This window comes from Azoarcus indigens (genome assembly GCF_004361735.1).
Classification (GTDB): Bacteria; Pseudomonadota; Gammaproteobacteria; order Burkholderiales; family Rhodocyclaceae; genus Azoarcus; species Azoarcus indigens.
The window spans coordinates 170,051-210,524 of the sequence record NZ_SNVV01000008.1; the positions used below are offsets into that span (position 1 = coordinate 170,051).

Genomic DNA, 40,474 nt, shown 5'->3' on the forward strand with positions numbered 1-40,474 from the left:
CGCAATCATGCCACGCACCATCGTCGACCTCCCCGCCCGGCGTCCGCCCACCGCGGCAGACCCCATCGCCGTCGCCATCCGCAAGCCGCCGCGCGACTCGGTGATTCCCTACCACGCCCATGCCTGGGGCCAGCTCGCCTTTCCGGTCAGCGGCGCGCTGTGCCTGGACGTGCCCGGCAGCCGCTGGCTGGTGCCGCCCTACCGCGCGGTATGGGTGCCGCCGGGCATCCCCCACGAGGTCCTGCTGCTGGGCAAGGTGGAGATGCACACGGTGCATGTGGCCGCCGAGCTGGCGCCGTTGCCGCCGGCGCAGTGCACGGTGATAGAGATCGGCCCGCTGGCGCGCGAGCTGATCAGCGCCCTGGCCGCCAGCCCGCCGCCCAGCGGCGAGCACCTGCGCCAGATCCAGGCCCTGCTGCTGACCGAGCTGGCCCACGCCCGCACGCTGGACCTGCGCCTGCCGCAGCCGGCCGACCGCCGCCTGCGGGCACTGTGCGAAGCGCTGATGGACGATCCTGCAGACACCGCGCCGCTGGAGGAATGGGCGCAGCGGGTGGGCGCCAGCGCCCGCACCCTGGCGCGGCTGTTCCAGGCCGAGATGGGCATGTCCTTCGGCCTGTGGCGCCAGCAGGTGCGGCTGAACCGCGCCACCGTGCTCGCCGCCCAGGGCCGGCCCTACGCCGAGATCGCCGCCGAGCTCGGCTATGCCAGCCCCAGCGCCTTCTCCGCCATGTTCCGCCGCGCCTACGGCATGTCGCCGCGGCGCTTCTTCGGCGGCCAGCCGGCCTGAGGGCAGCGGGGCCGGCCGCTCCGGGAACTCAGGCCGCCTGCACCGGCTTGCCGAGCAGGGCCTGCGCCACCGCCTCCGCCACCCGTATGCCGTCCACCCCGGCGGAGAGGATGCCGCCGGCGTAGCCCGCGCCCTCGCCCGCCGGGAACAGGCCCTTCACGTTCAGGCTCTGGCAGTCGGCGCCACGGGTGATGCGCAGCGGCGAGGAGGTGCGTGTTTCCACGCCGGTGAGCACCGCGTCGTGCATGGCGAAGCCCTTGATCTGGCGGTCGAAGGCGGGGAAGGCCTCGCGCATGGCGTCGATGGCGTAGCCCGGCAGCGCGGTGGCCAGGCTGCCCAGGCGCACGCCCGGCTTGTAGGAGGGCTCCACGCTGCCCAGCTGCTGCGACGGCCGGCCGGCGACGAAGTCGCCCACCAGCTGGCCAGGCGCCAGGTAGTCGCCGCCGCCCAGCTCATAGGCGTGGGATTCCAGCTCCCGCTGCAGCGCGATGCCGGCCAGCGGGCCGCTGCCGGGGTAATCCTCCGGCGTGATGCCGACGACGATGCCGGCATTGGCGTTGCGTTCGTTGCGCGAATACTGGCTCATGCCGTTGGTGACCACCCGGTTGGGCTCGGAGGTGGCCGCCACCACGGTGCCGCCGGGGCACATGCAGAAGCTGTACACCGAGCGGCCATTCTTGGCGTGGTGCACCAGCTTGTAGTCCGCCGCGCCCAGCAACTCATGGCCGGCGTGGCGGCCAAAGCGGGCCTTGTCGATCAGCGATTGCGGATGCTCCACCCGGAAGCCGACCGAGAAGGGCTTGGCCTCCATGAACACGCCACGGGCGTGCAGCATCTCGAAGGTGTCGCGGGCGCTGTGGCCCAGCGCCAGCACCACATGGTCGCAGCGCAGCTCGCCGCCGTCGGCCAGGGTCAGGCCACGCACATGGCCGTTCTCGATCAGCAGGTCGGTCACCCGCTGCTGGAAGCGGATCTCGCCGCCCAGGGCGATGATTTCGGCGCGCATCTGCTCCACCATGCCCACCAGGCGGAAAGTGCCGATGTGCGGCTTGCTGATGTAGAGGATCTCCTCCGGCGCGCCGGCCTTCACGAACTCGGTGAGCACCTTGCGGCCGTAGTGCTTCGGGTCCTTGATCTGGCTGTAGAGCTTGCCGTCGGAGAAGGTGCCGGCGCCGCCCTCGCCGAACTGCACATTGGATTCCGGGTTCAGCGTGTTCTTGCGCCACAGGCCCCAGGTGTCCTGGGTGCGCTCGCGCACCGCCTTGCCACGCTCCAGCACGATGGGGCGGAAGCCCATCTGCGCCAGCACCAGCGCAGCGAAGATGCCACAGGGACCGAAGCCGACTACCACCGGCCGGTTGGTGAAGCCTTCCGGCGCCCGGCCGACGAAGTGGTAGCCGGTGTCCGGCGTCGGTCCGATGTCGCGCTCGCCGGCATGGCGAGCGAGCAGCCCCGCCTCGTCGCGCACCGTCACATCCACCGTGTAGATCAGCGAGGGCGCGTCCTTCTTGCGCACGTCGTAGCTGCGCTTGAACACCAGGAAATCCTGCACGTCGCCGGGAGCCACGCCGAGGCGGCGGGCAATCGCCGCCGGCAAGGCCTCGGCCGGGTGGTCCAGGGGCAGCCTGAGTTCGGTAATACGCAGCATGGGGAAAACGTCCGGAAGAAACGGGAAACGGAGAAAATCGGCCAGCGCCGCGGGGAAAACCGGCGGGCGACGGAGGGCGGATTTTACGCGATCCGGCCGGCGCACCGGCAGCCGCCGGTTAGAATGCCGCCCTCCCGGCGCCGCCCTGCCCGCGCTGCAAGCACCGCCTCATCCAAGGAATCCCGCCGATGCCGGACCAGCCCCGCACCGCCACCCTGCCCGACCGGCTCGCCGCCGCCCTCGCCGCCCGCCAGCCGCTGCTGACGCAGTTGCATGCGGAGGAGACCACCGCCTACCGCCTGTTCCACGGCAGCGTGGAAGGCGTGCCCGGCCTCACGGTGGACCGCTATGGCGAGCTGCTGCTGGTGCAGAGCTTCCACAGCCCGCTGGCGGCCGGCGCCCTGGCCCAACTGCAAGCCTGGTACGCCGACGCCCTGCCCGGCCTGCTGCCGGTCTACAACGACCGCAGCGGCGCCAATTCCCGCATCGGCAACCCGCTGGAAGGCGAGGCCCTGGCCGCCGCCGAGGCGCCGCGCGAGGCCACCGAGCTGGGCGTGCGCTACCGCATCCGCGCCCGCCACGCCGGCCAGGACCCCTGGCTGTTCCTGGACCTGCGCGCCGCCCGCCGGCGCCTCATGCAGGAAGCCGCCGGCAAGTCCCTGCTCAACCTCTTCGCCTACACCTGCGGCGTCGGCATTGCCGCCGCCAAGGCCGGCGCGGCGCATGTGGTGAATGTGGACTTCGCCGAATCCAGCCTGGAAGTCGGCCGCGAGAACGCCCGCCTCAACGCGCTGCCGATCCGGCCGCGCTTCGTGAAGAGCGACGCCTTCCCCGCCATGCGCCAGCTCGCCGGCATCGGCCAGCCGGAGCGGGTGCGCGGCAAGCGCATGCCGCCCTTCCCCAGGCTGGAGCAGCGCCAGTTCGACTGCGTCTTCCTCGATCCTCCGCGCTACGCCAAGAGCCCCTTCGGCGTGGTGGACCTGGTGAACGACTATTCCGCGCTGTTCAAGCCAGCGTTGCTGTGCACCGCCGAGGGCGGCACCCTGGTGTGCTGCAACAACGTCGCCCAGGTGGAGCGGGACCCCTGGCTGGACCAGTTGCTGCGCAGCGCCCGCAAGGCCGGGCGGGAAGTGCGGGAGGTGGAATGGATAGCGCCGGAAGCGGACTTCCCGTCACCCGACGGCCAGCCGCCGTTGAAGACGGTGCTGCTGCGGGTGTGAGACGGTTTTCTCCTGGCTGGGGAGGGGTACCCGCCAGAGCCGCTTGAGGCCGCGCCAGCAGCGCCTGCGCATGTTTTCAGGCCACAGCCCCCTCTCCCCGGCGCCCTCCCACCAGGGAAAAGGGAGCCCCCCCCGCAGCCCCAAGACATTGCATGAACTCCCCGCCGGGCGAATGGCACTGAAGACAGTGCAACTGCGGGCTTGAGATTGTTCTACCCCCTCGCCCTCGCGGGGGAGCGCCCGCCAGGGCGCCCAGGGGTTCCAGGCTTCTGCCCCTTCCCCAGCCCGGCGCCGCTTGCTCAGCGGCCCTGCTTGACCCGGCACCGACTCAGGCCGCCGGGTAATACCTCACCACCAGTTCGAACGCCGCGGCCGGTTTGTCGCTGCCCTCGCGCTCCACCGTCACCTCCCAGCGCGCCTGCATGCCTTCACCGCGCGGCTCCAGCGCCTGCAGGCCGATCACGGCGCGGATGCGGCTGCCTTGCGGCACCGGCGACACGAAGCGCACCTTGTCCAGGCCGTAGATCACCGCCATGCCGGTCTGCTCCACCGCCACCACGTCCAGCATGGAAGCAGCCGCTGCCGAGATCACCAGGAAGCCGTGGGCGATGGTGCCGCCGAAGGGCGACTCCTTCTCCGCACGAGCGGTATCCACATGGATCCACTGGTGGTCGCCGGTGGTCTCGGCGAAGCCGTCTATGCGCGGCTGGTCCATCACGATCCAGGCGCCGGTGGCCACCTTGCGGCCCACGGCCGCCTCCAGCGCCGCCGGGCTGGCGAAACGCACGCTCTCCATTTGCTGCTCCTCTCCGTTCTTTCAGCTCCGCGCCGCAGTCTAGGGCAAGGTGCCAGGCGCAGCGCCACTACCGGCCGACGGAGCCCACCACACTATCCCATTGACATTACGCGAAAAACGCGAATTCCTGAGAGAGGAAAGAGGCCAGGAAAGCAGGCTGCGGAAGCCATCCTCACGAGCTATATAGCTGTTTAAAAAATTGATTTTTCCCAACCCCGAAATGGGCATGTCGTATTTCACAAGTCATCAAAAATATTACTAAGGTTAAATCTGCTACAAACGATAAAAACGCTATGCTGCGTTCAGGCAGCCACTCCGGACGAGCGTCCGGGCGCTGCATGCCCAGACAACGTTTGATCAGCCCCTCAGGCCCAGGAGACACACATCATGACCGTCAGCAAGAAGATGACCCTGCTGATCCTTTCTGCCGTCCTCGGCATCGTCCTGCTTTCGGGACTCGGCATTTATCAGACCAAGCGGGTCTATACCGCCGCCAACTACGCCAACGTCAACACCGTGCCCAGCCTGCTGGCCCTCGACGAGATCTCCGACGCCCTGGCCATCCTGCGCGCCCAGGTGTGGCAGCAGATGACGCTGACCGACGCCGCGCAGATCGCCAGCGGGGAAGAACGCATAGCGGCCACCCGCCAGAGGATGAACGCTGCGCTGTCCCACTACGAGGCCCTGGTCACCGACGACAAGGACAAGGCCCTGCTCGCCGCCGACCACGCGACGCTGGCCAACTACGAGGCGCTGGCCGACAAGATGCTGCCGCTGATGCGGGCCAACCGCGCGCTGGAAGCGCGCGACCTGGTGTTCGCCAACCAGCATGTGATTGCCGCCGTATGGGATGCAGTGGAAGCCCACCGCCGCTACAACGCCGAGCTCGGCCAACGCGCCGCGGAGGAGGCCGCCAGCGTGCAGAACAGCGCGACGGTGCTGTCCATCAGCATCAGCCTGCTGACGCTGGCGGTGGTGACCGCGATCGGCGTCTTCATCACCCGCAACCTGCTGCGCCAGCTGGGTGGCGAACCGGCCTACGCCGCCGAGGTCGTGAGCCGCGTGGCCGGCGGCGACCTGACGGTACAGGTGCGCACCCGCCCGGGTGACGACTCCAGCATGCTGGCGGCCATCGGCCAGATGATCGACAAGCTGTCCGGCATCATCGCCGAGATCCGCAGCTCCGCCGAAGCCCTGTCCAGCGCCTCCGAGCAGGTGAGCGCGACCGCGCAGAGCCTGTCCCAGGCCTCCAGCGAGCAGGCCGCCGGCGTGGAGGAAACCTCCGCCTCGATGGAGCAGATGTCCGCCTCCGTCACCCAGAACACCGAAAACGCCAAGCTCACCGACACCATGGCAACCAAGGCCGCGCGCGAGGCGGTGGAAGGCGGCGAGGCGGTGAAGTCCACCGTGACGGCGATGAAGAGCATCGCCGACAAGATCGGCATCATCGACGACATTGCCTACCAGACCAATCTGCTGGCGCTGAATGCCGCCATCGAAGCCGCCCGCGCCGGCGAACACGGCAAGGGCTTCGCGGTGGTGGCCGCCGAGGTGCGCAAGCTGGCCGAGCGCAGCCAGGTAGCGGCGCAGGAGATCGGCCAGACCGCCAAGGACAGCGTGAATCTGGCCGAGCGCGCCGGCAACCTGTTCAACGAGATCGTGCCCAGCATCACCAAGACTTCCAGCCTGGTGCAGGAAATCAGTTCCGCCTCCGAGGAGCAGAGCGCCGGCGTCGCCCAGATCAACACCGCCATGGGCCAGCTCAGCCAGACCACCCAGCAGAACGCCTCGGCCTCCGAGGAACTGGCGGCGACGGCGGAAGAGATGAGCGGCCAGGCGGAGCAGTTGCAGCAGGTGATGCAGTTCTTCCGCGTGCAGCAGGCCGTCGCTGCCGCGCCGGTCGCAGCCCCGCGCCGCAGCCCGGCCGCCAAGGCCCGCTCCCGCCTGGCTCAGGACACCGGACTGGAGCACAACGACTTCGTCGCTTTCGAGGCCTGAGCCATGATGGAGATCAGCGTCAGACAGCAGCAGAACGAGGCCGCGCTGGCCATCAGCCAGCCGCCGCGCCAGTACCTCACCTTCACCCTGCGCGGCGAGATGTACGCGGTGGAAACGCTGAGCGTGAAGGAGATCATCGAATACGGCGCGCCCACGGTGGTGCCGATGATGCCGGCCAGCGTGCGCGGCGTGATCAATCTGCGCGGCGCGGCGGTGCCGGTATTCGACCTCGGCATCCGCTTCGGCACCGGCCCCACCGACGCCCAGCGCCGCAGTTGCATCGTCATCGTCGAGAGCAGCGAGGGAGGAGGCGGCACCGGCAGCCCTGTGTTCGGCCTGATCGTGGATGCGGTGAACGCGGTGCTGGAGATCTCCACCGCCGACATCGAACCGCCTCCGGCCTTCGGCGCCCGCATCCGCAGCGACTTCATCGCCGGCATGGGCAAGGTGGATGGCCGCTTCGTCATCCTGCTGGAGATAGGCCAGGTGCTGACCGCCGACGAACTTGCCGCCATGGCCGGCTGAAACACCGTCCGATCAAGCTTGCCCCGGGGCCGGCGCGAGTCCCACCGGTTGCGCCCGGCGCCAACCGGCTCGCCGCCGGCCTCTTCTTTTTCTGCCGCGTCCATCCGCGCGCGAAACGCGGATCAGCCGGCACCGTTCAGGCCGCTGCGGCCCCCCGCTCTTCTCGCTCTCCCTCGCGGGAGAAGGCCGGGGAGCGAAGGCGCCCCGCAGGGGCGGCTGCGAGTCCGTGCCCCCTCACCCCGGCCGCCCATCCACCCGCGGCGAGCTCAGCCACGGCAGGTAGCGCACCAGGTAGAGCAGGAAGGCCAGCGCCCAGGCGGTGGCGGCCAGGTGGATGCCGCCCAGCGCCATGCCGGGCACTGCGATCAGCGTCGCCACCCGGACGAAGGCCGCCAGGTGCACCAGCACATAGGCCGCCGTCTCCAGCTTGCCAGCCTTGAGCATGCGGCCGGTGTGGCCGAGGGCAGTGCGGGTGATCATGCCAATGATGAGGCCGCCGGTGGCGCCTATCGCCAAGGCATGGATGGCCGCCGAGCGCGGCAGCCAGCTCAGCTGCGACGCCGCCAGCAACGCCAGCCCGGCCGGAATCCACAGCACGGAAAGGTGCAGCACCCACAGCAGCGGCTGGCCGCGCGCCGCCCAGCCGTTCCAGCCGGCCACCCGCAACAGCTGCAGCACCGCCGCCAGCAGCGACAGCGCCGCCGCCCACGCCCCGGCGCCGAACACCCAGGCCGCCAGCGCGATCAGCGTCGTCACCACCGCCGCCATCTCCACCTTGGGCTTGCGCCACTGCTTCACCCCGCGCACCGCGTTGAAGGTGAACATCGGCACCACCCGGCCGGCGATCAGGGATTCCAGCATCACCACCAGCGCCAGCGCCGCATGCAGCGCCGCCAGCGGGTCCAGCGCGATCACGCCCAGCGCGGCGAGGTGGAAGCAGAGGTTGGCGGCGGCCAGCAGCAGCGGCAGCGCGCCGACCACATAGTTGCGCCGGCTGCCGGCGCGCACCATCACGCGCATCAGGGCCCCGCCGGCCAGCGGCAGGAAAGCGAAATCCACCGCTGCCGCCCAGGGGCCGCTGCCCAGCGCCATCGCCAGCCGACCGGCCAGCCACAGCAGCGCCAGCGCCGCCAGCGGCGCGCCATTGGGCGTGTCCAGCCCGGTCCAGTTGCGGCCGGCGGTGAACAGGAAGCCGATGATGACCGCCGCGGCAAAGCCGAACAGCATCTCGTGCGCGTGCCACCACATGCCTGGCAGCGGCGTATTCACCACGCCCGCCAGTACCAGCACCCACACCGGCACCGCGATGGCGGCGAAGGCGGCGGCCAGCAGGTAGAAGGGGCGGAAACCGAGGGCGAACAGGGCGAAACCGCGCGGCGGCTCGTTCCTGCCCGGCTCTTCAAGCTGGAGCATGGCCATGATTTTTCTCTCTGAGATAGCGGGATGCGGCGAACTCTAGGGCGCGCCGACGGCCGAAACCTTGACCCCGGATAAGAAGCGCTGGCCGCTTCGACAACGCAGCCCGGCGATTCGACAATTCCGCCGGCCGCCCCGGAACGGGCCGCCTGGCGACACAGGAGAAGGACATGGCAACAGGCACTGCAAACGGACGTGACTTCAACATCGTGCTGCTGGAGGGCATACACGCCACCGCGTTGGAAACCCTGGCCGCCGCCGGCCACACCCGGGTCAGCTCGCATGCGCGTTCCCTGGCCGGCGACGAGCTGATCGCCGCCCTGGCCGAGGCCGACCTGGTCGGCATCCGCTCCCGCACCCAGCTCACCGCCGAGGTGCTGGCGCAGCTGCCGCGGCTGGCCGCCATCGGCTGCTTCTGCATCGGCACCAACCAGGTGGACCTGGCCGCCGCCGCCCAGCGCGGCATCCCGGTGTTCAATGCCCCCTTCTCCAACACCCGCAGCGTGGCCGAGCTGGTGCTGGCCGAGATCGTGATGCTGATGCGCGGCATTCCGGAGAAGAACGCCCTGCTCCACCGCGGCGGCTGGATGAAGAGCGCCGCCAACGCCTGGGAAGTGCGCGGCAAGACGCTGGGCATCATCGGCTACGGCCACATCGGCACCCAGATCGGCGTGCTGGCCGAGCAACTGGGCATGAACGTGGTGTTCCACGACATCGAGGCCAAGCTGCCACTGGGCAACGCCCGCCAGCTCGGCTCGCTGGAAGCCCTGCTGGCGGCGGCCGACGTGGTCAGCCTGCATGTACCGGAAACCCCCGCCACCCGCGACATGATGGGCGCCGCCCAGTTCGCCGCGATGAAGCCGGGCAGCTTCCTCATCAACGCCTCGCGCGGCACGGTGGTGGATATCGACGCCCTGGCCGCGGCGCTGGAGCGCAAGCAGCTGCTGGGTGCCGCCATCGACGTCTTCCCGGTGGAGCCCAAGGGCAACGACGATCCCTTCGTGACGCCGCTGCTGCGCTTCGAGAACGTCATCCTCACCCCCCACATCGGCGGCTCCACCGCCGAGGCGCAAGCCAACATCGGCCGCGAGGTGGCGGCCAAGCTGGCGCGCTACGGCGACAACGGCTCCACCGCCACCGCGGTGAATTTCCCCCAGGTGACGCTGCCGGAGCCGGCCGGCCAGTGCCGCATCCTGCACATCCACCACAACGTACCCGGCATGCTGGCGCGCATCAACGAGCGCTTCTCCGCCGCCGGCATCAACATCGTCGCCCAGTACCTGCAGACCACGCCGGACATCGGCTATGTGGTGATAGACGCCGACGCTGACGCCAGCCGGGTGGCTTTCGACGAACTCAAGGCGATAGAGGGAACGATACGCTGCCGCATCGTGTGCTGAAGCGGCGCTGAAACCTGAAGGGCCGCGGCATGCGGCCTTTCCTTTTCGCGCTCCGCGCCGGACGGACCGCTGTGGCCTTCCTTCTCCCGCGCCCGGCCCCCGCGCCGGATGCGCCTTCCAGGCTGTGCCTGCCCTCAAGCCATGCTGCGCGCCGGATACGCCGGCTCCGTCCCCACCCGGCCATCCTCCACCGCCGCGCCCACCGAAAAACCGTACAGGCTCTGGAAGCGGCGGTCGGTAATGCCCAGCAGTTCGTGGATCACATCATCGAAATAGCAGCCTATGCCGGTGCCGCGCATGCCGGCCGCCTCCGCCTCCAGGTAGAGCACCTGGCCGAGCGCACCCGCCTCCCAGAACAGCCGCCGGTAGGCCGCCGGCCCTTCCGCCGCCAGCACCGGCTCGAAGGCAGCCACCATGGCCACCGCGAAGGCGCCGTCCGCCGCCAGCGCCTGGTGGCAGTTGGCGATCTGCGCATAGCGGCCGAGGTCGCCCTCGGCGAGGCGGAACAGCGGCAGGCCCAGCGCCACCTCGTCCAGCTCGGTCCAATGCGGGAAACGGCCCAGGGCCGCCTGCAGGCCGCTGCGCGCCGCCGGCTCGCGCAGCAGCAGGTAGACGCCGGGAGCGAAGCCGCGCACCCGGTGCAGGAAGAACACCGGATGCACCGCCACCGGCCACGGCAGCGCCGGCCAGGGCGCCCGCGCCTGTGGCAGCAGCGCCGCCACCAGGCGGACGAAGGCCTCGCCGGACAGCACCCGCTCACCATCCATCTCCACCGCGCTGCGGCGGCTGCGGAAGATCTGCCGCGCCGGCAGCGGCCGCGGCGGCAACTCCGGCGGCAGCACGCTGGCAGAGGCGGCGGTCCATTGCCCCGGCGCGCTCTCCCGCCGGCAGGCCAGGGCCACCTCGTCGATCACCGGCCAGCTGGCATGCTCGCCGCTCAGGCGGTTGGGCACGCCAGCCATGGTCGCCGCCCAGGTTTCCGGCAGCGCGGCCAGCGCCGGCAGCCAGCGCCGCCCGGTGCCGGCGGGCAAGGGACGTGGCGACAGCGCCAGCAGCGCGCCCGGCCACTCCGCCTCCGGGCCGCTGTGGTCGAACAGCCCGGCCAGGGTGGCGATGCAGTCGTCGCCGGCACCAGCCAGCACGCTGGCCTCCCAGCCCAGCGCGGCAGCAGCGCAGGCGAGCTGGGCGAGGGCATGGCCAAGGTCGTGCTGGCAGTAGCGGTAGGCGCGCTCGCCGTATTTCCAGGCCTCGCGCCAGGGGATGGAGCCGAGCGCGATCAGAAAGCCGCCGTCCGGCAGGCCGTGCACCAGCCGGCTCCAGCTCCCGGCGTCCAGGCTGGCGCGGCAGGCCAGGGCGTGATCCTGTACCTCGTAGTGGTACATCCCCGCCTCCTCGCCCAGGCCCGGCAATGGCGGCAGCAGCAGATAGGCTTCGGTGGGATGCAGATTGCCGCTGGAGGGGTTGCAGCGCACCGCCCAGCGGCTGCTGCCGGCGCGCTTCCAGGCGGAGATCGCCAGCGCGTCGTAGAGCAGCCGGCTGACGGCGGCCAGGGTCAGCGGCGCCGGCGCCACCTGGCCGGCCAGCGCCTCGTCCAGCGTGGGCACGGCCGTCACCGGCTCGGCCAGCGGCAGCAGCGTGCGGGACACGCCGGCGTAGCGACGGAAGGGGTCCGGCTGGTTGGCCCAGTCCAGCTGCCCCGGAGAAGGTGCGTAGCGGTCCAGCCTGTGCTTGCTGCGCTCGTGATAGTCGATTACCGCCGCCATGCGGGCGACCGGGCTCAAATCCATGGCGCACCTCGACATCGTTGCCTGTCCGTTGCGGACAGGAAAAAGCCGCGTGGGTTCGCGGCGCGCGGACGGCCGCTGGCACAACACCGCCAGGCGTGAAACCGGACGGCGGCGGCGCCGGTCTCCCGCCCGGCTCTGCGGAAAAGGCCCTGCAGTACAATCGGCCCTCGCCGACCGGCAAACGCCCCGCCCCACGGCGGATGGGGCGCAACGACCACCCGAGATTCCGATGGCCTACGACGACAACAACATCTTCGCCCGCATCCTGCGCGGCGAAGCCCCCTGCGTCCCGGTGTTCGAGGACGCGTTTACCCTGGCCTTCATGGACGTCATGCCGCAAGCCGACGGCCATGTGCTGGTGATCCCGAAGGAGCCGGCCGCCACCTTGTTCGACCTCTCGCCGGAGGGCGCCGCCGCCAGCATCCGCAGCACCCGCCGCGCCGCCATCGCGGTGCGCGACGCCTTCGCCGCGCCCGGCGTGTTCGTCGGCCAGTTCAACGGCGCCGCCGCCGGCCAGACGGTGCCCCACTGCCATTTCCATGTGATTCCGCGCTTCCCCGACGCCAAGCCGCGGGCGCACGCCAGCGTAATGGAAGACAGCGCCAAGCTGCGCGCCTTCGCCGAACGCATCATCGCCGCGCTGCCGCCGGCCTGAGCTCATCCCCGCGGCCGCACTCCCCGGGCAGCAGGCCGCTCGCCGCGGCTTACGCACTGGACGGCGCCAGCGGGGGCGAGGACAATTTCCGCGGTCAGCCCACCGTCCGCGCCCATCGCCAGATGAAGACTCCGCCGGCCGAACGCAGCATGCAGGAAACCCGCAGCGCCGCCACGGCGCGCCCGCCGCGCGGGCTGCGGCGCTGGGCCTGGCTGGCGCTGGCCTACATCAGCCTGGGGCTGGCGCTGGTGGCGCTGGCCATTCCCGGCATCCCCTCCACCGAATTCGTGCTGCTGTCCGCCTGGGCGGCGGCCAAGAGCTCGCCCCGCCTCACCGCCTGGCTGGAGAACCACCGCCTGTTCGGCCCCATGCTGCACAACTGGCGCAATGGCCGGCTGGTGAGCCGCCGGGCCAAGATCAGCGCCTCGCTGGCAATGAGCGTCTGCCTGTTGATCATGCTGTGGACGGTGCCGCAGCGCTGGGTGATCGTGCTCGCCACCCTGGGCATGGGCGCCGGCGCCCTGTGGATGTGGTCGCGCCCGGAGCCGGACACCAACCGACGCGGCTCGTGAGGCGCCGCTTCCCCCGCGGCGTCAGCCGATCTCGTCCAGCAGCAGGATCTGGATATCGCCGCTGCCATGCTCGGCCAGCACGCCGCCCAGCGCCTGGAAATGCTCGGTTGCCTCATGCGCCGCCAGCGCGCTGCGGTCGCGCCAGCGCTCGATGACCACATAACGGCCGGCAACGTCCCTGTCCTTGTGCAGCCGGTACCACTGGCAGCCGGCCTCCCGCCGCGATGCTTCGGCGCAGCGCGCCAGCGCCGCCCCCACCGCCTCTTCGCCGCCGGGCTTCGCCTGCACGATGGCAACCACGTCCAGCAATCCGCTCATGTGTCCATTCCTTACGGGTTGAGAAACTCGATGAATACTGCCGCCGCCATTGGACGAGGCCGTTGGCAGGTAAGGCGCCCCGCCCTGCAAAGGGCCGGCAACAGGCTGGCCCAGACCGCCGGCCAAGAAGGCGCAAGCCGGCCCCGATCGCACCACAAGACCGCTGACATGCGGGCATGCCCCTGGGCTCGGCGCTGGACACGAGCGATCGATTATCCGATATTCCCGCGACCGCCCGCGCCGGCGGCCCGCTGCACGGCAGCTACCGGCGCCATAACAATAGACCAGGCCTCCCCTCCCCCATGTCGGCCCGCTCCCTGCCCCACCCCTGCCCCTTGCCTCCGGCCACGGCCCGCCGTTGCCGCCTCGCCCCGGCCGGAGCCGCCTGATGAGGCGCAGCCGCCCCGTGCTCCGCAGCCTGCTCAGCCTGGCCGGGCTGCTGGCCACCACCTGGGGGGCGATGGCGCTGGGCTACCGGCTGGAGTGGCCACTGGCCGGCCTGGGCCTGCTGATCGCCGGCTGGACGCTGCTCGGGCTCGGCCTGGTCGTGGCGCTGTGGCGCGGCCATGCCAGCATGGCCTTGGCCGGCTACGCACTGGCCTTCGCGGTGCTGCTCGCCTGGTGGAACAGTCTGCAGCCTTCCAACGACCGCGACTGGAGCGATGACGTGGCACGGCTGACGACCGGCCGCAGCGAGGGTTCGCAACTGCATCTGCGCAACGTGCGCAATTTCGACTGGCACTCGGACGAGGACTACACCATCGCCTGGGAAAACCGCGACTACGATCTCGACGGACTGCGCTCGGTGGACATGCTCACCTCCTACTGGGGCATGCCGGCCATCGCCCATGTCCTGGTGTCCTTCGGCTTCGACGACGGCCGCTTCCTCACCTTCACCGTGGAGATCCGCAAGGAGCGCGGCGAGGCTTATTCGGAGATCGGCGGCTTCTTCAAGCAGTTCGAGTTGAGCATCCTCGCCACCGACGAGCGCGACGCCATCCGCGTGCGCAGCAACATCCGCGGCGAGGACGTCTATCTCTACCGGGTGGCCATGCCGCAATCGACGATGCGCGCGCTGCTGCTGTCCTATGTCGAGCAGGCCAACGCCCTGGCGCGCCGGCCGCGCTTCTACAACACCGTCACCGCCAACTGCACCACCATCGTGTTCGACATGATGCGCAAGATCGTCGGCGGCCTGCCGCTGGACCACCGCCTGCTGCTCACCGGCTACCTGCCGGGCTATGTGCGGGACGTCGGCGGCCTGCAGCCCGGCCATACGCTGGAGGAACTGCGCAGCCGCGGCCGCATCACCGACCGCGCCCTGCGCGCCGGCGACAGCAAAGACTTTTCAACGCGGATACGGCTGGGAGTACCGGGCTGGGAGTGAGTCTTGCCCCCCGTCCTGGAGCAGCACCCGTTCCAGGTCGAGCGCGCAGCCTGCAGCCACAGTTCCGCCAGCGCTGACAGGCGCTGCGTCTCGCTGAGCCCGCCCAGCCGCCCCAGCCCTGTCCTGCAACCATCCCCTGCAGCCCCACCATCCGCAATGCCGCCCCGCGGGCGTGCTGAGCTAGCCGGTGGAAAACACGTCTCCCCAGCGCAAGCTCACGTAATCGGGGCTCTCCCGCGGGCTGACCTTGACACCGGCACAGGCAGCCAGCATCGCAACGGCAAGGAGCAGCGGCAGGCGGAGCAGGCAAAGCGCGGGACGGACATCGGCAGACCCGCAGTGGAGCGGCGATGGCAGAAAGAGACCGTGTGCTGCCCCCCGCCGCAGCGCCCTGCGCCATCGCCAATTAATTAAACAAAAATATGAAATAAGGCGAAGAAGCTTATCACTCGGCGGTGTAACACCGTTTTCCGGACATCCCAACATCAGCGGGTATGCTTCATTGACGAATATTCAACAGCGGCAGGATAATCAGGCCACAGGTGAACTCTACCGGGAGCAAAAGCAAGGAGCCCCCAGCTGGTATGCTCCGTGGCGTCGCTTCCATGACGACATGCCATGCCGGATGCAAGCGGGTATCGCCCGCTGGGCGTGGCAAGGGCCCGCGGCAAAGCGCGGGCGGCGATCCGTTTTTTCCGTATCAGGACCATCCATGCCGGACAGCTTCCCCTCCCCCGGAACGACACCCCTGAATGCCCTGGGCCCTCAGCGCCTAACCGGACGGCGTGCCGGCCAGCTCCCCCTGCTCCGTCTTGCCCTGCTGCTGCCACTGGCCCTGTTGGCCGGCTGTGGCACCCTGGCACCGGATTACGAGCAGCCGCAGCTGCCCGTCTCCGCCGCCTATCCTCTGGATGCGCCCCTGCCCGCCGGCGGTACGCCGCCCGCACAACTGGCCTGGCAGGATTACTTCACCGATCCGCAGTTGCGCCACCTGATCGCCAGCGCGCTGACCCACAACCGCGATCTGCGCAGCGCGGTGCTGCGGGTGGAAGAGGCCCGCGCCAGCTACGGCATCCGCCGCGCCGACCGCTTTCCCACCGTGGGCCTGGCCATCGACGCCACCCGCGGGCGCACACCGGCGGATCTCAGCCTCACCGGCAAGGCGGAAGTCGCCGGCCAGTATGAAGCGGGCCTCGGCATCTCCAGCTGGGAGCTGGATTTCTGGGGCCGGGTGCGCAGCCTGGAAGACGCCGCGCTGCAGGAATATCTCGCCACCGAGGCCGCCCGCCAGGCTTTCGCCATCAGCCTGGTCGCCCAGGTGGCGGACGCTTACCTCACGCTGCGGGAGCTGGACGAACGCATACGCCTCGCCCGCGAGACCGTCGCCAGCCGCGAGGAATCCTTCCGTATCTTCAACCGCCGCTACCAGGTCGGCGCCACCTCGCGATTGGACCTCACCCAGGTGGAAACGCTGCTGGCGCAGGCGCAGACGCTGGGCGTTCAGCTGGAGCAGAGCCGCGCCGCCCAGGCCCATGCGCTGGCCGAACTGGTGGGCGCGCCGCTGGAACTCGCCGCCGCGCCGGGCCTGGACCGCGACGGCGGCCTGCAGGTGCTGCGCCCTGGTCTGCCGGCCGAACTGCTCACCAGCCGGCCGGACATCATGGCCGCCGAACGCAGGCTGAAGGCGGCCAACGCCAGCATAGGCGCCGCCCGCGCCGCCTTCTTCCCGCGCATCACCCTCACCACCTCCGCCGGCACTGCCAGCGCCGAGTTGGAGGGGCTGTTCGACGCCGGCAGCGGCAGCTGGCGCTTCATGCCCAGCCTGTCGCTGCCGCTGTTCGACGCCGGCCGCAACCGCGCCAACCTGGAGCTGGCCGAGGTACGCCGCGACCTCGCCGTCGCCAGCTATGAGAAGACGGTGCAGACCGCCTTCCGCGAAGTCGCCGACGCCCTCTCCGCCCAGCGCTGGCTGGGCGAGCAGCTGCGCATCCTGCAAGGCAGCCTCGCCACCCAGGCGGAGCGCGCGCGCCTCGCCCAGTTGCGCTACGACAACGGCGCCGCCCGTTACCTGGAGGTGCTGGACGCCCAGCGCGAACTGCTCTCTGCCCAGCAGCAGGTGGTGCAGACCCGCCGCGCCCTGCTCTCCAGCCAGGTAGCGCTGTACGCCGCCCTCGGCGGCGGCTCGGCCGCGGCCTCGCCGGCCACCACCGCAACCACCCCATTGCCCACCGAGTAGGCCCAGCCATGAAGCCATCGATCAAGAACAACAAGCTGATTCCCGTCATCGTGGCGCTGGTGGTCGCGCTCGGCGGCTGGGCGGTCTGGAAGGCGCTGCAGCCCAAGGGGCCGGGCGAGGGCTTCATCAGCGGCAACGGCCGCATCGAGGCCACCGAGATCGACGTCGCCACCAAGCTCGGCGGCCGGGTGGTGGACATCTTTGCCGGCGAGGGCGACTTCGTGAAGGCTGGCGACGTGCTGGTGCAGATGCAGATAGACGTGCTGCAGGCCCAGCGCGACGAGGCCCGCGCCCAGCACCAGCAGGCCATCAACAACGTCGCCAGCGCCGAGGCCCAGGTGGCGGTGCGGGAGAGCGACCGCGCCGCCGCCGAGGCGCTGGTGGGCCAGCGCGAAAGCGAGCTGGATGCCGCCCGCCGCCGGCTGGCGCGCTCCCAGACCCTGTCCGGCGAGGGCGCTGCTTCCATCCAGGAGCTGGACGACGACCGCGCCACCGTGCGCAGCGCCGAAGCGGCGGTGAGCGCCGCGCGCGCCCAGGTGGCGGCGGCGGTGGCCGCCATCGCCGCCGCCAAAGCCCAGCTGGTAGGCGCGAAATCCGTGGTGGAGGCGGCGGCCGCCACCGTCGCCCGGGTGGAGGCGGACATCACCGACAGCCAGCTGAAGTCGCCGCGCGACGGCCGGGTACAGTTCCGCGTCGCCCAGCCGGGCGAGGTGCTGGGGGCCGGCGGCAAGGTGCTCAACCTGGTGGACCTGGCCGACGTCTACATGACCTTCTTCCTGCCGGAACAGGCCGCCGGCCGGGTGGCGATGGGCAGCGAGGCCCGCATCATCCTCGACGCCGCGCCGCAGTACATCATCCCCGCCCGCATCTCCTTCGTCTCCAGCACCGCCCAGTTCACCCCCAAGACGGTGGAAACCGCGAGCGAGCGGCAGAAGCTGATGTTCCGGGTGAAGGCGCAGATTCCGCCCGAACTGCTGCAGCAGCACCTGAAGCAGGTGAAGACCGGCCTGCCCGGCGTCGCCTGGCTCAAGCTCGACTCCCAGGCCCAGTGGCCGGCCGAGTTGCAGACGCGGTTGCCTGAATGAACGAGGCGCCCAGCAACGGCGGCCGCCCGGTCGTCCGCATCGCCGGCGTCAGCCTGAGCTATGGCAAGACGCTGGCGCTGGACGGCGTGGCCCTGGACATTCCCGCCGGCCGCATGGTGGGCCTGATCGGCCCGGACGGCGTCGGCAAGTCCAGCCTGCTGTCGCTGGTCGCCGGCGCCCGCGCCATCCAGGACGGCACGGTGGAAGCGCTGGGCGGCGACATGGCCGACCGCCGCCACCGCGAGCGGGTCTGCCCGCACATCGCCTACATGCCGCAGGGCCTGGGCAAGAATCTCTACCCCACGCTGTCGGTGGAGGAGAACCTGCAGTTCTTCGGCCGCCTGTTCGGCCACGATGCCCAGGAGCGGCGGCGGCGCATCGACCAGCTCACCCGCGCCACCGGCATGCACGCCTTCCTCGACCGCCCCGCGGGCAAGCTCTCCGGCGGCATGAAGCAGAAGCTGGGGCTGTGCTGCGCGCTCATCCACGACCCCGACCTGTTGATCCTGGATGAACCCACCACTGGCGTCGATCCCCTCGCCCGCAACCAGTTCTGGGACCTCATCGGCCGCATCCGCAAAACGCGCAAGGGCATGAGCGTGATCGTCGCCACCGCGTACATGGACGAGGCGGAGCGCTTCGACTGGCTGGTGGCGATGGACGACGGCAAGGTGCTGGCCACCGGCACGCCACAGGAGCTGCACCGCAAGACCGGCTGCGATTCGCTGGAAACCGCCTTCATCGCCCTGCTGCCGGAGGAGAAGAAGCGCGGCCACCGCGCGGTGGAAGTGCCCCCGCTGGCGGAAGACGCCGGCGACGGCGACGTCGCCATCGAGGCGCGCGAACTCACCATGCGCTTCGGCGACTTCACCGCGGTGGACAAGGTGAGCTTCCGCATCCGCCGCGGCGAGATCTTCGGCTTCCTCGGCTCCAACGGCTGCGGCAAGTCCACCACCATGAAGATGCTCACCGGCCTGCTGCCGGCCAGCGAGGGCCAGGCCTGGCTGTTCGGCAAGGAGGTGGATCCGCGCGACATCGACACCCGCCGCCGCGTCGGCTACATGTCCCAGGCCTTCTCGCTCTACGGCGAACTCACGGTGGAGCAGAACCTGGTGCTGCACGCCCGCCTGTTCCAGGTGGCGGAGGCCGACATCCCGGGCCGGGTGGACGAGATGGTGGCGCGCTTCGACCTCGACGCGGTGCGCGGCGCGCTGCCGGAAAACCTGCCGCTGGGCATACGCCAGCGCCTGTCGCTGGCGGTGGCCATGGTGCACAAGCCCGACCTGCTGATCCTGGACGAGCCCACCTCCGGCGTCGATCCGGTGGCGCGCGACACCTTCTGGCGGCTGATGGTGGATCTCGCCCGCAAGGACAAGGTCACCCTCTTCATCTCCACCCACTTCATGAACGAGGCCGAGCGCTGCGACCGCATCTCCCTGATGCACGCCGGCAAGGTGCTGGTGAGCGCGCCGCCGGCCGAGTTGGTCGCGCAGCGCCAGGCGGACAGCCTGGAGCAGGCCTTCATCGCCTACCTGAAAGACGCCGGCGCCGAGGGCGACCAACCGGATGCGAATGAAGCGGCGGAATCCCCGGTCTCCGCCAGCCGCGCCGAACCACCGCGCCGCCGCTTCAGCCTGGCCCGGGCGCTGAGCTTCAGCCTGCGCGAATCGCTGGAGTTGCAGCGCGACCCGGTGCGCGCCACGCTGGCGCTGGCCGGCACGCTGATCCTGATGTTCATCATGGGCTACGGCATCAGCCTGGACGTGGAAGACCTCAGCTTCGCCGTGCTGGACCGCGACCAGACCACGCTGAGCCAGAACTACGCCCTCAACCTCGCCGGCTCGCGCTACTTCATCGAACACCCGCCCATCAGCGACTACGCCGACCTCGACCGCCGCATGCGCAGCGGCGAGCTTGCGCTGGCCATCGAGATTCCACCCGGCTTCGCCCGCGACGTGCTGCGCGGCAATACGGTGCAGATCGGCGCCTGGTTCGACGGCGCCATGCCCTCGCGGGCGGAAACTGTGCAGGGCTACATCCAGGGCATGCATCAGAACTGGCTGCAGGACATGGCGCGCACCCGCCTCGGCCAGAACACTAGCGCCGGCAACGCCACCATAGAAACCCGCTTCCGCTACAACCCGGACGTGGAAAGCCTGCCGGCCATGGTGCCGGCGGTGATGCCCATCCTGCTGCTGATGATCCCGGCCATGCTCACCGCGCTGTCGGTGGTGCGGGAGAAGGAGCTGGGCTCCATCGTCAATCTCTACGTCACCCCGGTGACACGGGCCGAATTCCTCATCGGCAAGCAGCTGCCCTACATCCTGCTGGGCATGCTCAACTTCCTGCTGCTCACGCTCCTCGCCATCACCGTGTTCGGCGTGCCCATCAGCGGCAGCTTTCCGACGCTGGCGCTGGCCATGCTGATATTCGTCGCCTTCGCCACCGGCTTCGGCCTGTTCGCCTCCATCTTCACCCGCAGCCAGATCGCCGCCATCTTCGTCGCCGTCATCGGCACCATGATCCCGGCGATCCAGTTCGGCGGCCTGCTCAACCCCATCTCCTCGCTGGAGGGGCCGGGCCGCCTCGTCGGCGAGCTTTACCCGGCCAGCCACATCCTGGTGATCAGCCGCGGCGTGTTCAGCAAGGGCCTCAGCCTGGCCGACCTGCACAGCGCCTTCGTTCCCATCCTGATCGCGGTGCCGGTCATCGTCGGCCTCTCCATCGTGCTGCTGAAGAAACAGGACAGCTGACCATGAGCCGCCCCGCCAACATCTACCACCTCGGCATCAAGGAGCTGTGGAGCCTGCTGCGCGACCCCATCATGATCGCGCTCATCGCCTACACCTTCACGCTGGACGTCTACACCGCCTCCACCGCCATCCCGGAGTCGCTGCACATGGCGCCCATCGCCATCGTGGACGAGGATCAGTCGCCGCTGTCGGCCCGCATCGCCTCCGCCTTCTACCCGCCGCACTTCGTGCGCCCGGCGATGATCACCCTGTCCGAGATCGACCAGGGCATGAACGACGGCAGCTACACCTTCGTGCTCAACATTCCGCCCGACTTCCAGCGCGACGTGCTTGCCGGCCGTTCGCCCGCGGTGCAGCTCAATGTGGACGCCACCCGCATGAGCCAGGCCTTTACCGGCAACAACTACGTGCAGCAGATCGTGCTCGCCGAGGTAAACGAATTCGTGCAGCGCTACCGCGGCAGCGCCGCGCCGCCGGTGGACCTCGCGCTGCGCGCGCGCTTCAACCCCACGCTGACGCAGACCTGGTTCGGCTCGCTGATGAAGATCATCGACAACGTCACCATGCTGTCCATCATCCTCGCCGGCGCCGCGCTGATCCGCGAGCGCGAGCACGGCACCATAGAGCACCTGCTGGTGATGCCGGTGACGCCGGGCGAGATCATGCTGGCCAAGGTATGGTCGTCCTCCCTGGTGGTGCTCGCCGCCGCCGGCATCTCGCTGATGGTGATGGTGCAGGGCGTGCTGCAGGTGCCGGTGGGCGGCTCGGTCGCCCTCTTCCTCGCCTGTGCGGCGCTGCACCTCTTCGCCACCTCGTCCATGGGCATCTTCATGGCCACGCTGGCGCGCTCCATGCCGCAGTTCGGCCTGCTGATGATCCTGGTGCTGCTGCCGCTGCAGATGCTCTCCGGCGGCAGCACGCCGCGCGAGAGCATGCCGGAACTGGTGCAGAACGCGATGCTCGCCGCGCCCACCACCCACTTCACCGCCGCCGCCCAGGCCATTCTCTACCGCGGCGCCGGCATCGACGTGGTATGGCCGCAGATGCTGGCCACCCTCGCCATCGGCACGGTCTTCTTCCTCATCGCCCTGAACCGCTTCCGCAAAACCATCAGTCAGATGGCATAGCCGGCGGCACGATCTTCGCCGCCGGTGAAAAAGCTCACGGCCCGCCCACCTTTGCCGCGGGCGGCTTGCGATTACCTGCTAAGGTTGGCGCCCTCATGCCAGAACGCGATTCCAGCCGACGCCCCGGCCGCCCCAAGGGCAGCGACAGTGCGTCGCGCGAAAAACTCCTGTATGCCGCCCTCACCGCCTTCGCCCGCCTGGGCTACGAAGGCGCGCGCCTGCGCGACATCGCCGCCGAAGCCGGCTTCGACGTCTCCATGATCGCCCACCACTTCGGCTCGAAGGCCGAACTGTGGACCGCAGTGGTAGATGAACTGAAACGGCGGCAAATCCCCCGGCTGGCCGACTTCGCCCGCCTCGCCCAGCCAGAGCTGCCGCTGGCCTTCCGCCTGTCCCAGGGCATCGCCACCTTCATCGACCAGCTCACCACCGAGCCGGACGCGGTGAACTTCGTCACCCGCCAGCTCGCCGAACCCGGCGGGCGGCTGGACTACCTGGTGGAACAGCTGATACGCCCCAGCGCCGTCTGCTGCACGCCGCTGTGGCAGGAGGCGATGGAGGCCGGCATCATCAAACGGGTGGACCCGGTGGTATTCCACCTCGCCCTCTTCGGCGGCCTCGCTACCGTACTGGCGGCAAGAGACGTCATCGCCCGCATCAGCGGCAAGCAGCGCAGCCTGCCGGAGTTGAAGGAAGAGATGCTGCGGGGACTGTTGGGGAATGTGCTGCAGTTGCCGGGCAAGCCGGACTGAGGGATTTCCGAGGAGCCCCTATAACCACCCGACAGAAAAGAAAACGCCGGATTCGCTATCAACGAATCCGGCGTTTCTGGAATTCCTGGTGGACCGAAGGAGGATCGAACTCCCGACCTCTGCATTGCGAACGCAGCGCTCTCCCAGCTGAGCTATCGGCCCGAAAGAGCGGCATTATAGAGAGGCTCTCCGGAAAAGTGAAGTCTCGCCCTCAGGTTTCGTCCTGCTCACCGGAGCCCACTGCGGCACGGCCGAGGCGGTCGCGGATGGCGCGCCATTCGGCCGCCGGCGGCGGCGCTTCCACCAGCAGCAGGTCAGCACCGGCGGCATCCAGATCCCGCAGCGTGGCGTAGAGATCATGGGCGTAGGCGGCGGCATCCAGCGGCGCTTGCTGCCAATGCACACTGCCCTGCTCCGGTCTTGCCAGCGTGCGTGCCAGCACCACGATGCGCAGGCCGGCGGCCAGCGACTGCGCCAGCGCTCCCAACAGCACTGCCGGCTCCACAAGCTGTAGCGGCGTGCGCGGCGCGTAGTGGGCGGCAAGCGCGCCGGAAACACGCGGCGCGGCCTCCTCGGCGGGCGCAGCCGGCTCCGCGTCACCACGCAGCCTTGGCTGACGGCCGATGACCGCGGCGATCTGATCGGCGGTGATGGCGCCGGGGCGCAGGATTTCCGGCGTGCTACGGGAGAGATCGATGATGGTGGATTCGATGCCGACGTCGCAGGCGCCACCATCCAGGATCATCGCCACCCGCTCGCCCAATTCCTGCTGCACATGCCCGGCCGTGGTCGGGCTGATGCGGCCGAAACGGTTGGCGCTGGGTGCGGCGATGCCGGAATCGAAAGCCTTGAGCAACGCCAGCGCCACCGGATGGGAGGGCACGCGCAGGCCCACCGTGTCCTGCCCACCGGTGACTTCGTCCGGCACGCCCGGGGCCCGCTTGAGGATCATGGTCAGCGGGCCGGGCCAGAAGGCGCGCGCCAGGGCGATGGCCTCCTTCGGAATGGACGAGGCCCAGCGCGGCAACTGCTCGGCGTCCGGCAGATGGACGATCAGCGGGTGGTCTGCCGGTCGGTCCTTGGCAGCGAAGATGCGGCGGGCGGCTTCCGGGTTCAACGCATCCCCGCCCAGGCCGTAAACCGTCTCGGTCGGCAAGCCGACCAGATCGCCGGCGCGCAGCAGATCCACGGCCTGGGCGATGGCTCGGGGTGTGACGGCGGCGATGCCGCCGCGGACAGGCTCATTCGCCATGGATGCCAATGGCCTCGCGAGCCTTCAGTGCATGCTCCAGCACTTCGTCTGGCTTGTCGCCGATAACAACGAAGTGGCCCATCTTGCGGCCGGGGCGGGCGTGATGCTTGCCATAGAGGTGCAGGCGCAGGCCGGGCACGCCGTGCAGCACCGACCAGTCCGGCTCGCGGTAGACGCCATCGGCATGGCCGCCCTCGTACCAGAGTTCGCCCAGCAGATTCACCATCACCGCCACCGAATGCTGGCGCGGCTCGCCCAGAGGCAGGCCGCACAGGGCGCGCACCTGCTGTTCGTACTGGCTGGTGACGCAAGCATCTATGGTGTGGTGGCCGCTGTTGTGGGGGCGCGGCGCCATCTCGTTCACGAACAGTTCGCCGCGGCAGACGAAGAACTCCACGCCCAGCGTGCCGACGTAGCCGAGGTGGGCGGCGATGCGCTCGGCGATCTCCTGGGCGTCGTCGCGCAGACAGGCGGAGCCGCGCGCCGGGGCGATGGAGACATCCAGGATGCCGTTGCGGTGGCGGTTCTCCACGGTCGGGAAGCAGCGCACCGCGCCACGCTCGTCGCGCGCCAGCACCACCGAAACTTCGTAGTCCAGCGCCAGCATTTTCTCCAGCACACAGGCTTCGCCCTTGAACTGGCGAAAGGCGGCGAGCGCCTCGTCGCGGTCGGCGACGCGCGCCTGGCCTTTGCCGTCGTAGCCGAAGCGCGCCACCTTGAGCACCGCCGGAAACAGGCCGGCATTGGCGATGCGGATGTCATCCTCGCTGCGGATGGCGGCATACGGGCCGTGCGGCAAACCGTTGCGGGCGAGGAAGCCCTTCTCCTCGATGCGGTTCTGGCACACCGCCACCGCGGCGGCAGCCGGATGCACCGGCAGGAATTTGGCGAGGTAGTCCAGCGTGGCGGCCGGCACGTTCTCGAATTCGGTGGTCACGCCGGCGCACTCGGCGGCGAGCCGGTCCAGCGCAGCGAAGTCGTCGTAGGCCGCCACCAGGTGGAAGTCGGCGATGCGGCCGGCCGGGCTGTTCGGGTCCGGGTCGAGCACCCACACCTTGTAGCCCATCTCATGGGCGGCGGCGACGAAGAAGCGTCCGAGCTGGCCCCCGCCCAGCATGCCCAGGGTGGCGGGCGGCAGGATGGGAGCAGACGAGGGGATATCGGACATGCAGGCCTCGGAGAAGGTAATGGGCGCCGGCTCGGGCGCTCAATGAGCGGAAACGTTGGAGAACAGATTGATCACCAGCACGCCGGCCATGATCAGGACGATGCCGATGATGGCGGCCAGGTCCAGCTTCTGGCCGAAGAAGAACAGCGCCGCCAGGCTCACCAGCACAATGCCGACACCGGACCAGATGGCGTAGGCGATGCCCACCGGGATGTGCTTCAGGGTCTGAGACAGGCAGAAGAAGGCGATGCCGTAGCCGCAAATCACGACCACCGACGGCCACAAGCGGCTGAAGCCCTCGGCGGCCTTCAGCGCGCTGGTGGCGATCACCTCGGCGACGATGGCGATGCCGAGCAGCAGATAGGCCTGGCTCATCGGCGGCTGCGCTCAGACCAGCGGCGGCAGTTCCATGGCCAGCACCGTCTCGGTCTGGCGGCGGCGGAAGTCGTCCAGCTGCGCGGCCAGCGCCGGGTTGTCGTTGGCCAGCAGGGAGACGGCGAACAGGCCGGCATTGGCGGCACCCGCCTCGCCGATGGCGAAGGTGGCGACGGGAATGCCCTTGGGCATCTGCACGATGGAGAGCAGCGAATCCTGCCCCGACAGGGCCTTGGACTGCACCGGCACGCCCAGCACCGGCAGCGTGGTCTTGGCCGCCACCATGCCTGGCAGGTGGGCGGCGCCGCCGGCGCCGGCGATGATGGCCTTGAGGCCGCGCCCGCGCGCCGCTTCGGCGTATTCGAACATCAGGTCCGGCGTGCGGTGGGCGGAAACCACCCGCGCTTCGTAGGGCACGCCGAATTCGGCCAGCACCTTGGCGGCGGCCTGCATGGTGGGCCAGTCGGAACTGGAGCCCATGATGATGCCGACCAGGGGTTGCGCTTGCGTCATGACAGGGCTCACTTGCCGGCGGTGCGGGCAGCACGCTCGGCGGAAATCACCGTGTTTTCCAGCAGCATGGTGATGGTCATCGGGCCGACGCCGCCGGGCACCGGGGTGATGGCACCGGCCACTTCCTGCGCCGAGGCGAAATCGACGTCGCCGCACAGCTTGCCGGCGTCCGGGCCGTCCTGCAGGCGGTTGATGCCGACGTCGATCACGGTGGCGCCGGGCTTGATCATGTCGCCCTTGAGGAAGCGCGGCTTGCCGATGGCGGCGACCACGATGTCCGCGCGGCGGGTGTGGAAGCCAAGATCGCGGGTCCTGGAGTGGCAGACGGTGACGGTGGCGCCGGCATTGGTCAGCAGCATCGCCATCGGTTTGCCGACGATGTTGGAGCGGCCGATGACCACCGCCTCGGCACCGGCCAGCGGCACACTGGCAGACTCCAGCATCTTCATGACGCCGTGCGGCGTGCAGGGCAGGAAGGCTTCGCGGTTCTGCGACAGACGGCCGACGTTCTCAGCGTGGAAACCATCCACATCCTTGGCCACGTCGATGGCTTCCAGCACCGCGGTTTCATCGAACTGGGGCGGCAGCGGCAGCTGTACCAGGATGCCGTGCACCGCTGGATCGGCGTTGAGCTCGGCCAGCTTGGCCATGACCTCCGCCGGCGCAGCGTCGGCGGCATAGTCGAAGCGCAGCGAACGGATGCCGGCCTTTTCGCAGGCAGCCACCTTGTTGCGCACATACACGGCAGAGGCCGGATCACCGCCGACCAGGATCACCGCGAGGCAGGGCTGCACGCCCCGGGCGGACAGAGCGGCCGCGCGTCCGGCGATTTCGCCGCGCACCTGGGCGGCGAGCGCGTTGCCATCGATAATGCGGGAGGTCATCGGGGGAGCCTCGAAAAAAGCTCGCAATTTTATCGCAGCATCAGGGGCTTGTGCGCGCCGATGATGGACGGCCGCGAAAGCCCCGGCACTGGCGGCCGGCCAGCCGCCCTCGCGACCATGCTGCGTGCCGGCGCTGCCGCCGCCGGCGCATGTCCCCTCAGCGGCTGGCGACCGGCTCCACCGCCACCACGTGCTGCACCAGCTCCGCCAGCGAGTGGGCACCCATCTTTTCCATCACCCGGGCGCGGTGCACTTCCACCGTCTTGATGCTGATGCCGAGCACGTCGGCGATCTGCTTGTTGAGCTTGCCGGCGACGATGAGGTGGAGCACCTCGCGCTCGCGCTGGGTCAGGTGCTCCAGCCGGCGGGCAATGTCCGCCTCGGTGCGCCGCCGGCTGCGGCCATTGCGCTCCTGTTCCAGGCACTGCTCCACCAGGCGGCGCATCTCGGCATCGTTGAAGGGCTTCTCGATGAAATCCACCGCGCCGCGCTTCAGCGCGGACACCGCCATGGGCACGTCGCCATGGCCGGTGATGAAGATGACCGGCAGCGCACAGTGGCGGCGCCCCAGTTCCTCGAACAACTCCAGCCCGCTCATGCCCGGCATGCGCACGTCCAGCACCAGGCAGCCGGTCATGTCCGGCCGCCAGGCTTCGAGGAAGGACTCGGCGGAGTCGAACGCGGCCACCGCGTAGCCGCTGGACTCCAGCATCCAGACCAGGGAATCGCGCAGGGCTTCGTCATCGTCGACGATGTAGATGTACTGATCAGGCTCGGCGTGCAGCTCGCTCACTGGCGGCCTCCGTGGGCAAGGTAAACGAGAATATGGTACCGCCTTCCGGGTTGGCATCCACGACCAGCCTGCCGTCATGGAACTCGACGATGGAGCGGCAGATGTTGAGGCCCATGCCCATGCCTTCGGCCTTGGTCGTGTAGAAGGGGGTGAAGAGGCGCAGGCGGTCTTCCTCGTCGATGCCGTGGCCGCGGTCTATCACCGCCACTTCCACCGCGTGGGCGCCGTAGGGGCGGGCACGCACCGTCAGCACCCGCTCGTCCGCCACCGCGTCCGCCATCGCGTCCATGCCGTTCTTGACGAGGTTGAGCACCACCTGCTCGATCATGATGCGGTCGGCGTACACCGGCGGCAGGTCCGGCTCCAACTCGGCATGGATGCGGATGCCCATGCGGCGGGCATCGATCTCGGCGAAGCCGAGAGCGTCGTCCAGCACCTCGGAAATCTGCACCGCGCTGCGGCGCGGCTCGCTCTTCTTAACGAACTCGCGGATACGGCGGATGATCTTGCCGGCACGCTCGGCCTGGAAGCTGGCCTTCTGCATCGCGCCCAGCAACTCCTCCGGCCGGCCGTGGCCGCCCTGCAGCCGGGTGACGCAGCCGGCGCAGTAGTTGGCGATGGCCGACAGCGGCTGGTTCAGCTCGTGCGCCAGCGTGGAGGCCATCTCGCCCATGGTGATCAGGCGGCCGGTGCGCTGCAGGCGCTCCTCCTGCTGGCGCGAGACTTCGGCCGTCTGCTTGCGGTCGGTGATGTCGGTGGCGATGCCCATGCGCACCACCCGCCCGTCCACCCAGCGGGTGGCCTGCTCGCGCACGTGGTACCAGCGGCCGGACAGCGGATGCTGCAGCTCGCCGTCGAACAGCTCGCGCGGCAAGTCAGCGACAGTAAGGCCGCGCGGATCGACGCGGTAGTCGCCCCGCTCCGGCTGCGGCACGGCCACGCCACGCACGGTGCGGCCCACCGCGTCGAAGCCGTGGATGCTCTTGAAGGCGCGGTTGGCGAAGAGGATTTCGTCGGTGCGGGCATCGGCCACGAACACCGCCGCGTCCAGCCCGTCCAGCACCGCCTCGAAACGCTCGTGGGCGGCTTCCAGCGCAGCGCGAATGCGCTTGGGCTCGGTGATGTCGGTGACCGAGGCCATCCAGCCGGTCTGGCGGCCGGCGAGGTCGATCAGCGGCGAGAGGTAGAAGCGGGCATCCACCCGCTCGCCGTTGCGCCGGCGGATGCGCATCTCGAAGCCGCTGGGCGGCGCCCGCCCGGCCAGCGTCAGCGCCAGGTTGTGCTCGCAGGCCTCGCGCTCCTCCGGCGGCCAGTAGGGGAAGGGCGGCCCCATGCCCATCAGCTCTTCCTCCTCCAGCCCGACCATGCGGCAGAAGGCGGCATTCACATAGATGATGCGGCCAGTGAGGTCGATGGCGCGCAGGCCGGTCACCACCGACTCCTCCATCGCCTTGCGGAAGGCCGACTCGGCGCGCAGCGCCTCTTCCGCCGCCTTGCGGCCGGTGATGTCGTGGGCCACCGCGTAGACCAGCTTCTCCTGGCTCACCGGGTTGATGCTCCACACCAGCCACTTGTAGCTGCCGTCCAGGCAGCGGCAGCGGTTCTCGAAATTCACCGGCTCGCCGGCAGCCAGACGGCGCAGCTGGGTAAGCGTGGCCGCTGCGTCTTCCGGATGCACCAGGTCCAGCAGGGCCTGTCCCTGCAGATGTTCGGCGCGATAGCCCAGCACCCTCTCGAAGGCTGGATTGCAGCGGCGGAAGCTGCCATCCAGCCCGACCACGCACAGCAGGTCCAGCGACAGGTTGAACAAGCGATCCCGCTCCTTCTCCACCTGCACCCGGCGCTGCACATGGCTGCGCAGCGTCCACAGGCTCCACAGCACGATGATGGAAAGGCCGAGGATCAGCCCCGCCGGCAACAGGCGGGAGACGCCGCCGGCGCCATGGAACACGGTGGCGCGCAACACGAGGCCGTTGCCGGGCGGGTCCAGCGGTAGTTCATAGGCCACCCGGCCTTCGCTCTCGCGCAGCGCGGAATTCACCGCCAGCGTCCTGCCCTGGCCGTCCAGCAGCGCCAGGCGGTATTTCTCGGCGAACCAGCCGGGCACCAGGTAGCGCACCATGCGTTCCACGGAATAGACGGCCACCACCGCGCCGCGGGACTCCCGGCCGTTGCGGATGGGCACATGCACCTCCAGCCGCCAGCCGCCGTCCGCAGCCGGGTAGGGCACGCCGTACACCGGCCGGCCCAGCTCCCGCGCACGCTGGAAGACCACCGCCTGCGAGGGATCGAGCGCATCGCCCACCAGCCAGTCGGTGGCGTCGAAGGGTGCCGACCAGCGTATCGCCTCGTCCTCGCCCACCCAGACGATGTTCACCAGCTCGCCGTTGTTGGCGATGTGTTGATTGGCGCGCAGCTGGAAGGTGTCGGCATCCAGCACGCCGCCGGCGATGTCCCGCGCCAGCTGCCCCAGCACTTCCTCCGTGCCTTGCATGTGCAGGCGCACCGTCTGCTCCGCCCACTGCACATCGCGTGCGGCAGCGTTGCGCTCGCCTTCCGCCTCCCGCGTCTGCAGCAGCCAGACCAGCGCCAGCATGGAGACGGCGAACACGACCACCGCTACGTAGGGCGCCGTCCAGTACCACTGGGAGGAAGAGGACGTATGAGAGGCGCGCAGCGTGGTGTGATCGGAATCGAACATGAAGATGGAAGTGCAGCAGAAAGGACGGCCAGGCGAATCGCCCGGCCGCAGCGTTCTATTGTTCCCGCGCCCCGGCATGCGAGGCATTCGGTTTAACCCTAGCGCTCGCGGCACCGGCAGCCGCCCACTCCGGGATTGCGGGTTTCCGCCAATTTTGTCTGATTTTCGCCGCTCCTAGAGTGGCCCAATGTCGGTCAAGGGCCTGATCCGCCTCCTGCTGCTGCCGCTGAGCCTGCTGGCCGGCCTGCCGGCGGGCGGCGCACAGCCGGCCGACCCGGTGCGCATCGGCGTCACCGGCCCCTACTCCGGCAGCAATGGCGTGATCGGTCTCTCCATGCGCGAAGGCATACGCATCGCCGCGGCGCAGATCAATGCCGAAGGTGGCGTTCTCGGCCGCCGGCTGGTGCTGGTGGAGCGAGATGACCAGAGCAGCAACGAACGCGGCGCGCAGATTGCGCAGACACTGATCCAGGAAGAAGGGATCGTCGCCGCCGTTGGCCTCGTCAGTACCGGCGTGGCGCTCGCGAGCCAGCATCTGTACCAGCGCGCCCGCATCCCGATGCTGACCGCGGTGGCTGGCGGCAGCCTCATCACCCGCCAGTTCCAGCCACCGGAACATCTGGACAACTTCATCTTCCGCACCGCGCCCAGCGACACGCTGCACGCCCGGCGCATGGTGGAGGAAGCGGTGAACGGCCTCCACGCGAAACGCCTGGCGATCTTTCACGACGCCACCAACTACGGACAGCTCGGCCGCGACGATCTGCTGTTCGCGCTGCAGGCACGGCAGCTCCAGCCGGCGGCAGTGGAACGCCTGCCGCAGCACGACGCGGAAATGCTTGCAGCCCTGCACCGCGTCCATCAGGCCGGCGCCGATGCGCTGCTGGTTTATGGCTCAGGGGCGGGCCTGGCCCGTATCGCCAGCGCCAACGCGAAACTGGGTCTGCGCCTCCCGCTCATCGGCAGCTGGCCCTTCGCCGTGCCCGGCGTCCTCGAAGGCGCTGAACGCACAGCCGAGGGAGTGCGCATCCCCCAGAGCTTCATCCCGGCAGGGAGCCAGGACCGCCGGCAGGCCTTTCTGGAAGCCTGGCGTCGCACTACCGGAACCGATCGAATTCCGGTGCCGCCCGCGGCTGCGCAAGGGTATGATGCGCTGCTTCTGCTTGCCGCTGCGATAAGACAAGCGGGGAGCACCGAGGGAGATCGCATCCGGGATGCCTTGGAAAACCTCCGTACTCCGGTGGAGGGGGTGGTCATGATCTACGACCGCCCATTCTCGCGGGACAACCACGAGACCTTCACCCACTGCCGCCAGCTGGCGATGGGAGAAGTGCGGCAGGGCCAGGTCATGTTCGCCTACGACGAAGAGCGCAAACGCGCCACCCGGCAATGATGTCCCTCGAGCGCCGTTTTCCCGATCGGCCGGGGGACCTCTCCCTCCCTCCCTCACCCCCGGCCGATTTTTTTCTCCACGGCACTTTTCCAGCCGCCCCCACTCTTTCCTGAAGCCGGCGGCCATGCAGCCCCGGGCCATAGCCACACCCTTTCCGTCCCTAAGCCAGCCGCCACCGGCCTTGCGCCCCGGCACCGGCGACGGCGCCATTCCCGCGCCAATTCTTGGTTGCGGCGCACAATTGCACATGACGAAACATCGTTTTATAGTTTGAAAAGTTGACCTACCCGAGGTCCGGAACGGTCACGCGCATGCTCTGAAAACGTCCCGCCCTACCCTGGCGGGATCCGCCAACCGCAAGTCATGAGGAGACAAACCATGACCGGGAAAACAAACGTCTTTCTGCAAACCGACCCGGATACGCAGGAAACGAAGGAGTGGCTGGATGCCCTGGCCGCAGTCATCGAGAACGAAGGCGCCGAACGGGCACACTACCTGATCGAAAGGCTCATAGAAGCCGCGCGTGAAGACGGGATGGACATCCCCTATTCCGCCACCACCCAGTACATCAACACCATCCCCGCTGACCAGCAGCCCCGCTACCCGGGCGACCCGGACATGGAGATCAAGCTCCATTCCTACATCCGCTGGAACGCGATGGCGATGGTGGTGCGCGCCAACAAGCACACCAACGTCGGCGGCCACATTGCCTCCTTCGCTTCCGCCGCCGCCCTCTACGACGTCGGCTTCTCCCATTTCTGGCATGCGCCTTCCGCCGACCACGACGGCGACCTGATCTTCTTCCAGGGCCACTCAGTGCCCGGCGTCTATGCCCGCGCCTTCATGCTCGGCCGCCTGAGCGAAGAGCAGATGGACAACTTCCGCCAGGAAGTGGACGGCAAGGGCATCTCCTCCTATCCGCACCCCTGGCTGATGCCGGACTTCTGGCAGTTCCCCACCGTTTCCATGGGCCTGGGACCGCTGCAGGCGATCTACCAGGCCCGTTTCATGAAGTACCTTGCCTCCCGTGGCCTCATCGACGCCGGCCGGGCCGAACAGCGCAAGGTCTGGGCCTTCCTCGGCGACGGCGAGACGGACGAGGTCGAATCCCTGGGCGCGATCGGCATGGCCGCGCGCGAGCAACTGGACAACCTGGTGTTCGTCATCAACTGCAACCTGCAGCGCCTGGACGGCCCGGTGCGCGGCAACGGCAAGATCATCCAGGAACTGGAAGCCGAGTTCCGCGGCGCCGGCTGGAACGTCATCAAGGTGATCTGGGGTACCCACTGGGACACCCTGCTCCAGCGCGACAAGAAGGGCCTGCTGAAGAAACGCATGATGGAATGCGTGGACGGCGAGTACCAGACCTTCAAGGCCAAGAACGGCGCCTATGTACGCGAGTACTTCTTCAACACGCCCGAGTTGAAAGAGCTGGTGGCCGACTGGACCGACGACGAGATCTGGAATCTCAACCGCGGCGGCCACGACCTGTTCAAGATTTTCGCCGCCTACAAGGCCGCCACCGAGCACAAGGGCCAGCCCACGCTGATCCTGGCCAAGACCATCAAGGGCTTCGGCATGGGCCAGGCCGGCGAGGCGATGAACATCTCCCACCAGCAGAAGAAACTGGATGTGGACGCGGTGCGCCGCTTCCGCGACCGCTTCGGCCTGCCGGTGCCGGACGACAAGGTGGCCGAGCTGCCCTACCTGAAGTTCCCGGAAGACTCCGCCGAGTACAAGTACATGATGGAGCGCCGCATGGCCCTGGGTGGATTCCTGCCCCAGCGCCGCCGCAGCGCCGAAGCCCTGCCGGTTCCGCCGCTGTCCGCCTTCGAGGCGCTGCTGAAGGCCTCCGGTGAAGGCCGTGAATTGTCCACGACCATGGCGATGGTGCGCATCATGAACACCCTGCTCAAGGACAAGGGCATCGGCCGCCATGTCGTGCCCATCGTGCCGGACGAATCCCGCACCTTCGGTATGGAAGGCATGTTCCGCCAGTACGGCATCTGGAACCAGCAAGGCCAGAACTACGTGCCGGAAGACCACGACCAGCTGATGTTCTACAAGGAGTCGCAGACTGGCCAGGTGCTGCAGGAAGGCATCAACGAAGCGGGTGCGATGGCCGACTGGATCGCCGCCGGCACCGCCTACAGCGTGCACGGCGTGCAGATGGTGCCCTTCTACATCTTCTATTCCATGTTCGGCCTGCAGCGCACCATGGACCTGTGCTGGGCGGCTGCCGACCAGCGCACCCGCGGCTTCATGATCGGCGGCACAGCCGGCCGCACCACGCTGAATGGCGAAGGCCTGCAGCATGAGGACGGCCACAGCCTGATCCTGGCCAACATGATCCCCAACTGCATCAGCTACGACCCCACCTTCCAGTACGAAGTGGCGGTGGTGGTGCAGGACGGCCTGCGCCGGATGTTCGCCGAACAGGAGGACGTCTACTACTACATCACGGTGATGAACGAGAACTACGAACATCCCGAGATGCCGGCCGGCGCCGAGCAGGACATCCTCAAGGGCATGTACGCCTTCCGCAAGGCCGAGGCCGCCAGCGGCCCGCGCGTGCAACTGCTGGGCTCCGGCACCATCTTCCGCGAGGTCATCGCCGCCGCCGAGCTGCTGAAGAACGACTGGAAGGTGGAGTCGGACATCTGGGGCTGCCCGAGCTTCAACGAGTTGGTACGCGACGGCCAGGAAGTGAACCGCTGGAACATGCTGCATCCGCTGGAAACCCAGCGTGTCTCCCATGTGGAGAAGTGCCTGGAAGGCGCCAGCGGGCCGGTGATCGCCGCCACCGACTACGTCAAGCTCTACGCCGAGCAGATCCGCCCCTTCGTCAAGAACCGCTACGTCACCCTGGGCACCGACGGCTTCGGCCGCTCCGACACCCGTGAGCAACTGCGCCACTTCTTCGAAGTGGACCGCCACTGGGTCACCGTGGCCGCGCTGAAGGCGCTGGCCGACGAGGGCAGCATCCCGCGCGAAACCGTGGCCGCCGCGCTGCAGAAGTACGCGCTGGACGCCAACAAGCCCAACCCGCTGACGGTCTGAGGAGGACGCGACGATGAGCCAACTGATTGAAGTGAAGGTTCCGGACATCGGCGACTTCGACGAAGTGCCGGTGATCGAGCTGTTCGTGAAGGTCGGCGACACCATCGCGGTGGATGACGCCATCTGCACGCTGGAGTCGGACAAGGCCACGATGGACGTGCCCTCCTCCGCCGCCGGCGTGGTCAAGGAAGTGCTGGTCAAGGTCGGCGACAAGGTGGCCGAAGGCGCGCTGCTAGTCCGTCTGGAGGCCACCGGGGCCGCCGCGGCAGCCGAAGCCCCCAAGGCAGCCCCGGCTACGCCGCCTGCTCCGGCCGCTGCGCCAGCTGCCGCTCCCGCTGCTGCGGGTGGCATCGTCGAGGTCAAGGTGCCGGACATCGGCGACTTCTCGGACGTGCCTGTGATCGAGTTGTTCGTGAAGGTCGGCGACACCTTGAAGGTGGATGACGCCATCGCCACGCTGGAGTCGGACAAGGCGACGATGGACGTGCCTTCCTCCGCCGCCGGTGTGGTCAAGGAAGTGCTGGTCAAGGTCGGCGACAAAGTGTCCCAGGGCACAGTGCTGCTCAAGCTGGAAAGCAGCACTGGTTCTGCTGCGGCGGCGCCTGCTCCAGCAGCCTCCGCGCCTGCGGCCGTCCCCGTTGCGGCTCCCACACCGGCTGCTCCGGCTGCGGCTCCTGCCACCGCGAGCGCCGCTGTCGCCCCCTCCACCCTGGCGATCGGTGCCAAGGTGCACGCCAGCCCCTCGGTGCGCGCCTATGCTCGCGAGCTGGGCGTGGATCTCGCCCGGGTGAAGGCCAGCGGCCCGAAGAACCGCATCGTGAAGGAAGACGTCAACGCCTTCGTCAAGGGCGCAATGAGCACCGGCGTGGTTCCGGGCAAGAGCGCGCCGGCCCCCTCCGGCGGTGGTGGCGCCGGGCTGGATCTGCTGCCCTGGCCCAAGGTCGACTTCTCCAAGTTTGGCGAGATCGAAGTCAAGCCGCTGTCCCGCATCAAGAAGATCTCCGGCGCCAACCTGGCGCGCAACTGGGTGATGATCCCGGCGGTGACCTATCACGAGGATGCGGACATCACCGACCTCGAAGCCTTCCGCGTGCTGATCAACAAGGAGAACGAGAAGTCCGGCAAGAAGCTGACCATGCTCGCCTTCCTGATCAAGGCCTGCGTGTCCGCGCTGCAGAAGTTCCCCGAGTTCAACACCAGCCTGGACGGCGACAACCTCGTCTACAAGAAGTACTTCAACATCGCCTTCGCCGCGGACACCCCGAACGGCCTGGTGGTGCCGGTGGTGAAGGACGCCGACAAGAAGGGCGTGTTCGAGATCGCCGCCGAAACCGGCGAACTGGCGAAGAAGGCGCGCGACGGCAAGCTCGGCCCGGCCGACATGTCCGGCGCCTGCTTCACCATCTCCAGTCTGGGCGGCATCGGCGGCACCTACTTCGCGCCCATCGTGAATGCACCGGAAGTGGCCATCCTCGGGGTAAACAAGAGCGCGATGAAGCCGGTGTGGGACGGCAAGCAGTTCGTGCCGCGCCTGACTCTGCCGCTGTCGCTGACCGCCGACCACCGTGTGATCGACGGCGCCCTGGCCACCCGCTTCAATGTCTATATCGCCCAGCTGCTGGCCGACTTCCGTCGGGTCATGCTGTAAGGAGGCCGCGACATGAGCCAGATCATCGAAGTGAAGGTGCCGGACATCGGCGACTTCGACGCCGTGCCCGTCATCGAACTGTTCGTGAAGGTCGGCGACACCATCGCGGTGGATGACGCCATCTGCACGCTGGAGTCGGACAAGGCCACGATGGATGTGCCCTCTTCCGCTGCCGGCGTGGTCAAGGAAGTGCTGGTCAAGGTCGGCGACAAGGTGAGCGAAGGGGCGGTGCTGCTGAAGCTGGAAGCCGCATCCGCATCCGCCTCGCCGCAGCCGGCAGCAGCTCCCTCGGCAGCGGCGACGCCCGTCGCCGTGCCGGCTCCCGTGGCCGCCCCGGCTGCTGCCAGCCACGGCGGCAGTGCCGACATCGAGTGCGACATGCTGGTACTGGGCGCCGGCCCTGGCGGCTACTCCGCCGCTTTCCGTGCAGCCGACCTCGGCCTGCGCACCGTGCTGGTCGAGCGCTACGCCACGCTGGGCGGTGTCTGCCTGAACGTGGGCTGCATCCCGTCCAAGGCCTTGTTGCACGTGGCCAACGTCATGGATGAGGCCGCGCATTTCGCCGACCTGGGCATAGACTTTGGCGCGCCCAGGATAGACATCGACAAACTGCGGGCACACAAGGAGAAGGTGGTCGGCAAGCTTACCGGCGGCCTCTCCGGCATGGTCAAGGCGCGCAAGGTGGAAGTCGTGCGCGGCCTGGGCAGCTTCCTGGACCCCAACCACCTCGCGGTGGAACTCACCCAGGGCAACGGTCAGGACAAGAGCGGCGAGAAGAAGGTCATCCGCTTCAGGCAGTGCATCATCGCCGCCGGCTCCCAGGCGGTGAAGCTGCCCTTCATGCCGGTGGATCCGCGGGTGGTGGACTCCACCGGCGCGCTCGGCTTGAAGGCTGTGCCCAAGCGCATGTTGGTGGTCGGCGGCGGCATCATCGGCCTGGAGATGGCGACCGTCTATTCCACGCTGGGCGCGCGCATTGATGTAGTCGAGATGATGGACGGCCTGATGCAGGGCGCCGACCGCGACCTGGTCAAAGTGTGGGAGAAGAAGAACGCCCACCGCTTCGACAAGGTCATGCTGAAGACCAAGACGGTGGCCGCCGAGGCCAAGGAAGACGGCATATGGGTCAAGTTCGAGGCCATGGAAGGCGGCAGCGCCCCGGCCGAGGCCCAATGCTATGACCTGGTGCTGGTCGCCGTCGGCCGCAGTCCGAACGGCAACAAGATAAGCGCCGACAAGGCCGGGGTGGTGGTAACGGACCGCGGCTTCATTCCGGTCGATAACCAGATGCGCACCAACGTCCCGCACATCTTCGCCATTGGCGACATCGTCGGCCAGCCCATGCTCGCCCACAAGGCGGTGCATGAGGCGCATGTGGCAGCGGAAGTGGCTGCCGGGCAAAAGTCCAGCTTCGATGCGCTGCAGATCCCCTCGGTCGCCTACACCGATCCGGAAGTGGCCTGGGCAGGGCTGACCGAAGATCAGGCCAAGGCCAAGGGCATCAAGTACGAGAAGGCGGTGTTCCCCTGGGCTGCCAGCGGTCGCGCCATCGCCAATGGCCGCGACGAGGGCTTCACCAAACTGCTGTTCGACGCGGAAACCCACCGCATCATCGGCGGCGCCATCGTCGGCACCCATGCCGGCGACCTGATCGGCGAAGTCTGCCTGGCAGTCGAGATGGGTGCGGACGCGGTGGATATTGGCAAGACCATCCACCCACACCCGACACTGGGCGAGTCCATCGGCATGGCCGCGGAAGTGGCTCACGGCTCTTGCACCGACCTGCCACCGCCGCGGAAGAAGTAAGTTTGTTTCCCCGGATAGTGAGCACCATCCGGGGCAAGACAAGGCTTCAAAGACAAAACGCCCGATGGCTTGGTCCATCGGGCGTTTGTTTTTTCGCTGCTGTGATAGGGACGGCTGACTGAGCCGCGGCTTTCCTCAAGCCCCTCAAGGCGAAGCCAGGGACGCAGGCGCCTGCATCGGCGCCCCTCCGCTCAGGCAACAAAACGGAAATAGGCAACCAGTTGCTTGAGATTGCCCACATTGCCTTGCACTCCTGTTGCTGCCCTCTCGACCTCACCGATTCCCGCCAGGCTCCTCTCAACCAGGGCAGAAATCACTTCCATATCCTGCGCGATCTGCTCCGAAGCCGCAGAATGTTCTGCCGAGGCCTCCGCAATCTGCCCCGCCAGCGCCGCGACCTTCCCGCTGCCGTGCTCGATGCGCGCCATGATGTCCAGGCTGTCCGTCGCGCTCTCACTCGCAGATCCCACCTGCCCCACCGCCTGCCCCATGTCTTCGGAGACCTTGGACGACACCTTGCGTATCCCATCCACCATGGAAGCTATGGTGCCGGTGCAGTGAGCCGTGCGCTCGGCAAGCTTCCTCACCTCATCCGCCACCACCGCGAATCCACGTCCGACCTCGCCGGCACGAGCAGCCTCGATTGCGGCGTTTAGGGCGAGTAGATTGGTCTGGTCCGAGATCTCTCGTATCTCGTCGGACACCGCGCCTATGCTCTGGATGGAATCGCCCAGCGCCCGCATCGCATCGTTGGCGGCATCCACGGCAACGACCGTCTTCCTCGCCGCCCCCACCGTCTGGTTCAGATGCGTCCGCCCATCCGCAACCAGCGCCAGGGCATCGTCCGCTGCCTGCGCAGACGCCTTGGCCCCGCCCGCGACCTCGGAGACAGCCGCACTGTTCTCCTCCGAAGCGGCTGAAACCGAGAGGATGTGATCGCGCTGCGCGTTCGCCGCCGACAGTAGTTCCTCGACCTGCTGCTTGAGTACCAGGTTTTCCTTCTCGGTCAGGACCGCCGCCAGACGGATCTCGTCCAGCATCACCTTCAGATGCCCCTGCATATACATCAGGGCATCCATGAGCCGTCCCATCTCATCCGAACGTCCGACCGGAAGGGTATTCGTCAAGTCGCCTTCGGCGATGCGTTCAAAGACGTCCAGCACTTTTTTGGACTCGGTCACAGTGCGGCGCCAGAGCGCGCCAAGCACAGCCAAGATGGCTCCCCCGCCCAGCGCACCCAGAACCGCGAGCCCCCCTCCCGAGACCGAGGACAACCCTAGATGAACACCTGCACCGACAAGCAAGAACGCCATGAGCACGGCCAACAGGCCCACTGCGGCCAACATCCCTTTGCTCGAAACGCCGCGTCGGTTGGGCATGTCCAGATTGCGGTAACGCGCCCTCTTCGTCCGCATCGCAGCGTAAAGCGCCTCTTCTGCCTCCACCCGCCCCGGAGCAACCTCGCTGCGCAGACTCATGAAGCCCACATTCTTACCGGCTTTCCGCACCGGCAGCGTCAGCGCTCTGGACCAGACCTCACCACCGCTGAAGTGCTTCATCTTAGACATGCCGTACCAAGGCCGTCCGGCCGTGGTCGTTCCCCGGACGTCGGCCAGCAACTCGCCAGGCACGTCAGGATAGGCAATTTCCTTGATGCTGGTGCCGATCAGACTTTCCCGCTCCGCTCCTATCATCTCGGCGAAAGCCTCGTTGGCGTAGGTAATCTTGAAGTCCATGTCGTACTTCAAGACCACCATCTTTCCTCTAGGGAACGGGTGGCCGCGCCCCGTACCTGGCCTGCTCATGGTCATCTGCATCTCTCGTCGGTTGGCGCACCCTCTGATGGGGTGCTTATCGTTTTGCAGGAAACTTAAAGCTTGGAGAGCGACTTCACCTCTCCGTTAGCGTTCTGTCTTTTTATTTTTTAAACATTTAACTGTCAAATTTTTCGACAGTTGCGGGCCAAACAGATCACACCTCAAGCAAAAGCTCTTATGAAACAAAGGAAATGGCACTCCTCTGGGGCAAGGAGGCCCTGATTTCGTGCATGGGACAGAACAAGAACAGGCTTGACCAACTCGACGGTGGTAACGCGGGTGACGGTGCAGAGCCTGCAGGCGGAGAAGCGGCGAGCGGTGTTTCTGACGGAATGCCGGGTAGGGGAAACGGTGGTGCTGACGGGGGAAGCGGAGTTGCTGATTCCGAAGCGCGGCTGAGAGGAAGGCGGGCGGGGGCCTTGCGGGGCTCCTGGCTGGATTTCGATTTAGATTCAACCGCTCCGCATTGGCATTTCGATCCACAAACGCAAAAAGCCCCTGCATTTTAATGTGCAGGGGCTTTTCTAATAGTTAGTCTGACGATGACCTACTTTCACGAGAGCGCATCTCACTATCATCGGCGCGGTCTTGTTTCACGG

Annotated in this window: 31 protein-coding genes and 1 tRNA gene; 18 read left to right on the forward strand and 14 right to left on the reverse strand. The window is 68.2% G+C overall.

Features of this window, described 5'->3' with window-relative positions:
* Positions 1-7 precede the first annotated feature (7 nt).
* A complete protein-coding gene (locus C7389_RS11215) occupies positions 8-790 on the forward strand; it encodes an AraC family transcriptional regulator (protein WP_133591385.1) in 783 nt (260 codons plus the stop codon).
* 28 nt (positions 791-818) lie between these two features.
* Here C7389_RS11215 and C7389_RS11220 read toward each other — a convergent pair whose 3' ends face one another.
* Positions 819-2,438 carry an NAD(P)/FAD-dependent oxidoreductase gene (locus tag C7389_RS11220; RefSeq protein WP_133591387.1) on the reverse strand — a complete coding sequence of 540 codons (1,620 nt, stop codon included), beginning with the start codon at positions 2,436-2,438 and terminating at the stop codon, positions 819-821.
* 188 nt (positions 2,439-2,626) lie between these two features.
* Here C7389_RS11220 and C7389_RS11225 point away from each other — a divergent pair, with 188 nt between their 5' ends.
* On the forward strand, positions 2,627-3,658 hold the full coding sequence (locus tag C7389_RS11225; RefSeq protein WP_133591388.1) for a class I SAM-dependent rRNA methyltransferase: 1,032 nt from the start codon (positions 2,627-2,629) through the stop codon (positions 3,656-3,658).
* Positions 3,659-3,986: 328 nt separating this feature from the next.
* Here C7389_RS11225 and C7389_RS11230 read toward each other — a convergent pair whose 3' ends face one another.
* Positions 3,987-4,454, reverse strand: a complete 468-nt coding sequence (locus C7389_RS11230) for a MaoC family dehydratase (protein ID WP_133591390.1) — start codon at positions 4,452-4,454, stop codon at positions 3,987-3,989.
* A 387-nt stretch (positions 4,455-4,841) separates the two neighbouring features.
* Here C7389_RS11230 and C7389_RS11235 point away from each other — a divergent pair, with 387 nt between their 5' ends.
* On the forward strand, positions 4,842-6,452 hold the full coding sequence (locus tag C7389_RS11235; RefSeq protein WP_133591392.1) for a methyl-accepting chemotaxis protein: 1,611 nt from the start codon (positions 4,842-4,844) through the stop codon (positions 6,450-6,452).
* Positions 6,453-6,458: 6 nt separating this feature from the next.
* Positions 6,459-6,977 carry a chemotaxis protein CheW gene (locus C7389_RS11240; protein WP_133591454.1) on the forward strand — a complete coding sequence of 173 codons (519 nt, stop codon included), beginning with the start codon at positions 6,459-6,461 and terminating at the stop codon, positions 6,975-6,977.
* Positions 6,978-7,211: 234 nt separating this feature from the next.
* Here the strand turns inward: C7389_RS11240 and C7389_RS11245 are convergent, their stop codons facing one another.
* Positions 7,212-8,390, reverse strand: a complete 1,179-nt coding sequence (locus C7389_RS11245) for an NnrS family protein (protein ID WP_246034712.1) — start codon at positions 8,388-8,390, stop codon at positions 7,212-7,214.
* A gap of 173 nt (positions 8,391-8,563) precedes the next feature.
* Between C7389_RS11245 and serA the strand changes: the two genes are divergently transcribed.
* The gene (gene serA, locus C7389_RS11250; RefSeq protein WP_133591396.1) at positions 8,564-9,793 is read left to right on the forward strand and encodes a phosphoglycerate dehydrogenase; all 1,230 of its coding nucleotides are present in this window, start codon (positions 8,564-8,566) and stop codon (positions 9,791-9,793) included.
* Between the two features lie 134 nt (positions 9,794-9,927).
* Here serA and C7389_RS11255 read toward each other — a convergent pair whose 3' ends face one another.
* Positions 9,928-11,580 (reverse strand): nitroreductase family protein, encoded by a 1,653-nt coding sequence (locus C7389_RS11255; RefSeq protein ID WP_246034713.1) that lies wholly within the window; start codon positions 11,578-11,580, stop codon positions 9,928-9,930.
* 229 nt (positions 11,581-11,809) lie between these two features.
* On the opposite strand from C7389_RS11255, the gene C7389_RS11260 reads away from it, so the two are divergent.
* Together C7389_RS11260 and C7389_RS11265 are read left to right on the forward strand one after the other, a co-directional pair.
* Positions 11,810-12,235: an HIT family protein gene (locus tag C7389_RS11260; protein WP_133591398.1), complete on the forward strand. Its 426-nt coding sequence runs from the start codon at positions 11,810-11,812 to the stop codon at positions 12,233-12,235.
* Between the two features lie 122 nt (positions 12,236-12,357).
* Positions 12,358-12,807, forward strand: coding sequence for a YbaN family protein (locus tag C7389_RS11265; RefSeq protein ID WP_211168261.1), 450 nt, complete (start codon positions 12,358-12,360; stop codon positions 12,805-12,807).
* A gap of 21 nt (positions 12,808-12,828) precedes the next feature.
* On the opposite strand, the gene C7389_RS11270 is transcribed toward C7389_RS11265, so the two are convergent.
* Positions 12,829-13,125, reverse strand: a complete 297-nt coding sequence (locus tag C7389_RS11270; RefSeq protein WP_133591400.1) for a putative quinol monooxygenase — start codon at positions 13,123-13,125, stop codon at positions 12,829-12,831.
* A 388-nt stretch (positions 13,126-13,513) separates the two neighbouring features.
* Between C7389_RS11270 and C7389_RS11275 the strand changes: the two genes are divergently transcribed.
* The 6 genes from C7389_RS11275 to C7389_RS11300 all read left to right on the forward strand — a co-directional run bounded on the left by C7389_RS11275 (position 13,514) and on the right by C7389_RS11300 (position 22,465).
* Entirely contained in the window at positions 13,514-14,512 is a 999-nt protein-coding gene (locus C7389_RS11275) for an Lnb N-terminal periplasmic domain-containing protein (protein ID WP_133591402.1), read from the forward strand.
* A gap of 712 nt (positions 14,513-15,224) precedes the next feature.
* Entirely contained in the window at positions 15,225-16,748 is a 1,524-nt protein-coding gene (gene adeC / locus C7389_RS11280) for an AdeC/AdeK/OprM family multidrug efflux complex outer membrane factor (protein ID WP_133591404.1), read from the forward strand.
* Between the two features lie 8 nt (positions 16,749-16,756).
* Complete coding sequence (locus C7389_RS11285; RefSeq protein WP_133591408.1) at positions 16,757-17,833, forward strand: HlyD family secretion protein; 1,077 nt, start codon at positions 16,757-16,759, stop codon at positions 17,831-17,833.
* Positions 17,830-20,586 (forward strand): ribosome-associated ATPase/putative transporter RbbA, encoded by a 2,757-nt coding sequence (gene rbbA, locus C7389_RS11290; protein WP_133591410.1) that lies wholly within the window; start codon positions 17,830-17,832, stop codon positions 20,584-20,586. The genes C7389_RS11285 and rbbA overlap by 4 nt, the downstream gene beginning before the upstream one ends.
* 2 nt (positions 20,587-20,588) lie before the next feature.
* The gene (locus C7389_RS11295) at positions 20,589-21,713 is read left to right on the forward strand and encodes an ABC transporter permease (protein ID WP_133591412.1); all 1,125 of its coding nucleotides are present in this window, start codon (positions 20,589-20,591) and stop codon (positions 21,711-21,713) included.
* A gap of 95 nt (positions 21,714-21,808) precedes the next feature.
* Positions 21,809-22,465 carry a TetR/AcrR family transcriptional regulator gene (locus tag C7389_RS11300; RefSeq protein ID WP_162851717.1) on the forward strand — a complete coding sequence of 219 codons (657 nt, stop codon included), beginning with the start codon at positions 21,809-21,811 and terminating at the stop codon, positions 22,463-22,465.
* Between the two features lie 86 nt (positions 22,466-22,551).
* Here C7389_RS11300 and C7389_RS11305 read toward each other — a convergent pair.
* From C7389_RS11305 to C7389_RS11340, 8 genes are all read right to left on the reverse strand, one after another.
* Positions 22,552-22,627 (reverse strand) — tRNA-Ala (locus tag C7389_RS11305).
* Positions 22,628-22,676: 49 nt separating this feature from the next.
* Positions 22,677-23,717 (reverse strand): L-threonylcarbamoyladenylate synthase, encoded by a 1,041-nt coding sequence (locus C7389_RS11310; protein ID WP_133591415.1) that lies wholly within the window; start codon positions 23,715-23,717, stop codon positions 22,677-22,679.
* Positions 23,707-24,885 carry a 5-(carboxyamino)imidazole ribonucleotide synthase gene (locus tag C7389_RS11315; protein ID WP_133591417.1) on the reverse strand — a complete coding sequence of 393 codons (1,179 nt, stop codon included), beginning with the start codon at positions 24,883-24,885 and terminating at the stop codon, positions 23,707-23,709. The genes C7389_RS11310 and C7389_RS11315 overlap by 11 nt, the downstream gene beginning before the upstream one ends.
* Positions 24,886-24,924: 39 nt before the next feature.
* Entirely contained in the window at positions 24,925-25,260 is a 336-nt protein-coding gene (locus C7389_RS11320) for an SMR family transporter (RefSeq protein ID WP_133591419.1), read from the reverse strand.
* Between the two features lie 12 nt (positions 25,261-25,272).
* The gene (gene purE / locus C7389_RS11325) at positions 25,273-25,773 is read right to left on the reverse strand and encodes a 5-(carboxyamino)imidazole ribonucleotide mutase (RefSeq protein ID WP_133591421.1); all 501 of its coding nucleotides are present in this window, start codon (positions 25,771-25,773) and stop codon (positions 25,273-25,275) included.
* Positions 25,774-25,781: 8 nt separating this feature from the next.
* On the reverse strand, positions 25,782-26,657 hold the full coding sequence (gene folD / locus C7389_RS11330; RefSeq protein WP_133591423.1) for a bifunctional methylenetetrahydrofolate dehydrogenase/methenyltetrahydrofolate cyclohydrolase FolD: 876 nt from the start codon (positions 26,655-26,657) through the stop codon (positions 25,782-25,784).
* A 157-nt stretch (positions 26,658-26,814) separates the two neighbouring features.
* The gene (locus C7389_RS11335; RefSeq protein ID WP_133591425.1) at positions 26,815-27,450 is read right to left on the reverse strand and encodes a response regulator transcription factor; all 636 of its coding nucleotides are present in this window, start codon (positions 27,448-27,450) and stop codon (positions 26,815-26,817) included.
* Entirely contained in the window at positions 27,425-30,151 is a 2,727-nt protein-coding gene (locus C7389_RS11340) for a PAS domain S-box protein (protein WP_133591427.1), read from the reverse strand. The genes C7389_RS11335 and C7389_RS11340 overlap by 26 nt, the downstream gene beginning before the upstream one ends.
* A 187-nt stretch (positions 30,152-30,338) precedes the next feature.
* On the opposite strand from C7389_RS11340, the gene C7389_RS11345 reads away from it, so the two are divergent.
* From C7389_RS11345 to lpdA, 4 genes are all read left to right on the forward strand, one after another.
* Positions 30,339-31,544, forward strand: coding sequence for an ABC transporter substrate-binding protein (locus tag C7389_RS11345; RefSeq protein ID WP_133591429.1), 1,206 nt, complete (start codon positions 30,339-30,341; stop codon positions 31,542-31,544).
* A 378-nt stretch (positions 31,545-31,922) separates the two neighbouring features.
* The gene (aceE, locus tag C7389_RS11350) at positions 31,923-34,604 is read left to right on the forward strand and encodes a pyruvate dehydrogenase (acetyl-transferring), homodimeric type (RefSeq protein WP_133591431.1); all 2,682 of its coding nucleotides are present in this window, start codon (positions 31,923-31,925) and stop codon (positions 34,602-34,604) included.
* A gap of 13 nt (positions 34,605-34,617) precedes the next feature.
* Positions 34,618-36,252, forward strand: coding sequence for a dihydrolipoyllysine-residue acetyltransferase (gene aceF / locus C7389_RS11355; RefSeq protein ID WP_133591433.1), 1,635 nt, complete (start codon positions 34,618-34,620; stop codon positions 36,250-36,252).
* 12 nt (positions 36,253-36,264) lie between these two features.
* Entirely contained in the window at positions 36,265-38,058 is a 1,794-nt protein-coding gene (gene lpdA, locus C7389_RS11360; protein ID WP_133591435.1) for a dihydrolipoyl dehydrogenase, read from the forward strand.
* Between the two features lie 191 nt (positions 38,059-38,249).
* On the opposite strand, the gene C7389_RS11365 is transcribed toward lpdA, so the two are convergent.
* Complete coding sequence (locus tag C7389_RS11365; RefSeq protein ID WP_162851718.1) at positions 38,250-39,806, reverse strand: methyl-accepting chemotaxis protein; 1,557 nt, start codon at positions 39,804-39,806, stop codon at positions 38,250-38,252.
* A 321-nt stretch (positions 39,807-40,127) separates the two neighbouring features.
* Here C7389_RS11365 and C7389_RS24855 point away from each other — a divergent pair, with 321 nt between their 5' ends.
* Positions 40,128-40,274, forward strand: a complete 147-nt coding sequence (locus C7389_RS24855) for a hotdog family protein (protein ID WP_162851719.1) — start codon at positions 40,128-40,130, stop codon at positions 40,272-40,274.
* The last annotated feature ends 200 nt before the right edge of the window (positions 40,275-40,474 follow it).

Bases quoted from the DNA above. Each gene is read 5' to 3' on its own strand.
- C7389_RS11240 (WP_133591454.1), top strand. From the start codon at position 6,459: ATGGAGATCAGCGTCAGACAGCAGCAGAACGAGGCCGCGCTGGCCATC.
- C7389_RS11265 (WP_211168261.1), top strand. From the start codon at position 12,358: ATGAAGACTCCGCCGGCCGAACGCAGCATGCAGGAAACCCGCAGCGCC.
- purE (WP_133591421.1), bottom strand. From the start codon at position 25,773: ATGACGCAAGCGCAACCCCTGGTCGGCATCATCATGGGCTCCAGTTCC.
- C7389_RS11315 (WP_133591417.1), bottom strand. From the start codon at position 24,885: ATGTCCGATATCCCCTCGTCTGCTCCCATCCTGCCGCCCGCCACCCTG.
- C7389_RS11230 (WP_133591390.1), bottom strand. From the start codon at position 4,454: ATGGAGAGCGTGCGTTTCGCCAGCCCGGCGGCGCTGGAGGCGGCCGTG.
- C7389_RS11255 (WP_246034713.1), bottom strand. From the start codon at position 11,580: ATGGATTTGAGCCCGGTCGCCCGCATGGCGGCGGTAATCGACTATCAC.
- C7389_RS11345 (WP_133591429.1), top strand. From the start codon at position 30,339: ATGTCGGTCAAGGGCCTGATCCGCCTCCTGCTGCTGCCGCTGAGCCTG.
- C7389_RS11295 (WP_133591412.1), top strand. From the start codon at position 20,589: ATGAGCCGCCCCGCCAACATCTACCACCTCGGCATCAAGGAGCTGTGG.
- C7389_RS11245 (WP_246034712.1), bottom strand. From the start codon at position 8,390: ATGCTCCAGCTTGAAGAGCCGGGCAGGAACGAGCCGCCGCGCGGTTTC.
- C7389_RS11300 (WP_162851717.1), top strand. From the start codon at position 21,809: ATGCCAGAACGCGATTCCAGCCGACGCCCCGGCCGCCCCAAGGGCAGC.
- C7389_RS11260 (WP_133591398.1), top strand. From the start codon at position 11,810: ATGGCCTACGACGACAACAACATCTTCGCCCGCATCCTGCGCGGCGAA.
- C7389_RS11220 (WP_133591387.1), bottom strand. From the start codon at position 2,438: ATGCTGCGTATTACCGAACTCAGGCTGCCCCTGGACCACCCGGCCGAG.
- folD (WP_133591423.1), bottom strand. From the start codon at position 26,657: ATGACCTCCCGCATTATCGATGGCAACGCGCTCGCCGCCCAGGTGCGC.
- lpdA (WP_133591435.1), top strand. From the start codon at position 36,265: ATGAGCCAGATCATCGAAGTGAAGGTGCCGGACATCGGCGACTTCGAC.
- serA (WP_133591396.1), top strand. From the start codon at position 8,564: ATGGCAACAGGCACTGCAAACGGACGTGACTTCAACATCGTGCTGCTG.
- C7389_RS11225 (WP_133591388.1), top strand. From the start codon at position 2,627: ATGCCGGACCAGCCCCGCACCGCCACCCTGCCCGACCGGCTCGCCGCC.
- C7389_RS11275 (WP_133591402.1), top strand. From the start codon at position 13,514: ATGAGGCGCAGCCGCCCCGTGCTCCGCAGCCTGCTCAGCCTGGCCGGG.
- C7389_RS11320 (WP_133591419.1), bottom strand. From the start codon at position 25,260: ATGAGCCAGGCCTATCTGCTGCTCGGCATCGCCATCGTCGCCGAGGTG.
- C7389_RS11285 (WP_133591408.1), top strand. From the start codon at position 16,757: ATGAAGCCATCGATCAAGAACAACAAGCTGATTCCCGTCATCGTGGCG.
- C7389_RS11235 (WP_133591392.1), top strand. From the start codon at position 4,842: ATGACCGTCAGCAAGAAGATGACCCTGCTGATCCTTTCTGCCGTCCTC.
- rbbA (WP_133591410.1), top strand. From the start codon at position 17,830: ATGAACGAGGCGCCCAGCAACGGCGGCCGCCCGGTCGTCCGCATCGCC.
- aceF (WP_133591433.1), top strand. From the start codon at position 34,618: ATGAGCCAACTGATTGAAGTGAAGGTTCCGGACATCGGCGACTTCGAC.
- aceE (WP_133591431.1), top strand. From the start codon at position 31,923: ATGACCGGGAAAACAAACGTCTTTCTGCAAACCGACCCGGATACGCAG.
- C7389_RS11310 (WP_133591415.1), bottom strand. From the start codon at position 23,717: ATGGCGAATGAGCCTGTCCGCGGCGGCATCGCCGCCGTCACACCCCGA.
- adeC (WP_133591404.1), top strand. From the start codon at position 15,225: ATGCCGGACAGCTTCCCCTCCCCCGGAACGACACCCCTGAATGCCCTG.
- C7389_RS11270 (WP_133591400.1), bottom strand. From the start codon at position 13,125: ATGAGCGGATTGCTGGACGTGGTTGCCATCGTGCAGGCGAAGCCCGGC.
- C7389_RS11340 (WP_133591427.1), bottom strand. From the start codon at position 30,151: ATGTTCGATTCCGATCACACCACGCTGCGCGCCTCTCATACGTCCTCT.
- C7389_RS11215 (WP_133591385.1), top strand. From the start codon at position 8: ATGCCACGCACCATCGTCGACCTCCCCGCCCGGCGTCCGCCCACCGCG.